This window comes from Caulobacter sp. FG121 (genome assembly GCF_057809815.1).
On record NZ_JBMDKR010000006.1, the window covers coordinates 114,084 to 168,716 of the forward strand.

General features: G+C 67.2%; 60 protein-coding genes (2 of these 60 running past the window's edge). 33 read left to right on the forward strand and 27 right to left on the reverse strand.

The features are described 5' to 3' along the window. The 10 genes from ACODSL_RS15290 to ACODSL_RS15335 all read left to right on the forward strand — a co-directional run. A protein-coding gene (locus tag ACODSL_RS15290; RefSeq protein WP_488901574.1) for a dienelactone hydrolase family protein crosses the window boundary here: on the forward strand, positions 1–140 show its 3' end. Its footprint begins 661 nt before the window's first position; the window shows 140 of its 801 coding nt (coding positions 662–801); its start codon lies beyond the left edge, outside the window; the stop codon is at positions 138–140. Between the two features lie 66 nt (positions 141–206). Then, positions 207–674: a 30S ribosome-binding factor RbfA gene (rbfA, locus tag ACODSL_RS15295; RefSeq protein ID WP_488901575.1), complete on the forward strand. Its 468-nt coding sequence runs from the start codon at positions 207–209 to the stop codon at positions 672–674. After that, a complete protein-coding gene (truB, locus tag ACODSL_RS15300) occupies positions 675–1,607 on the forward strand; it encodes a tRNA pseudouridine(55) synthase TruB (protein WP_488901576.1) in 933 nt (310 codons plus the stop codon). Between the two features lie 15 nt (positions 1,608–1,622). Beyond that, a complete protein-coding gene (gene rpsO, locus ACODSL_RS15305) occupies positions 1,623–1,892 on the forward strand; it encodes a 30S ribosomal protein S15 (RefSeq protein ID WP_488901577.1) in 270 nt (89 codons plus the stop codon). Between the two features lie 237 nt (positions 1,893–2,129). Then, complete coding sequence (gene pnp, locus ACODSL_RS15310) at positions 2,130–4,265, forward strand: polyribonucleotide nucleotidyltransferase (RefSeq protein ID WP_488901578.1); 2,136 nt, start codon at positions 2,130–2,132, stop codon at positions 4,263–4,265. Positions 4,266–4,387: 122 nt separating this feature from the next. Then, positions 4,388–5,221, forward strand: a complete 834-nt coding sequence (locus tag ACODSL_RS15315; RefSeq protein WP_488901579.1) for an exonuclease domain-containing protein — start codon at positions 4,388–4,390, stop codon at positions 5,219–5,221. A gap of 248 nt (positions 5,222–5,469) precedes the next feature. After that, on the forward strand, positions 5,470–5,853 hold the full coding sequence (locus tag ACODSL_RS15320) for an endonuclease domain-containing protein (RefSeq protein WP_488901580.1): 384 nt from the start codon (positions 5,470–5,472) through the stop codon (positions 5,851–5,853). Between the two features lie 134 nt (positions 5,854–5,987). Continuing rightward, the gene (locus ACODSL_RS15325) at positions 5,988–8,387 is read left to right on the forward strand and encodes an FtsK/SpoIIIE family DNA translocase (RefSeq protein WP_488901581.1); all 2,400 of its coding nucleotides are present in this window, start codon (positions 5,988–5,990) and stop codon (positions 8,385–8,387) included. Positions 8,388–8,432: 45 nt separating this feature from the next. After that, a complete protein-coding gene (locus ACODSL_RS15330) occupies positions 8,433–9,047 on the forward strand; it encodes a LolA family protein (RefSeq protein WP_488901582.1) in 615 nt (204 codons plus the stop codon). A gap of 234 nt (positions 9,048–9,281) precedes the next feature. Then, entirely contained in the window at positions 9,282–10,088 is an 807-nt protein-coding gene (locus ACODSL_RS15335) for an exodeoxyribonuclease III (protein WP_488901583.1), read from the forward strand. Here the strand turns inward: ACODSL_RS15335 and ACODSL_RS15340 are convergent, their stop codons facing one another. The 4 genes from ACODSL_RS15340 to ACODSL_RS15355 all read right to left on the reverse strand — a co-directional run bounded on the left by ACODSL_RS15340 (position 10,089) and on the right by ACODSL_RS15355 (position 12,360). Further along, positions 10,089–10,505, reverse strand: coding sequence for a type II toxin-antitoxin system VapC family toxin (locus ACODSL_RS15340; RefSeq protein WP_488901584.1), 417 nt, complete (start codon positions 10,503–10,505; stop codon positions 10,089–10,091). Beyond that, a complete protein-coding gene (locus ACODSL_RS15345; protein ID WP_488901585.1) occupies positions 10,502–10,879 on the reverse strand; it encodes a DUF7662 domain-containing protein in 378 nt (125 codons plus the stop codon). The genes ACODSL_RS15340 and ACODSL_RS15345 overlap by 4 nt, the downstream gene beginning before the upstream one ends. Before the next feature lie 52 nt (positions 10,880–10,931). Further along, positions 10,932–11,618, reverse strand: coding sequence for a response regulator transcription factor (locus tag ACODSL_RS15350; protein ID WP_488901586.1), 687 nt, complete (start codon positions 11,616–11,618; stop codon positions 10,932–10,934). A 91-nt stretch (positions 11,619–11,709) separates the two neighbouring features. Continuing rightward, the gene (locus ACODSL_RS15355; protein WP_488901712.1) at positions 11,710–12,360 is read right to left on the reverse strand and encodes a YggS family pyridoxal phosphate-dependent enzyme; all 651 of its coding nucleotides are present in this window, start codon (positions 12,358–12,360) and stop codon (positions 11,710–11,712) included. A gap of 5 nt (positions 12,361–12,365) precedes the next feature. On the opposite strand from ACODSL_RS15355, the gene ACODSL_RS15360 reads away from it, so the two are divergent. Then, positions 12,366–13,001, forward strand: coding sequence for a thiamine phosphate synthase (locus ACODSL_RS15360; protein WP_488901587.1), 636 nt, complete (start codon positions 12,366–12,368; stop codon positions 12,999–13,001). On the opposite strand, the gene ACODSL_RS15365 is transcribed toward ACODSL_RS15360, so the two are convergent. Continuing rightward, a complete protein-coding gene (locus ACODSL_RS15365) occupies positions 12,991–13,404 on the reverse strand; it encodes an NtrZ family periplasmic regulatory protein (RefSeq protein ID WP_488901588.1) in 414 nt (137 codons plus the stop codon). The two genes, ACODSL_RS15360 and ACODSL_RS15365, sit on opposite strands and share 11 nt — an antisense overlap. Positions 13,405–13,712: 308 nt before the next feature. Here ACODSL_RS15365 and ACODSL_RS15370 point away from each other — a divergent pair, with 308 nt between their 5' ends. The 4 genes from ACODSL_RS15370 to holA are packed head-to-tail and all read left to right on the forward strand — an operon-like array spanning position 13,713 to position 18,367. Next, positions 13,713–14,210 (forward strand): DUF3576 domain-containing protein, encoded by a 498-nt coding sequence (locus ACODSL_RS15370; protein ID WP_488901589.1) that lies wholly within the window; start codon positions 13,713–13,715, stop codon positions 14,208–14,210. A gap of 25 nt (positions 14,211–14,235) precedes the next feature. Beyond that, the gene (gene leuS, locus ACODSL_RS15375; protein WP_488901590.1) at positions 14,236–16,809 is read left to right on the forward strand and encodes a leucine--tRNA ligase; all 2,574 of its coding nucleotides are present in this window, start codon (positions 14,236–14,238) and stop codon (positions 16,807–16,809) included. A gap of 3 nt (positions 16,810–16,812) precedes the next feature. Further along, positions 16,813–17,310: an LPS assembly lipoprotein LptE gene (lptE, locus tag ACODSL_RS15380; RefSeq protein WP_488901591.1), complete on the forward strand. Its 498-nt coding sequence runs from the start codon at positions 16,813–16,815 to the stop codon at positions 17,308–17,310. Positions 17,311–17,317: 7 nt separating this feature from the next. Continuing rightward, entirely contained in the window at positions 17,318–18,367 is a 1,050-nt protein-coding gene (gene holA, locus ACODSL_RS15385) for a DNA polymerase III subunit delta (RefSeq protein WP_488901592.1), read from the forward strand. Positions 18,368–18,494: 127 nt separating this feature from the next. Here the strand turns inward: holA and ACODSL_RS15390 are convergent, their stop codons facing one another. The 6 genes from ACODSL_RS15390 to ACODSL_RS15415 form a co-directional block, all read right to left on the reverse strand. After that, complete coding sequence (locus ACODSL_RS15390; protein WP_488901593.1) at positions 18,495–19,376, reverse strand: ParB/RepB/Spo0J family partition protein; 882 nt, start codon at positions 19,374–19,376, stop codon at positions 18,495–18,497. 20 nt (positions 19,377–19,396) lie between these two features. Beyond that, a complete protein-coding gene (locus tag ACODSL_RS15395; protein WP_488901594.1) occupies positions 19,397–20,224 on the reverse strand; it encodes a ParA family protein in 828 nt (275 codons plus the stop codon). After that, positions 20,199–20,852: a 16S rRNA (guanine(527)-N(7))-methyltransferase RsmG gene (rsmG, locus tag ACODSL_RS15400; RefSeq protein ID WP_488901595.1), complete on the reverse strand. Its 654-nt coding sequence runs from the start codon at positions 20,850–20,852 to the stop codon at positions 20,199–20,201. The genes ACODSL_RS15395 and rsmG overlap by 26 nt, the downstream gene beginning before the upstream one ends. Next, positions 20,827–22,683: a tRNA uridine-5-carboxymethylaminomethyl(34) synthesis enzyme MnmG gene (gene mnmG, locus ACODSL_RS15405; protein ID WP_488901596.1), complete on the reverse strand. Its 1,857-nt coding sequence runs from the start codon at positions 22,681–22,683 to the stop codon at positions 20,827–20,829. The genes rsmG and mnmG overlap by 26 nt, the downstream gene beginning before the upstream one ends. Before the next feature lie 234 nt (positions 22,684–22,917). Further along, positions 22,918–24,249 carry a tRNA uridine-5-carboxymethylaminomethyl(34) synthesis GTPase MnmE gene (gene mnmE / locus ACODSL_RS15410; RefSeq protein WP_488901597.1) on the reverse strand — a complete coding sequence of 444 codons (1,332 nt, stop codon included), beginning with the start codon at positions 24,247–24,249 and terminating at the stop codon, positions 22,918–22,920. Next, positions 24,246–24,500, reverse strand: a complete 255-nt coding sequence (locus tag ACODSL_RS15415) for a DUF6489 family protein (RefSeq protein ID WP_488901598.1) — start codon at positions 24,498–24,500, stop codon at positions 24,246–24,248. The genes mnmE and ACODSL_RS15415 overlap by 4 nt, the downstream gene beginning before the upstream one ends. Positions 24,501–24,594: 94 nt before the next feature. On the opposite strand from ACODSL_RS15415, the gene ACODSL_RS15420 reads away from it, so the two are divergent. Continuing rightward, positions 24,595–25,293: a dienelactone hydrolase family protein gene (locus ACODSL_RS15420; protein WP_488901599.1), complete on the forward strand. Its 699-nt coding sequence runs from the start codon at positions 24,595–24,597 to the stop codon at positions 25,291–25,293. Next, positions 25,293–26,264, forward strand: coding sequence for a quinone oxidoreductase family protein (locus ACODSL_RS15425; protein ID WP_488901600.1), 972 nt, complete (start codon positions 25,293–25,295; stop codon positions 26,262–26,264). Before ACODSL_RS15420 ends, ACODSL_RS15425 begins: the two co-directional genes overlap by 1 nt. Positions 26,265–26,484: 220 nt before the next feature. Here ACODSL_RS15425 and rho read toward each other — a convergent pair whose 3' ends face one another. The 4 genes from rho to hemE form a co-directional block, all read right to left on the reverse strand. Beyond that, the gene (gene rho, locus ACODSL_RS15430) at positions 26,485–27,906 is read right to left on the reverse strand and encodes a transcription termination factor Rho (RefSeq protein ID WP_488901601.1); all 1,422 of its coding nucleotides are present in this window, start codon (positions 27,904–27,906) and stop codon (positions 26,485–26,487) included. Positions 27,907–28,149: 243 nt separating this feature from the next. Next, a complete protein-coding gene (gene hemJ, locus ACODSL_RS15435; protein ID WP_488901602.1) occupies positions 28,150–28,617 on the reverse strand; it encodes a protoporphyrinogen oxidase HemJ in 468 nt (155 codons plus the stop codon). Beyond that, entirely contained in the window at positions 28,614–29,648 is a 1,035-nt protein-coding gene (hemH, locus tag ACODSL_RS15440; protein WP_488901603.1) for a ferrochelatase, read from the reverse strand. The genes hemJ and hemH overlap by 4 nt, the downstream gene beginning before the upstream one ends. Beyond that, positions 29,645–30,673 carry a uroporphyrinogen decarboxylase gene (hemE, locus tag ACODSL_RS15445; RefSeq protein WP_488901604.1) on the reverse strand — a complete coding sequence of 343 codons (1,029 nt, stop codon included), beginning with the start codon at positions 30,671–30,673 and terminating at the stop codon, positions 29,645–29,647. The genes hemH and hemE overlap by 4 nt, the downstream gene beginning before the upstream one ends. A gap of 501 nt (positions 30,674–31,174) precedes the next feature. Between hemE and ACODSL_RS15450 the strand changes: the two genes are divergently transcribed. The 5 genes from ACODSL_RS15450 to dnaQ are packed head-to-tail and all read left to right on the forward strand — an operon-like array spanning position 31,175 to position 34,799. Then, positions 31,175–32,035 (forward strand): pyruvate, water dikinase regulatory protein, encoded by an 861-nt coding sequence (locus ACODSL_RS15450; RefSeq protein ID WP_488901605.1) that lies wholly within the window; start codon positions 31,175–31,177, stop codon positions 32,033–32,035. Beyond that, positions 32,032–32,628 carry a Maf family protein gene (locus ACODSL_RS15455; protein ID WP_488901606.1) on the forward strand — a complete coding sequence of 199 codons (597 nt, stop codon included), beginning with the start codon at positions 32,032–32,034 and terminating at the stop codon, positions 32,626–32,628. Before ACODSL_RS15450 ends, ACODSL_RS15455 begins: the two co-directional genes overlap by 4 nt. Next, positions 32,625–33,473, forward strand: coding sequence for a shikimate dehydrogenase (aroE, locus tag ACODSL_RS15460; protein ID WP_488901607.1), 849 nt, complete (start codon positions 32,625–32,627; stop codon positions 33,471–33,473). The genes ACODSL_RS15455 and aroE overlap by 4 nt, the downstream gene beginning before the upstream one ends. Further along, positions 33,470–34,090 (forward strand): dephospho-CoA kinase, encoded by a 621-nt coding sequence (gene coaE, locus ACODSL_RS15465; protein ID WP_488901608.1) that lies wholly within the window; start codon positions 33,470–33,472, stop codon positions 34,088–34,090. Before aroE ends, coaE begins: the two co-directional genes overlap by 4 nt. A gap of 7 nt (positions 34,091–34,097) precedes the next feature. Further along, entirely contained in the window at positions 34,098–34,799 is a 702-nt protein-coding gene (gene dnaQ, locus ACODSL_RS15470; protein ID WP_488901609.1) for a DNA polymerase III subunit epsilon, read from the forward strand. Positions 34,800–34,816: 17 nt separating this feature from the next. Here dnaQ and secB read toward each other — a convergent pair whose 3' ends face one another. After that, entirely contained in the window at positions 34,817–35,314 is a 498-nt protein-coding gene (secB, locus tag ACODSL_RS15475; protein WP_488901610.1) for a protein-export chaperone SecB, read from the reverse strand. Between the two features lie 173 nt (positions 35,315–35,487). On the opposite strand from secB, the gene timA reads away from it, so the two are divergent. The 4 genes from timA (at position 35,488) to ACODSL_RS15495 (ending at position 39,317) form a co-directional block, all read left to right on the forward strand. Further along, on the forward strand, positions 35,488–36,105 hold the full coding sequence (timA, locus tag ACODSL_RS15480; protein WP_488901611.1) for a TIM44-related membrane protein TimA: 618 nt from the start codon (positions 35,488–35,490) through the stop codon (positions 36,103–36,105). After that, a complete protein-coding gene (mltA, locus tag ACODSL_RS15485; protein ID WP_488901612.1) occupies positions 36,105–37,229 on the forward strand; it encodes a murein transglycosylase A in 1,125 nt (374 codons plus the stop codon). Before timA ends, mltA begins: the two co-directional genes overlap by 1 nt. Positions 37,230–37,233: 4 nt before the next feature. Further along, positions 37,234–37,740: a Smr/MutS family protein gene (locus tag ACODSL_RS15490; RefSeq protein WP_488901613.1), complete on the forward strand. Its 507-nt coding sequence runs from the start codon at positions 37,234–37,236 to the stop codon at positions 37,738–37,740. 68 nt (positions 37,741–37,808) lie between these two features. Continuing rightward, on the forward strand, positions 37,809–39,317 hold the full coding sequence (locus ACODSL_RS15495) for an FAD-dependent oxidoreductase (RefSeq protein WP_488901614.1): 1,509 nt from the start codon (positions 37,809–37,811) through the stop codon (positions 39,315–39,317). A 12-nt stretch (positions 39,318–39,329) separates the two neighbouring features. Here the strand turns inward: ACODSL_RS15495 and hisE are convergent, their stop codons facing one another. The 6 genes from hisE to ACODSL_RS15525 are packed head-to-tail and all read right to left on the reverse strand — an operon-like array spanning position 39,330 to position 43,412. Beyond that, entirely contained in the window at positions 39,330–39,653 is a 324-nt protein-coding gene (gene hisE, locus ACODSL_RS15500) for a phosphoribosyl-ATP diphosphatase (RefSeq protein WP_488901615.1), read from the reverse strand. Beyond that, complete coding sequence (gene hisF, locus ACODSL_RS15505) at positions 39,650–40,441, reverse strand: imidazole glycerol phosphate synthase subunit HisF (protein WP_488901616.1); 792 nt, start codon at positions 40,439–40,441, stop codon at positions 39,650–39,652. Before hisF ends, hisE begins: the two co-directional genes overlap by 4 nt. 15 nt (positions 40,442–40,456) lie before the next feature. Beyond that, positions 40,457–41,179, reverse strand: a complete 723-nt coding sequence (hisA, locus tag ACODSL_RS15510; protein WP_488901617.1) for a 1-(5-phosphoribosyl)-5-[(5-phosphoribosylamino)methylideneamino]imidazole-4-carboxamide isomerase — start codon at positions 41,177–41,179, stop codon at positions 40,457–40,459. Continuing rightward, positions 41,176–41,820 (reverse strand): imidazole glycerol phosphate synthase subunit HisH, encoded by a 645-nt coding sequence (gene hisH / locus ACODSL_RS15515; RefSeq protein ID WP_488901618.1) that lies wholly within the window; start codon positions 41,818–41,820, stop codon positions 41,176–41,178. The genes hisA and hisH overlap by 4 nt, the downstream gene beginning before the upstream one ends. A gap of 9 nt (positions 41,821–41,829) precedes the next feature. Next, positions 41,830–42,420 (reverse strand): imidazoleglycerol-phosphate dehydratase HisB, encoded by a 591-nt coding sequence (hisB, locus tag ACODSL_RS15520; RefSeq protein ID WP_488901619.1) that lies wholly within the window; start codon positions 42,418–42,420, stop codon positions 41,830–41,832. Next, positions 42,420–43,412 carry an adenosine kinase gene (locus ACODSL_RS15525; protein ID WP_488901620.1) on the reverse strand — a complete coding sequence of 331 codons (993 nt, stop codon included), beginning with the start codon at positions 43,410–43,412 and terminating at the stop codon, positions 42,420–42,422. Before ACODSL_RS15525 ends, hisB begins: the two co-directional genes overlap by 1 nt. A 105-nt stretch (positions 43,413–43,517) precedes the next feature. On the opposite strand from ACODSL_RS15525, the gene ACODSL_RS15530 reads away from it, so the two are divergent. Beyond that, complete coding sequence (locus ACODSL_RS15530; RefSeq protein ID WP_488901621.1) at positions 43,518–44,369, forward strand: ATP-grasp domain-containing protein; 852 nt, start codon at positions 43,518–43,520, stop codon at positions 44,367–44,369. On the opposite strand, the gene nth is transcribed toward ACODSL_RS15530, so the two are convergent. Beyond that, complete coding sequence (gene nth, locus ACODSL_RS15535; RefSeq protein WP_488901713.1) at positions 44,366–45,040, reverse strand: endonuclease III; 675 nt, start codon at positions 45,038–45,040, stop codon at positions 44,366–44,368. The genes ACODSL_RS15530 and nth overlap by 4 nt on opposite strands. Before the next feature lie 128 nt (positions 45,041–45,168). On the opposite strand from nth, the gene ACODSL_RS15540 reads away from it, so the two are divergent. Next, positions 45,169–46,065, forward strand: a complete 897-nt coding sequence (locus ACODSL_RS15540; RefSeq protein WP_488901622.1) for a methylated-DNA--[protein]-cysteine S-methyltransferase — start codon at positions 45,169–45,171, stop codon at positions 46,063–46,065. A 199-nt stretch (positions 46,066–46,264) separates the two neighbouring features. Here ACODSL_RS15540 and ACODSL_RS15545 read toward each other — a convergent pair whose 3' ends face one another. Beyond that, positions 46,265–47,146 carry a Cif family virulence factor gene (locus ACODSL_RS15545; RefSeq protein WP_488901623.1) on the reverse strand — a complete coding sequence of 294 codons (882 nt, stop codon included), beginning with the start codon at positions 47,144–47,146 and terminating at the stop codon, positions 46,265–46,267. A gap of 104 nt (positions 47,147–47,250) precedes the next feature. Here ACODSL_RS15545 and ACODSL_RS15550 point away from each other — a divergent pair, with 104 nt between their 5' ends. Together ACODSL_RS15550 and ACODSL_RS15555 are read left to right on the forward strand one after the other, a co-directional pair. Continuing rightward, the gene (locus ACODSL_RS15550; RefSeq protein ID WP_488901624.1) at positions 47,251–47,988 is read left to right on the forward strand and encodes a HesA/MoeB/ThiF family protein; all 738 of its coding nucleotides are present in this window, start codon (positions 47,251–47,253) and stop codon (positions 47,986–47,988) included. A gap of 70 nt (positions 47,989–48,058) precedes the next feature. Beyond that, positions 48,059–49,045 carry an alpha/beta fold hydrolase gene (locus tag ACODSL_RS15555; RefSeq protein ID WP_488901625.1) on the forward strand — a complete coding sequence of 329 codons (987 nt, stop codon included), beginning with the start codon at positions 48,059–48,061 and terminating at the stop codon, positions 49,043–49,045. Here ACODSL_RS15555 and ACODSL_RS15560 read toward each other — a convergent pair. From ACODSL_RS15560 to ACODSL_RS15570, 3 genes are all read right to left on the reverse strand, one after another. Further along, positions 49,042–50,661, reverse strand: coding sequence for an alpha/beta hydrolase family protein (locus ACODSL_RS15560; protein WP_488901626.1), 1,620 nt, complete (start codon positions 50,659–50,661; stop codon positions 49,042–49,044). The genes ACODSL_RS15555 and ACODSL_RS15560 overlap by 4 nt on opposite strands. A gap of 114 nt (positions 50,662–50,775) precedes the next feature. Continuing rightward, positions 50,776–51,057 (reverse strand): hypothetical protein, encoded by a 282-nt coding sequence (locus tag ACODSL_RS15565; protein ID WP_488901627.1) that lies wholly within the window; start codon positions 51,055–51,057, stop codon positions 50,776–50,778. Positions 51,058–51,214: 157 nt separating this feature from the next. Next, positions 51,215–52,201, reverse strand: a complete 987-nt coding sequence (locus ACODSL_RS15570) for a 2-hydroxyacid dehydrogenase (RefSeq protein ID WP_488901628.1) — start codon at positions 52,199–52,201, stop codon at positions 51,215–51,217. A gap of 142 nt (positions 52,202–52,343) precedes the next feature. On the opposite strand from ACODSL_RS15570, the gene ACODSL_RS15575 reads away from it, so the two are divergent. From ACODSL_RS15575 to fabB, 3 genes are all read left to right on the forward strand, one after another. Further along, on the forward strand, positions 52,344–52,823 hold the full coding sequence (locus ACODSL_RS15575; RefSeq protein ID WP_488901629.1) for an SH3 domain-containing protein: 480 nt from the start codon (positions 52,344–52,346) through the stop codon (positions 52,821–52,823). 93 nt (positions 52,824–52,916) lie between these two features. Continuing rightward, entirely contained in the window at positions 52,917–53,429 is a 513-nt protein-coding gene (gene fabA / locus ACODSL_RS15580) for a 3-hydroxyacyl-[acyl-carrier-protein] dehydratase FabA (protein WP_488901714.1), read from the forward strand. A gap of 63 nt (positions 53,430–53,492) precedes the next feature. Continuing rightward, positions 53,493–54,633: the 5' portion of a beta-ketoacyl-ACP synthase I gene (fabB, locus tag ACODSL_RS15585; RefSeq protein ID WP_488901630.1), read on the forward strand. 71 nt of this gene lie beyond the right edge of the window; the window shows 1,141 of its 1,212 coding nt (coding positions 1–1,141); its start codon is at positions 53,493–53,495; its stop codon lies beyond the right edge, outside the window.

Here is a 54,633-nt window from a genome sequence, read left to right on the forward strand (position 1 = left end):
ACGCCCGGCAAGGCACCGGACGACCGGGCCACTCCGTGTTGACCATCCATCTGGCCAACAGCGGCCCGACCCGTTACGCGGAGGCCCGCACCATCAGCTTCTTCCGCCACCGCCTCAGACTGGACAGCGCCCCCGCCTGAGCCTAGAAGCGCGCCCTTTCCGCCTATCCGGGGTTCGACCCCCCGCCAGGCGTCTGGATACAGATCATGTCACGCGCTTCCGCCCGCCACGGGAAATCCCGTCACGCTGCCCCGTCCGGTCCCTCGCAACGCCAGCTGCGCGCCGGCGAACTGATCCGCCACGCCCTGGTCGAGATCCTGCGTGAGGAACACCTCGCCGATCCGGCCCTGGCCGACGTTTCGGTGACCGTCTCCGAAGTGCGCATGAGCAGCGACCTCAAGCACGCCATCTGTTTCGTCGAGCCGCTCGGCGCCGGCGTCACCGGCGCGGAGACCCAGACGGTGGTCAAGGCCCTGAACAGCGCCAGCAAGCTGCTGCGCGGACGCCTCGGCCGGCATATCGACATGAAGTTCACGCCCGACCTGAAGTTCTTCCACGACGACAGCTTCGCTCACGCCGCGCGGATCGACCGCCTGTTCGACAACCCGCTGGTCCAGAAGGACCTGCATGCCGACGACCCGCCCGCTTCGGATGACGCCGGCGAGGAAGACTAGGTGGCCCGCCGCAAGAAGGGCGAGGCGGTCTCCGGCTGGGTCTGTCTCGACAAGCCCTACGACTTCGGCTCGACCCAGGCCGTCGGCAAGGTGCGCTGGCTCTACAACGCCCAGAAGGCCGGCCACGCCGGCACGCTGGACCCGCTGGCCACCGGCGTTCTGCCCATCGCGCTCGGAGAGGCGACCAAGACCGTCCCGTTCATGATGGACGCCGACAAGGCCTATCGGTTCACGCTGGAGTGGGGCCGCTCGACGACCACGCTGGACCGCGAAGGCGCGACCACCGCGGAATCCGACGTGCGCCCGACCCGCGATCAGGTCGAGGCGGCTCTCCCGGCCTTCATCGGCGAGATCCAACAGGTCCCGCCCAACTACTCGGCGGTCAAGGTCGACGGCGAGCGCGCTTATGACCTGGCCCGCGCCGGCGAGGACTTCGAGCTCAAGGCCCGCACCGTCACTATCCATTCGGCCCGCGTCAGCGCCGTTCCGGACGTCGACCACATCGAACTCGAGATCGAATGCGGCAAGGGCACCTATGTCCGCTCGATCGTCCGCGACCTGGCCGAGGCGCTCGGCGCCTGCGCCCATGTCAGCCAGCTGCGCCGGACCCGCGTTGGCCCGTTCGGCGAGGATCGTGCGATAACACTGGAAAATCTGGAAAATTTGAGCCATAAGGCCGCGCTTCCGGAGGTATTGCTCCCGGTCGAGACCGCGCTGGACGACATCCCGGCGTTGGCCGTGACCGCGGAGGACGCCTTTCGGCTGGCGCAGGGAAGACCCATCGTTCTCGTCCCCCGACAGGTCGAAACGCTCAAGGCCCGCCTCACCGGCGGTTCTCGACTCGTTTCAGCCATGGAAGGAGACAGGCTGGTGGCCCTCGCCGAGATGCGTGCGGGAAGGCTCAATCCCGTCCGGGTCTTTATTCAAGCCTGAGCGGAGACTTGACCGATGTCGATTACGCTGGAGCGCAAAGCCGCGCTTATCACTGAACATGGCCGCACCGCTGGTGACACCGGCAGCGCTGAAGTCCAAGTCGCGATCCTTTCGGAACGCATCGCCAACCTGACCGAGCACTTCAAGACCCACAAGAAGGACAATCACAGCCGTCGTGGCCTGCTGAAGCTGGTTTCCCAGCGTCGCGGTCTCCTCGACCACCTGAAGGCGTCCGACGAGAGCCGCTACACGGCGATCATCGAAAAGCTGGGCCTGCGCCGCTAGGCCTGCCCAAAACACCCACCTCCGTTCCGCGGGGGTGGGTGTTCTGCAACAGACCCTCCCTGTTCCTTCAGGCTCTGGAACGCCGAGGTGGAGACCCCAGGGTCTCATCTATCCGTACGTCGAGGGTTCAATCGAAATCCTCACCGGGCCTGACATCTGGAGAGGATTTCGGAAACGACGCCTGTCCGCCCCCGTTGGGAATACGCCCGCGGGATACAGAGAAAGACACACCCTCAAATGTTCGACATCAAACGCAAGACCATCGAATGGGGCGGCCGTCCGCTGACCATCGAAACCGGCCGCATGGCCCGTCAGGCTGACGGCGCGGTTCTGGTCACCTACGGCGATACCACGGTTCTGGCCGCGGTCACCTTCGCCAAGAGCCCCAAGCCCGGCCAGGACTTCTTCCCCCTGACCGTCAACTACCAGGAAAAGTTCTACGCCGCCGGCAAGATCCCCGGCAGCTTCCCGCGCCGCGAAACCGCGCCGTCGCAGAAAGAAACCCTGACCAGCCGCCTGATCGACCGTCCGATCCGCCCGCTGTTCGTCAAGGGCTTCAAGAATGAAGTGCTGGTCGTCGCCACCGTGCTGAGCCACGACCTGGAGAACGATCCGGACATCGTCGCCATGATCGGCGCCTCGGCTGCCCTGTGCATCTCCGGCGCCCCCTTCATGGGTCCGATCGCCGCCGCCCGCGTCGGCTACATCAACGGCGAATACGTGCTCAACCCGACGCTCGACGAGCTGAAGGAAAGCCAGATGGACCTCGTCGTGGCCGGCACCGCCGACGCCGTGATGATGGTTGAATCGGAAATCAAGGAACTGTCGGAAGAAGTCGTCCTCGGCGGCGTCTCCTTCGCCCACAAGGGCATGCAGCCGGTGATCGACGCGATCATCGAACTGGCCGAACACGCCGCCAAGGACGCCTTCGACTTCGAAACCGAAGACACCGACGCGCTGAAGGCCAAGATGAAGGACCTCGTCGGGGCCGACATCGCCGCCGGCTACAAGATCACCAAGAAGGGTGAGCGGGTCGACGCCATCGGCGCCGCCCGGTCCAAGGCCACCGCGGCCTTCGCCAAGTCCGACGCCAATCCGGACGGCTACGACGCCAACAAGCTGGGCGCCGTGTTCAAGGAACTGGAAGCGGACGTGGTCCGTCGCGGCATCCTCGACACCGGCATCCGCATCGACGGCCGCACGGTCGACAAGGTCCGCCAGATCATCGGCGAAGTGGGCATCCTGCCCCGCGCCCACGGTTCGGCCCTGTTCACCCGCGGCGAAACCCAGGCCCTGGTCGTGGCCACCCTGGGCACCGGCGACGACGAGCAGATGATCGACGCGCTGGAAGGCAAGTACTACGAGAAGTTCATGCTGCACTATAACTTCCCGCCCTACTCGGTCGGGGAGACGGGCCGCATGGGCGCGCCGAGCCGTCGCGACGTCGGTCACGGCAAGCTGGCCTGGCGGGCGATCCGTCCGATGCTGCCGAGCGCGGAAGAGTTCCCCTACACCATCCGCCTGGTCTCCGAGATCACCGAGTCCAACGGCTCGTCCTCGATGGCCACGGTCTGCGGCTCTTCGCTGGCCCTGATGGACGCGGGCGTGCCCCTGAAGAAGCCGGTCTCCGGCATCGCCATGGGCCTGATCCTCGAGAAGGACGGCTTCGCGGTTCTGTCGGACATCCTGGGTGACGAAGATCACCTGGGCGACATGGACTTCAAGGTCGCCGGCACCGAAGACGGCATCACCAGCCTGCAGATGGACATCAAGATCGCCGGCATCACCGAAGCGATCATGAAGCAGGCTCTCGAGCAGGCGAAGGCCGGCCGTCACCACATCCTCGGCGAAATGGCCAAGGCCATGGAAGCGCCGCGCGCGGAACTGGGCGAGTTCGCCCCGAAGATCGAGACGATCAAGATCCCGGTCGACAAGATCCGGGAAGTGATCGGCACGGGCGGCAAGGTGATCCGCGAGATCACCGCTGAAACCGGCGCCAAGATCGACATCGGCGAAGACGGCACGATCAAGATCGCCGCCTCCGACCAGGCCAAGATCGACGCCGCCAAGGAGTGGATCAAGTCGATCGCCTCGGAGCCCGAGCTGGGCGCCATCTACAACGGCAAGGTCGTCAAGGTCGTCGACTTCGGCGCCTTCGTGAACTTCTTCGGCGCCAAGGACGGCCTCGTCCACGTCAGCCAGATCAGCAACGAGCGGGTCTCCAAGCCCAGCGACGTGCTGACCGAAGGCCAGATGGTCAAGGTCAAGCTCCTCGGCTTCGACGATCGCGGCAAAACCAAGCTGTCGATGAAGGTCGTCGACCAGGAAACCGGCGAAGACCTCTCGGCCAAGGCGGAACCCGCCGAGGCGTAAGCCTTCCGGTTATCGCTGTGAGATCAGGGGCGGCTTCGGAAACGGAGCCGCCCTTTTTCATTGCATTGTTCCGAATGGACCGTTTGCGGCGAGTATGGCTTTATCACTGAATGAAGTTTGTGATGATCGACGTCGAAACCGCAAACCCGCAGATGGCAAGCATTTGCCAAATCGGGGTCGTAGGCTTTGAGAATGGCCAGGAATCCTTTGCGGACAGCGCATTCGTAGATCCAGAGGATTACTTTCACCCAATCAACGTCAGCATTCACGGAATAAACCCAGATCGCGTCGTCGGAGCTCCCAATTTTCAAGATGTGTCTCGCTGGCTAGATGGACACCTGCGCGATCAAATCGTGATTAGTCATACGGCTTTCGACCGCACCGCACTTTCCCAAGCCGCCTCGAGATATGGAATCCAGGGACAGAGCTGTCGTTGGCTTGATAGTGCCCGGATCGCTAGGCGCGCGTGGCCGCAATATTCGGAAAGCGGGTTCAGCCTAAAAAACCTCGCTAAGGAGTTTGGGATCAAGTTCCGCCATCACGATGCGCTTGAGGACGCGCGCGCCGCAGGCCTGATTGTTCTCAAGGCCATTTCCGACAGCGGACTGGGTTTGGAGGAATGGTTCTCTCGATGTGCTCAACCCCTTTCAGGGCCGGCGAGATCAGTTTCGCGAACGGGCGATGGTGATGGTCCGTTGGTAGGCGAAACCGTAGTTATCACCGGGACTTTGTCTCAGCCGCGGCAACGAATTGCAGACCTGCTTCATGAAGCTGGTGGAGCGGTCGATGCTGGGGTGACCAAGCGAACAACATTGCTGGTGGTCGGCGATCAGGACGTTGATCGGCTTGCGGGCAAAGACAAGAGCTCTAAGCAGATTAAGGCTGAGGAGCTCATCGCGGCAGGGTATCCTATACGCATTCTTCAGGAGTCCGATCTGTTCGCGCTCATGAGTTGAGCGCGGACTATTCCCCAAACCCTATGCCGGGATGATCGCCGGGCGTTCCGGGTTGCTCAAGGGCGCTTCGCGTCGCGGAGCGATGGGCCGGAGGCCCACCCTTGACCAACCCGGCACGTCCGGCACGCTGGCCTGCAAGGGTTTAAGGCTCTTCCTCTCCCGGAGGGAGAGGTGGCCCGGCGGAGCCGGGTCGGAGAGGGATATGGCATCGCCTCAGGCATTGCGCCGGCGAAAAACGCGCGCTTGAATTGAATCCATGCAAAACGCGCCCCGCTTCGCCGACGCGGGCGCGAGCCCATCGGCAGACGATGACCCCCTCGGAGATGGCCCTGTGGCGCGCTCTGAGGGCAAACAGGTTCAAGGGCCTGCGATTCCGGCGGCAGCACCCCTTCGGCCCCTACATCCTCGACTTCTACTGCGACCGCGCGAAACTGGCCGTCGAGGTCGATGGCGGCGTCCACCAGCACGACGATCAGATGGCTCGCGATGCAACGCGCGACGCATGGGTGGCGAAGCGGGGCGTCCGGACGCTTCGCCTGCCAGCCAGCCTGGTTCTGGAAGACATCGATGCGGCGCTCGGACTGATCAGCGCGGACCTCGGCTGGCGGGGCCCGAGCTCCCCTTTCGGGTAGATCGGGGTCTCCCTCTCCGACCTGGCTCCGCCAGGCCACCTCTCCCTCCGGGAGAGGATGAGATCCGCCCCCAAAGTAAACGCCCCTTAACCCTCTCCGCGCGACAACGGGCGGTCACGGGAACGGGGATTCGAATGGCGCGGGCGATGCGGCGATCGGGGCTGGAGATGGCGATGGAACTCGTCGCCTGGGCCTGGGCGCGCCCGCTGACCACGCGGCTGCGCGGGGGCGTCATCGCGGCATCCGGCGCGGCGCTGATCGCGGCCTTCGCCAGCTGGAATTCCGCCGACCCCAGCCTGAATGCCGCCTCCGCCCTTCCGGCCACCAATCTGATGGGTGGCATGGGCGCGCTGATCGCCGACATCTGCCTGCAATCACTGGGTCTGGCGGCCTGGGGCCTGGCCCTGCTGATGATCGTCTTTGGCCTGACCCGCGTGCTGGAGCCCGAGCCCGGCATGGGCCGGGCCCCCATGCGCCTGCGGGCGATGATCGGCCTGCTGGCGGTGTTCGCCCTCGCCGGAGCCCTGTCGGGGCCGACGCCACCCAAGAGCTGGGCGCTGGCCGGCGGTCTCGGCGGTTTCTGGGGCGACGCCCTGCTGGGCGCCCTCTCTGGTCTGCTCGGATTTGCCCATATCCCGGCCGCCGGCGTCTTCGCCGGGCTGATCCTGCTGGGGCTGGGCGCAATCGGTCTTGCGCTGGCGCTGGGCGCCAGTCGCGAAAGCATGGCCGAGGCCGCCGGCGGGGCGCTGGAGCACCTTCTGGACCGCGCCCGTCGCGCGCCGGCGCCCGCGCCGGTCCCCGCGAGCGCCCCTGCCGTGCGCCGTCGCGCCGAGCGGGCCGCCAAGCCCCTGGCCTTCGCAGACGACGCCAGCCCGGCGGCCGAAGTCCCGACACCGATCCAGGCCCCAATCGCGCGCAACGCCGACGGCGAGCCGGCCATCAAGCCACCCAAGGCCACGCCCCGCAGCAGCGGCCGAGAGGTGCGCGAGCAGCAGAAGACCTTCGACTTCGTCCAGCCCGGCGGCTTCATGCTGCCGGAACTGGCCATTCTCGCGAAGCCAAAGCCCCGCGCCGGCAATTTCGACGAGGAAGGGCTGCGCCAGAACGCCCGGCTGCTGGAGAGCGTGCTGGCGGAGTTCGGCGTGCGCGGGAACATCGACCAGATCCGTCCGGGCCCGGTCGTGACCCTGTACGAACTGGTCCCGGCCCCCGGCGTGAAGCACGCCCGCGTCGTCGCGCTCGCCGACGACATCTCCCGCTCGATGGGCGTGGCCGCCTGCCGGGTGTCCGTCGTTCAGGGTCGTAACGCCATCGCGCTGGAACTGCCCAACACCAAGCGCGAGACGGTCTATCTGCGCGACCTGCTGGCCAGCGCCGACTACGAGAAGCAATTCCAGACCCTGCCGATGGCGCTGGGCGAGACGATCGGCGGCGAGCCTTACATCGCCGACCTGGCCAAGATGCCCCACCTGCTGATCGCGGGGACCACCGGCTCGGGCAAGTCGGTGGGGGTCAACGCCATGATCCTGTCGATCCTCTACCGCCTGCCGCCCGAGCAGTGCCGGTTCATCATGATCGACCCGAAGATGCTCGAGCTGAGCGTCTACGACGGCATTCCGCACCTGCTGGCGCCGGTTGTGACCGACTCCAAGAAGGCCATCGTCGCCCTGAAGTGGACTGTCCGCGAGATGGAAGACCGCTATCGCCGCATGGCCAAGATCGGCGTGCGCGGCATCGCGGCCTACAACGAGCGGGCGAAGGAGGCGATCGACAAGGGCGAGCACTTCGAGCGCACCGTCCAGACCGGCTTTGACGACAACGGCCGGCCGATCTTCGAGAGCGAGAAGATCCGCCCCGAGCACATGCCCTATCTGGTGGTGGTCATCGACGAGGTGGCCGACCTGATGATGGTCGCCGGCAAGGATATCGAGGGCGCGGTGCAGCGGCTGGCCCAGATGGCCCGGGCCGCCGGCATTCACCTGATCATGGCCACCCAGCGCCCGTCGGTCGACGTCATCACCGGCACCATCAAGGCCAACTTCCCGACCCGGATCAGCTTCCAGGTCACCTCACGGATCGACAGCCGCACGATCCTTGGCGAGCAGGGCGCCGAGCAGCTGCTGGGCCAGGGCGACATGCTCTACATGGCCGGGGGATCCGGCGGCCGTCTGACGCGCCTGCACGGCCCGTTCGTGGCCGACGAGGAAGTCGCCGCGGTGGCCAAGTTCCTGCGCGAGCAGGGCAGCCCGCAATACCTCGACGAGGTCACGGCCGGGGCCGAGGACGAGGCCGACGAGGGCCAGGGCGGCCTGGCCTTCGGCGACGAGAACGGCGCCGGCGACGGTGGCCTGTACGACAAGGCGGTGGCTGTGGTCACCCGCGACGGCAAGGCTTCGACCAGCTACATCCAGCGCCGGCTGCAGATCGGCTACAACCGCGCCGCCTCGCTGATGGAACGCATGGAGCAGGAAGGGGTTGTTGGTCCCGCCAACCATGCCGGCAAACGCGAGATCCTCGTCGGGCCCCCACCCTAGGCCGGGCGCCCTAGATTCGCCGCCGGGAGCTGCTAGACGAGTTTCATGGACACGACCCGCCGCGCCCTTCTGCTTGCCGCCCCCGCCCTGATGCTGGCCGGACCGGCCCTTGCCCTGCCCGCCGCCGACCAGGCGCTGGTCGACAAGGCCGTGGCCTACCTGCAGGGGCTGCCCTCGGCCCGCGGCCGTTTTGTGCAGACCGACCCCCGCGGCTCGGTGACCCAGGGCGCCGTCTTCCTCCAGCGCCCCGGCCGCGCGCGCTTCGAATATGATGCGCCGTCCAGCCTGCTGGTCGTCTCGGACGGCAAGGTGGTCTCGGTGGCCGACAAACGGCTCAAGACGGTCAACCGCTACTTCCTCAACCAGACACCGCTGAAACTGTTCCTGGCCGACGAAATCCGGCTGGACCGGGGTGTGACGGTCACCCGTGTGAACCGGCTCGCCGACGGCTTCGAGCTCACGGCCCAGGACCGGGTCGGCAAGACTCGCGGGCAGATCGTCCTGACGTTCGGCGATGCGCCCATGCAGTTGCTCGGCTGGAAGATCACGGACGCCCGCAACGCCGAGACCCAGGTCCGTCTGACCAGCCTCGTGAGGGTCAGCGATCTCGATCCCGGCCTGTTCCGCGCGCCCTTCCCGCAGCAGCCCACGCGCCGTTAGGAATCGTGACACATTCGCAACAGGCAATCGCCCCCGCGAATCACCGTTGACGTTTCCATTGTTCCGTTGCGATAAAGCCACTCATGGATTGCGCGCCCGACCTCGCGCACCCCTGAGATACCGTGCCGGAACCTATCCCCTCCCGGCCGCGGCATGAGAGACCACTTTTTACGCCCGGACGCCTCACCCGCGTCCGGGCGTTTTCTTTGAGCCGAAGCAGCTTATCTGGGTCCCATGCGGCTGCGTCTCGCCACCTGGAATATCAACTCCGTCCGCCCGCGTGGCGAGCTCATCGGTCGGATGGTCGACGAGATCGCGCCCGATGTCCTGTGCCTGCAGGAGATCAAGTGTCAGACGCACGAGTTCCCCACGGCGATGTTCGAGGCCCTCGGCTTCAACCACTTCCGTATCGCCGGCCAGAAGGGCTGGCACGGGGTGGCCATCGCCTCTCGCCTGCCGATCGAGGATGCGCCGCTGCTGGATGTCTGCCGCGAGGGCCACGCCCGTTGCGTCGGGGCGAAGATCGCCGGCGTCGAGATCCATAATTTCTACATTCCGGCCGGCGGCGACGTGCCCGACCGGGCCCTGAACCCGAAATTCGACCATAAGCTCGACTTCTACGCCACGCTGACGGCCGAACTGGCGAAACGCGACCCCGGGACCCCGCTGGTGGTGACCGGCGACCTCAATGTGGCCCCGGGTGAGTTCGACGTCTGGAACCACCGCTACATGTCGAAGATCGTCAGCCATACGCCGGTCGAGATCGCGGCCTTCCGGGCGCTGGAGGCCTCGCTCGGCCTCACCAACCTCATGCGCGAGGCGGCGCCCGAACCCGAAAAGCTGGCCAGCTGGTGGAGTTACCGCGCCGCCGACTTCCGTCAGTCGAACCGCGGCCTGCTGCTGGACCACATCCTGGTCACGCCGGGCCTGCGGGACGCCGCCTTCGCCGGCGGCAAGGCCCAGGCCCGGATCCATGACGACGTGCGCGGCTGGGACAAGCCCAGCGACCACGCCCCCGTATCGGCCGACTTCAACCTCTGATCAGCAGGCGATCGCCTGGACGTGGCCGGCGGCGGCATACTCCAGCAACGGCCTGTCGCGGGTCATGATCCGGCACCCCAGCGCGCGCGCTGTCGCCGCGATCACGCGATCAGCGGGGTCCCGGAGCCGTGAGTGGGGCAGGAAGGACGCCTCGATGAGGATCGCCGGGGTCATGTCGGCGGATTGAACGCCCGCTTCGAGCAGACCCGAAAACCAGACGAGCGGGGGCCCCAGAAGCGCGACCCGCCCCCTGGCGACCAGCATGCCCATTTCCCACGCCGTGATGGGCGATACCAGCAGCGGAATCCCATCCCGCTCGGCCTGTTCGATGGTCTCCTGCGCGCCCGGGGACAAGCCTTGCGGTTCGGCGGCCAAGATAGCGGCGCAGGTGTCCAGCAGGATCGGCGCGCGGCTCACCGCTCGGCGTCCCAGTGGTCGCTGACCGGCGCCGCGAGGTCGACGCCGGGCGCTACGGTGACCATGCCGCCCAGCCGGGCGCGAACGCGCTCCAGAATGGTCCCTGAACGAGGCTGCGGCGCTGACGCGGCCGGGGAGACCCGCCGGAAGACGAGCTGTTCGCGGCCGATATCGACCTGCTCCGTCTGAAAGCCGGCGGCCAGCCAGGCTTTGGTCATGACATTGTTGTCGGGATTGTTGCTCCACCAGGCCGGATATCGTCGGGACGCCGGCAGCGCATGGCCCGTGACCCGCTCGATCTCGGCGAAGGTCATGGGGACCTCGTCCCCGGCCGTTTCGGCCAGAAACTCGGTCAGCGGGTCATATTTACCCATGTTAGCCCCCAATTTTACACATGAGGCTACATGTAGGTTTTATATGTGTCTACTAAGGTTGCAGCCGGTAGCCACCCGCTTCGGTCAGCAGCAGCCTGGCGTTGGCCGGGTCGGGCTCGATCTTCTGGCGCAGCCGGTAGACGTGGGTTTCCAGCGTGTGGGTCGTGACGCCGGCATTGTAGCCCCACACCTCGGTCAGCAGTTCCTCACGCGACACCGCCTTGGATCCCGAGCGGTAGAGGTACTTGAGGATATTGGTTTCCTTCTCCGTCAGCCGGACCTTCTTGGCCTTGTCGTCGACCAGGAGCTTGGACGCGGGGCGGAATTCGTAAGGGCCGATCCGGAAGACGGCGTCCTCGGACGCCTCATGACTGCGAAGCTGGCTGCGGATATGGGCCAGAAGCACGCCGAACCGGAAGGGCTTGGTCAGATACCCGTTGGCGCCGGAATCGAGACCCAGAATCGTGTCGGCGTCACTGGCCGCAGCGGTCAGCATGATGATGGGACAGGTCACCCCACCCTTGCGCATCAGCCGGCAGGCCTCGCGGCCATCCATGTCGGGCAGGTCGACGTCGAGCAGGATCAGGTCCGGACGGGCTTCCTTGCCGAGGCGGGCGCCCTCGCCGGCTGTCTCGGCCTGGACGACGGCGAACTCCTCATGAAGCTGAAGCTGTTCGGCGAGCGCGCCGCGCAGGTCGGCGTCATCGTCGACGATCAGAAGGGTCTTGCGTTGCACCATAGGGGGACCATGCACCGGTTTGGGCCCGCAGGCCAACCACCGCAGGGCATTTCCGTTCAGAGATAGGAAGGCCGACGCGCCAGCGCGAGCCTCAGCGCGCCATTCGACCGCCAAAGAGCGCTGATCCGACGCGAACGCTGGTGGCGCCCTGGCTCACTGCGATCTCATAGTCGGCGCTCATGCCCATCGAGAGCTTCCGCAGGCCGTTGCGCTCGGCGATCGCAGCCAGCCAGGCAAAGAACGGGGCCGCCGGCGCGCCATCCGGCGGGATGCACATCAGACCCTCGATCAGGAGCCCGAGCCCGCGGCACTGGTCGATGAAGGCATCCGCATCGGAAGGCGCGACGCCGGCCTTCTGCGGCTCCTCGCCGATATTGACCTGAACATAGAGGCGAGGGGTGCGGCCGGTCCTGGCCAGTTCCGCCGCAACGGCCCTGGCCAGCTTCTCGCGGTCGATCGTCTCGATGACATCAAACAGGGCGACCGCCTCGCGCACCTTGTTGGTCTGCAGGGGCCCGATCAGCCGCAGTTCAACGCCTGAGCGGCGCGAAGCCCATCGCGCCTCGGCTTCCTGGACCCTGTTTTCGCCGAAAACGCGCTGTCCGCTGGCCAGCATCGCGTCGATCCGCTCATCAGGCTGTTGCTTGGAGACCGCGACCAGAGTCACATCGTCCGGATCGCGGCCGGCCTGACGGGCGGCGACGGCGATGCGATCCAGCACCGAAAGGCGGGCGGCGGCGATTTCCGATGACAGCGGCAAACGACGACCTCCGCAACTTGATGGATGTTGCTGCGTCCTTACGACCCCGGTTCGCCAACGAAAAGGACCTGCCCCGGCTCCTGTTCGTCACGGACCCGCTTCGGACGCCCGATCCGGTCTCTATCACCAGCCGCCTTCCGGAGGGCTGTGGCGTCATCTACCGGGCCTTCGGCGCACCGGACGCGCTGGCGACCGCCCTGACCCTCCGTGCGATCGCCGCCGAACGAGGCCTCAAGCTCCTCATCGGCGCCGACGCGGACCTGGCCAGGGCTTGTGAGGCGGATGGGCTCCATCTTCCGGAACGGGCCCTGGACGAGGCTCCAGGCGTGCGGGATCGCCATCCCGACTGGATCCTGACCGCCGCAGCCCATTCCCTGGATCCCGTGCAGCGCGCGGCGGCGGGCGGCTGCGACGCGGCGATCGTCTCAAAGCTCTTTTCAAGCCGCAGCCATTCACCCGGGGACGCAATTGGTGTGTCCGGCTTCATGGCATTGGTCGATGCGGCCCGACTGCCGGTCTACGCGCTCGGAGGCGTCAACATGGCCACGGCCCCGCAGCTGTCAGGCTCGGGCATACAGGGCTTGGCGATGGTGGATGGTCTGGCGGACGCCGTCAGAACTTGAAGGCGGTCTCGAGGCGCACGCGAGGCGTTTCCTCATTGTCGCCGGGCTTGCGAACCGGGGCCAGCTGCGGACCAACGCCAACCGCGCCACCGACCCGCAGTTGCGGCGTCACACGGAAGAAGGCGCCGGCTTCGACGTCGCGCGCCTGGGCGTCAACACCCATGCGCGGGGCGATATCCAGCATCAGGCCCCAGCGGCCCTTCTTGGCGTCCCACACGAGCGTGCGACGGCCGCTCGGCGTTCCAAACTGGGAGTCTCTCAGATTGAAGTCGCCGCGAACGATGAAGGCGTCCGCAGCGCTTGGCGTCCGCGGCTTGGCGGGAGCGTTTTGCGCAATAGCCGCCGTCGCCGACCCCGTAAGGGCCAGCGCCGCAACCACCGCGATGCTCCAGAACTTCGCCATTTTCGCCTTCCGGCTCCCCCAGCCGCTTTGCCCGATCCATCTTCGCTATTGGAGATGGGTGGGCCTCGATCGCGATTAAAGGCCGTCCTGCGCCAGGGTCAACGACCGGCGGCGGAGTCTGGGCTTGAGTCAGACGATTCCCGCCTCGCCTGTGGCGCGAGGGACACGCGATTCCCGTTTGGCGACGACGAGGCCATGTTGTAGACGCACTTGATGGGCACGGGGTGAACGTCGGTCTGTCTTCAACAGGAAGACAACCGTTGGAACGAGTGGAGCGAGAGAACATGGCGTTTGCGCGCGGATCATGGATGCGGGTCGCCTCTGTCGGAGTGCTGGCCGCGGTTCTCGTGGGCGTCTCCGCCTGTGGCTCCACGGGCGGATCCCGGACTTTCCAGACCCAGGAAGAGGGTGGCGGGTTTCGGCTGTCCCTGCCGGGCATGAGCGGCGGCGCCCCGAAGGGCGGCGCCGGCGGGCCGGCCCAGCTGGGCGTCAACGGCTACCTGTGGCGCGCGACGCTGGACACCTTGTCCTTCATGCCGCTGGCCTCGGCCGACCCCTATGGCGGCGTGGTCATCACGGACTGGTACGTGAACCCGGAAAAGCCGAACGAGCGCTTCAAGGCGACCGTCTACATCCTCGATACGCGACTTAGGGCCGACGGCCTGAACGTCACGGTCTTCAAGCAGATCAGCGACGGCGCCGGCGGCTGGACCGACGCGCCGACCGCCGCCCAGACCGAGACGGATATCGAGAACGCCATCCTGACCCGGGCGCGCCAGCTGCACCTGGCCAACCTCTCCGGCTGATTCCGGACATCAAGCACCACGCCGAATGGCCCGTTACAATCCGAAGGATATAGAGCCCAAGTGGCGCGCCGCCTGGGCGGATGCGGACGTTTTCCGTACGGAGAACGACGACCCGCGCCCGAAATACTATGTGCTGGAGATGTTCCCCTACCCGTCGGGGCGCATCCACATGGGGCATGTGCGCAACTACGCCATGGGCGACGTGGTGGCCCGCTATCGGCGCGCCCGCGGCCATGCCGTCCTGCACCCCATGGGCTGGGACGCGTTCGGCATGCCGGCCGAGAACGCCGCCATTGAGCGGGGCGTCCACCCGAAGGGCTGGACCTACGACAATATCGCCGCGATGCGGGAACAGCTGAAGGCGCTGGGCCTGTCGATCGACTGGAGTCGCGAGTTCGCCACCTGCGATCCCGAGTACTACGGCCAGCAGCAGGCCTGGTTCCTGAGACTGCTCGAGCGCGGCCTGGTCTATCGCAAGGAGGCGACGGTCAACTGGGACCCGGTCGACATGACCGTCCTGGCCAACGAGCAGGTCATCGATGGCCGCGGCTGGCGCTCCGGCGCGGTGGTCGAGAAGAAGAAGCTGACACAGTGGTTCCTGCGGATCACCGACTACGCCGATGACCTGATCGAAGGTCTGGCGACCCTCGACCGCTGGCCGGACAAGGTCCGGACCATGCAGGAAAACTGGATCGGTCGCTCGACCGGCCTGCGCTTCTCGTTCGATTTCGCGGGCGCGTCGCCGGCAGGCTTCGAGAACGGCCTCGAGGTCTACACCACGCGCCCGGATACCCTGTTCGGCGCTGCCTTTGTCGGCATCGCACCGGACCACCCCCTGGCGGAGCAACTGGGCTCGGCCAATCCGGAGATCGCCGCCTTCGTGGCGGAATGTCGCCGGGGCGGAACGTCCGAAGCCGAGATCGAGGGTGCAGAAAAACTGGGCTACGATACCGGTCTGCGCGTCGCCCATCCGTTCGACGCGGACAAGACCCTGCCGGTCTGGATCGCCAATTTCATCCTGATGGACTACGGCACGGGCGCCATCTTCGGCTGCCCCGCCCATGACCAGCGGGACCTCGATTTCGCGCGCAAGTACGGCTTGCCGGTGCTGCCTGTGGTGCTGCCGGCTGACGCTCATCCGGCGACCTTCATGGTCGGTTCGGAGGCGTACACGGGCCCCGGCAAGATCTTCAACTCGGATTTCCTCGACGGCCTGGCGATTGAGCCGGCCAAGGCGGCGGCCGTTGCGAAGATCGAGGCGATGGGCAGGGGCAAGGGCGCGACCGTCTATCGCCTGCGGGACTGGGGCGTCTCACGCCAGCGCTACTGGGGTTGTCCGATTCCGGTGATTCACTGCGCAAAATGCGGGGTGGTGCCGAGCCCGGCCGACCAACTGCCGGTGGTCTTGCCCGACGACGTGAGCTTCGATCTGCCCGGCAATCCCTTGCTGCGACATCCAACCTGGCGATTCACCAGCTGTCCGCGCTGCGGCGGCGAGGCGGAGCGCGAGACCGACACCCTGGACACCTTCGTGGACTCCAGCTGGTACTTCGCGCGCTTCGCCAATCCGACGGCCGCCGAGCCGATCGACAAGGCAGCGGCCGACCGCTGGCTGCCGGTCGACCAGTATATCGGCGGGGTCGAGCACGCCGTCCTGCACCTGCTCTATGCCCGGTTCATCACGCGCGCCCTGAAGGACGAGGGCATGGTCTCGGTCGCCGAGCCGTTCGCCGGCCTGTTCACCCAGGGCATGGTGACGCACGAGACCTACAAGACCGCCACCGGCGACTGGGTCGAGCCGGCGCAGATCACCTTCCAGAACGAAGGAAACACGCGTCGCGCGACCGTCACCGCGACGGGCGAGCCGCTGGTGATCGGCGACATCGAGAAGATGTCGAAATCCAAGAAGAACGTCGTCGCGCCCGAGGAGATCTTTGAGCAGTACGGCGTCGACGCGGCGCGCCTGTTCGTCATGTCCGACAGCCCGCCTGAGCGTGACGTTCAATGGACCACGGGCGGCGTCGAGGGCGCCGGCCGGTTTGTGCAGCGCGTCTGGGCCGAGTTCGACAGCCAGGGCGACGTTGTCGACGCGCCGGAAGACGCCACCGGATCCGAAGAGCTGCGCCGCGCGACACACAAGATCATCAAAGCCGTCACGGAGTCGGTCGAACAGTTCAAGTTCAACAGCGGCATCGCGCGCCTCTATGAATTCCTGAATGTTCTCAAGACCTTCACGGCCTCCGACGGAAGCGTGGCAGCCGCGCGGGCGGAAGCCCTTTCGGTGCTGGCGCGGCTGATCTCGCCGTTCACACCCCACCTGGCCGAGGAATGCTGGGTCCGGATGGGCGGCGAGGGCATGGTCGTCGACGCGCCCTGGCCGGTCTTTGACCCCGCCATGGCGACGGACGCCGAGCTGCTGCTGCCGGTACAGGTCAACGGCAAGCGCCGCGGTGAAATCCGGGTCGCCATCGACGCCAGCGAGGCCCATGTGCGCGAGAAGGCTCTGGCGGACGAGGCCGTGTCGGTCCACCTTGCCGGTCTGACCGTGCGAAAGGTGATCGTCGTGCCGGGCCGTATCGTCAACATCGTGGTGGGCTAGATCATGCAGGCCCGTTTCGTCGCGTTTGCCCTGCTGTTGATGACCCCGGCGCTCACCGCCTGCGGATTCACCCCGCTGTACGCAACCCCGGGCCTGTCTTCGGGCCTGTCGAGCATCGAAAGCGTCGCGCCTGAAGGCAGGACGGGTTTTCTGCTGCGACAGGCGCTGGATGACGCGCTGACCCGCAATGAAGCGTCGCCTGCCGTCTATCGATTGACGCTGGACCTCAAGGAAACCCGCACGCCGCGCGGTCGCAGGGTCGACGCCACCGCCAGCCGTTACGAGCTGGTGCTGGTCGCGGACTGGAAGCTCACACGGGTGGCCACCGGCGCCGTCGCGCTTGAAGGCACGACCCAGACCGAGGCGACGTTTGATCGGGCTGACCAGCCCTATTCCGGCATCGTCGCCAACCAAGACGCCCAGAGCCGTGCCGCCTCGGAACTGGCGCGCAAGATCCAGCTGCAGCTGGCCGACTGGATGGCCCGCGGCGGCGGAGCTTAGGCCTCCCTTGGCCATTCTCTCGAAACGGCCGGACGTCGAACGCTTCCTGAAATCGCCTGACAAGGTCTTCCGGGCGGCTGTGATTTATGGCCGCGATCGCGGCGGCGTGCGCGAGCGGGCCGACCAGCTGGCGAAGGCCGTTACGGCCAATCCCGACGACCCCTTCGACGTCGCGGTGATGACCGAGGACGAAGTGGGCGAGGGCCGGCTCGCCGACGAACTCAGCGCCATATCGATGATGGGCGGCCGACGCCTGGTCCGCGTGCGGTTTTCCACCGAGAAGATCGGCCCCGACCGCCTCGTCGCCGAGGCGCTGACGGGTCACGCCGAGGGTCGGTTCAATCCCGATGCCTTTTTCCTGATCGAGGCCGGTGCGATTGACCGGTCTTCGCCACTGCGCAAGGCCGCCGAAAAGGCCGCCGCCTGCGCCACCATCCCCTGTTACGAGGACGAACCGGGTGACATCGCGCGCCTCGTCCGCGAATCCCTCGCCGCCGACAAGGTGGGACTCGACGCGGGCGCCCTTGAGGTCTTCGTCGCCCGCATGCCCCGCGAGCGTGGTGTTTCACGCCAGGAGATCGAACGGCTGGCGCTCTGGCTTGGCCCAGGGAGTGGACGGGTGGCGACGGCCGCTGACCTGGAAGCCTTCCTCGGCGTGGAACCGGAGGCCTCACTGTTTGATGCCGCGTCCGATGCGTTCGGGGGGAAACTGGGCGCCGCCCAGGCAGGCCTGCGCCGCGCGGCCGCTGAGGGGGAGGGCGGTCCGGCCGCCGTCCGTGCGATGGGCATGCACCTGGCCAAACTGCGCCGGGTTCTGACGCTCGCCCAGAACGGCGCCTCGCTGGCCGAGGCCGCCAAGTCGTCCGGCGTGTTCTGGAAGAACGAGCGCGAGTTTCTGCGTCAGGCCCGCGCCTGGACGCTCGAGCATCTGTTGGCGCTGCATCCCGAGGTGCTGGCGGCGGACCTAGCTTGCAAGACCGCCGGTTCGCCAGATCATCTGCTGGCCGAGCGTCTGGCGCTCACCATCGCCGGCCGCGCGCGTCGGCTCGGGCTGTAGCCCGGAACTGGTCCGAAACGCTGGAATTTTCCTTAATGATTTCAATGTCTTGAAAAGAGCGTTTTGAAAATCGGCTCTGTGGCGAAATTGGCTGCTTGAAGCGCACTCCGCTACGCCTCCGTGCGGCTCAGCCGCCCCGTGTGAGCCTGCGACAAAGGTCGTCGAGTTGCTCCAGCGTCGCGTACTTGATGCGAAGTTCGCCGACGCCGCCGCGGTCACGGATCTCGACGCCGAGCCCAAGCACTTCGGAGAGGTCGCTCTCGAGCGCGAGCGTGTCATGGTCCCGCGTGGTCTTGCCGGCCATACCGGGTCCGACCGACTTCTTCTCGGGCGCGCCGCGTTTCACCAGCGCCTCGGTGTCACGCACGTTCAGGCCGCGGGCGATGACCTCCTCGGCAAAGGCCAGAGGATTGAGCGAGCCGATCAGCGCGCGGGCATGTCCGGCCGTCAGTTTGCCCTCGGCCAGCAGGGTCTGAACCTCGGCCGGCAGCGACAGCAGCCGGAGGGCGTTGGCCACGTGCGGCCGGCTCTTGCCGACGACCTGGGCGACCTCCTCCTGTGTCCGACCGAACCGGTCCATCAGGGCGCGATAGCTGAGCGACTCCTCGATCGGGCCGAGGTCGGCGCGCTGGACGTTCTCGATGATGGCGATCTCGAGGACCTGCTGGTCGTCGAGCTCGCGAACCAGGGCGGGGATCGCTTTCAGGCCGGCCTGCTGCGAGGCGCGCCAGCGGCGCTCGCCTGCCACCAGCTGGTATTCGCCTGGCAGGCCCGGCGCGGGGCGAACCAGGACGGGCTGCAGGACGCCCTTCTCGCGGATCGAGTCGGCCAGTTCGGCGATTTCCGCTTCGCCGAAACGGCGCCGCGGCTGGTCGGGATTGCGGTGGATCAGCTCGATCGGGATTTCACGGGCGCCGGCGGCAGCCTCCGCGGTCGCGGGATTTTCCGCATCGGACTCGCCCAGCAGGGCGGACAGACCCCGACCCAGACCCCTGCGACCTTCGGCCATCGACACGTTCACTCCGTTGTTCATGCCGCGGCGAGACGCCGCTGGCGTTCCCGCCCGACGACTTCGCGGGCGAGTTTCAGATAGGCCTGCGATCCGGCGCACTTCAGATCGTAGATCAGGACGGGTTTGCCGAACGACGGCGCCTCGGACACCCGCACATTGCGGGGGATCACGGTCTCATAGACCTTGTCGCCGAAATGGGTGCGCACATCGCGCGCCACCTGTTCCGACAGGCTGTTGCGACGGTCGTACATGGTCAGGACCACGCCCTGGATTTCCAGCGACGGATTGAGGCTGCCGCGCACCAGATCGACCGTTCGCATGAGCTGCGTCAGGCCTTCGAGGGCGAAGAACTCGCACTGCAGCGGCACGAACACCGCGTCGGACGCGGTCATGGCGTTGACGGTCAGCAGATTCAGGGACGGCGGGCAGTCGATCAGCACATAGCTGTAGGTTCCAGCGATCCGCAGCCGCTCCATGGCGTCGCGAAGCCGGTATGACCGGCGCGGCATCTGGCCCAGTTCCAGCTCAACCCCGGACAGGTCCGCGTCGGACGCAATCAGGTCGAGGCCGGGGAGGGCGGTGTGGATGGCCGCTTCCGTGATCGGCGTGTCGCCCATCATCACGTCGTAGAGGGTGACCCGGCGCTGCTGGCGTGGCACGCCGAGACCCGTCGAGGCGTTGCCCTGCGGATCGGCGTCGATCAGCAACACCCGCTCACCGACGGCCGCCAGAGCCGTGCCAAGGTTGATAGCCGTCGTGGTCTTGCCCACGCCACCCTTCTGGTTGGCGATTGCGAGCACGCGCATGGGCTTTTGACTGTCAGGCACGGGCCAGGGACTCCACATCGACAATCTGTCCCCGGGCGTCGCTGAGGCTGGGGATCAGCCGCGCCTTGATCGTCCACGACGTCGAGGCCTCGTTCAGTTCCGTTACCACATCCTGCCCCTTCAGGAACAATCCGCGGGCCCCGCGCTTGAAGTAGGGCCGGGCATACCCGAGCAGTCTGACCATCGGGGCGCAAGCCCGGGCGGTGACGATATCCACAGGCAGGGACAGGTCTTCCGCACGCGCGTTGTGAATCTCGGTCGGAAGCGCCAGGGCGCTCGCGACCTGATCGAGGAAGCGGCAGCGCTTGGCCATGCTTTCCACCAGATGGACCTTCGCTCCGGGAACATCCTTGAGCAGGATCGCCAGAACCAGACCGGGGAAGCCGGCGCCGGCGCCGAGATCGGCCCAGGTCCTGGCCTCCGGCGCCAGACGCAGGAGCTGGGCGCTGTCCCAGGCGTGGCGGTTCCAGAAGTCCGGCAGGGTGGCGGGACCAACGAGGTTCATCACCGCATTGCCTGCCTCCAGCATCACGCGGAAGCGCTCAAGATCAGCCATTTGCGCGTCACTCGCACCGGTCAGCGTCTTGAATTGGGCGGCGTCCTGCACCGCGATGACCGCTTCAAGCGGCGCGGGGACGTCGGACATGGGCAAGCAGGGCGGTGAGGGCGCCGGGGGTGACCCCTTCGATACGCGCGGCCTGGCCAAGGGTCAGGGGCCGCACGGCGGTGAGCTTGTCGCGGATCTCGTTCGAAAGGCCGCCGACCGCGCCGTAGTCGAGATCGCCGGGCAGGCGCAGGGCCTCGTCGCGGCGAAAGGCGTCCACATCAGCCTGTTGCCGATCGAGATAACCGGCGTAAGCGGCGTCGATCTCGATCTGCTCGCGGACTTCAGGAGCCCACGCGGCCAGTTCGGGCCAGATCACAGCAAGCCGGTCCAGATCGATGTCCGGATAGGCGATCAGCTGCAGCACATCGCGGCGCTGGCCATCGGCCTTGACCGCGAGGCCGGCCTTTTCGGCGGCGGCGGGCGTCAGAGTCAGCGAGCGGGCCAAAATGCGGGCCTCTTCGAGCGCCCGTTGTTTCACGTGAAACACCTCGCCTCGCTCCGGCCCGACACAGCCCAGATCGATCCCGCGTGCGGTGAGCCGTTGGTCCGCGTTGTCCGCCCGCAGTGTCAGCCGGAACTCGGCCCGGCTGGTGAACATGCGATAGGGCTCTGTGACACCACGCGTCACCAGATCATCGATCAGCACGCCGATATAGGCTTCATCCCGTGCGAAGGTGGCCGGCTCCGCGCCGGACGCGGCCCGCGCGGCGTTCAGACCCGCCACAAGACCCTGGGCTCCGGCCTCTTCGTAGCCCGTCGTCCCGTTGATCTGGCCGGCCAGGTACAGGCCGGGCAGCCGTTTGGCCTCAAGGGTCGGGAACAGTTCGCGCGGATCGACGTAGTCGTACTCGATGGCGTAGCCAAAGCGCCGGACTTCAACGTTTTCCAGCCCGACGATGGTGCGCAGGAACAGCAGCTGGGTCTCTTCCGACACCGAGGTCGAGACGCCATTCGGATAGACCGTGTCGTCGTCCAGCCCTTCCGGCTCCAGGAAGATCTGATGGCTGGTCTTGTCGGCGAAGCGGACGACCTTGTCCTCGATTGAGGGGCAGTAGCGCGGGCCGCGCCCGGTCGCACGACCGCCATAAACCGCCGACTCCGTCAGGCGATCCGCGATGATCCGATGTGTTTCCGCATTGGTCCAGGTGATGCCGCACTGGATCTGCGGCACGGTGATCTCGCGGTTGAGAAAGGAGAAGGGGATAGGCGTCTCATCCGCCGCCTGCATTTCCAGACGGTCCCAGGCGATTGTCGAGCCGACCAGTCGGGCCGGCGTACCGGTCTTCAGGCGGCCCATGTCCAGACCGAGACCGTAAAGCCGGTCGGCAAGGCCGATGGCCGGCGCATCACCCACCCGGCCTGCGGGAATTCGTTTCTCGCCGAGGTGGATGACACCCTTGAGGAAGGTCCCCGTGGTCAGCACGACCTTCGGTGCGCTGTAGGTCTCGCCCGTTCCCCCAACCACGCCGGTCAAAACGCCGCCTTCGACGATCAGGTCCTCGACGGCATCGGCGATGATGTCGAGATTGGCCTGGCCCGCGAGTTCGGCCTGCATGGCCTCGCGATAGAGTTTTCGATCAATCTGCGCCCGCGGCCCGCGCACGGCGGGGCCTTTGGAACGGTTGAGCATACGGAACTGGATGCCGGCCTTGTCAGCCATCCGGCCCATCAGGCCATCCAGCGCGTCGATCTCCCGGACCAGATGTCCTTTTCCCAGCCCCCCGATGGCCGGGTTGCAGCTCATCTCGCCGATGGTCTCGATCTTGTGCGTCAGCAGCAGGGTGCGCGCGCCGAAGCGGGCGGACGCCGCCGCGGCCTCGCAGCCGGCATGGCCGCCGCCAATCACGATCACATCCCAGGCGCGGGTCATCTCAAGCGGTCTCAAAGGCGAACGCCCCCGGCAGGCGGGGGCGATGGAGGAGTTCTCTTAGCCGAAAAGGGGAAGCTTCGGGAGTCCCTGCGTCCTTCGAGACGCTCGCTTGAAGCTCGCTCCTCAGGATGACGGAGAGGGGTGGGCTTCCACGCTATTCGTCATGCTGAGAAGCGGCGGCTCAGGGCGCGTCTCGAAGCACGCAATCTGCTCACCGATGTTTCACGTGAAACACTACTTGCCGATACAGAAGCTCGAGAACACCCGATCGAGCACCGCCTCGGGGTCAACCCGACCGGAAACTCGCTCGAGCGCCCGCGCGGCGAGACGCACATCCTCGGCCGCAAGCTCCGGTTCTGGCTGGCCCAGAGCCCGGCGAACCCGCTCCGCCGCCTCAGCCAGGCTTTCCGCGTGACGTAGCCGGGTGGCGGCTGGAAACTCGGCGCCAGAGAGGGCGTTGATCACGCGCGCTTCCAGCCAGGCCCGCAATGCGGCCACGTCCGCCTCCGACAACACCGACAGCGACAGGGTCTCGATGTCCGCCGAGGCTGATGCCGCTCGCCCGTCCGCGCCTCGCGCCAGATCGCTCTTGTTCAGCACCAGCAGGTCGCCCGCGCCCGCCAGATCCGCGGCCTCGCGCCAGTCGCCCTCCGACGCCGACTGGTCCACGACCCACAGCCGCAGGTCGGCGTCATCCGCCCAGGCCCGGGCCCGGCGCACGCCCTCGGCCTCGATCGCCTCCGCCGTATCCCGAACGCCGGCCGTATCGGCCAGCAGCACCTTGTAGCCGGCCATCACCAGCGGGACCTCGACTACATCTCGTGTCGTGCCGGGCGTGGCCGTAACTATGGCCGCGTCACGACCGGCCAAGGCGTTGAGCAGGCTGCTCTTGCCGGCGTTGGGCGCGCCGATCAGGGCGATGCGGAACCCCTCACGCACCCGACGCCCGCGATCGACGTCCGATAGCGCCGTCTCCAGCTCGTCGAGCAGAATCCGCAGATGCGGTCGGGCGCGCGCCGCAACGTCTTCGGGCAGATCTTCGTCGGGGAAATCGACCGCCGCCTCAAGCACCGCCAACGACTCGATCAACAGATCGCGCCAGCCGTCGTAGCGTCGGCTGAGGCCGCCGCCGAGCTGGTCCAGCGCCTGTCGCGCCTGGGCCGTGGTCTCGGCATCGATCAGATCAGCGACGGCCTCCGCCTGGGCGAGGTCCAGCCGGCCGTTCTGGAAAGCGCGGCGCGTGAATTCGCCAGGCTCGGCCAGGCGCAGACCGGCGGCCGCGAGCGCGTCGATCACGGCCTCCACCACCGCCTGACCGCCGTGCAGGTGAAGTTCCGCGCTGTCCTCGCCCGTGTAGCTCGCCGGGCCGGGCATCCACAGCACCAGCGCCTCATCGATCAAAGCCCCGCCCGGGTCTCCAAGCTGGCGCAGGGACGCGCGGCGCGGGGAGGGCAACTTTCCCGCCAGAGCGGCGAGCGCGGTCCCGGCGACGGGCCCGGACAGCCGCACCACCGCGAGCGCCGCGCGCCCCGGCGCGGTGGCCAGGGCGAAGATGGTATCCGTCATTCCGGCGGCTTGGTCCCGAATGCAGCGCCCGTGGTCGCCGCCGTCATCAGCTTGCGGAACTGCTCGGTCGCGCCGGTGCCGAAGCTCATCCAGCTCTTCATCAGTTCTTCCGGCGCGAGCGCGGCCATGTTTGTGTCCATGCGCTTCTTCATCTCGTTGACCATATGGTCATTGAGCACGCTGACGTCGGGCAGGCCGAGGAAGGTGCGGGCTTCCACCGGTTCGCATTCGATATTGATCGTGACCTTCATGGGTCTTCCTTGATGACGTCGCCCACGACTTTGTTATGGGCGATCGCGGGTCCGGCGCGGTAACACCCGGCGCAACAGACGGGAGACTACGACGATGAGCGGAGAACGCCTCACCATCAAGACGCCGGACGGCGAGTTTTCAGCCTATGTGGCCCGGCCCGCCGCCGCCAAGGCGCCGGCCGTGGTCGTGATCCAGGAAATCTTCGGCGTCAACGCCGTGATGCGCGAGACCACCGACTGGCTGGCCGCGCAGGGCTATCTGGCCATCTGCCCGGACCTGTTCTGGCGGATCGAGCCGGGCATCGACATCACCGACAAGTCCAAGGCCGAGTGGGACCGCGCGTTTGAGCTGTTCGGTCTGTTTGATGCGGAAAAGGGCGTCACGGATATCGCCGCGACGATCGCCGCGATCCGCGGCGACGCGGGCTGCAATGGCAAGGTCGGCGCGGTCGGCTACTGTCTCGGTGGCAAAATGGCCTACCTGACCGCCGCCCGCACGGACGCGGACGCCTCTGTCTCCTATTACGGCGTGGGCATCGACGCCCTGACCGGCGAAGCCGCGAAGATCAAACAGCCGCTGTTGATGCACATCGCCGGCGAAGACGGCTTTGTGCCCAAGGAAGCCCAGGCGGCCATCCACGCCGCGCTCGACGGCAATCCCCTGATCACGATCCACGACTATCCGGGTCGCGACCACGCCTTCGCTCGCCACGGCGGAGAACACTACGACGCGGCCGACGCGGGCAAGGCCAACGACCGGACCCTGGCCTTCTTCAAAGCGAACCTCGGCTGATGCTCGCGATCCAGGCGACCCGCGCCGGCGGCCCCGAAGTGCTCGAGGCCGTCGACCTGCCGATCCCGACGCCGGGACCGGGTGAGATCCTGATCCGTCAGGAAGCGATCGGGCTGAACTTCATCGACACTTACCAACGCACGGGCCTTTATCCGGTGAAGTTTCCGGCCGTGCTCGGTCTGGAAGGCGCCGGCGTCGTCGAAGCTGTAGGCGAGGGTGTCACCCGGTTCGTTCCGGGCGATCACGCCGCCTATGGCAACGGGCCGCTGGGCGGTTATGCCGAGTATCAGATCGTGCCGGCGGGACGGGCGGTGAAAATCCCCGCCAGCCTCGACAGCCGCACCGCCGCGGCGGCCATGCTCAAGGGCATGACGGCCGAGTTCCTGCTGCGCCGGTGCTATGCGGTCAAAAAGGGCGACGCGATTCTCGTGCACGCCGCCGCGGGCGGGGTCGGGGCGATCCTGACCCAATGGGCCAAGGCGCTTGGCGCAACCGTTATCGGCACAGCCGGCTCGCCGGAAAAGGCCGCACTGGCGCGTGAACACGGCGCCGACGAGACCATCCTCTATCGTGACGAGGACGTCGCCGCCCGCGTTCGGACCCTGACAGGCGGCCAGGGCGTGCGGGTCGTCTACGATGGCGTCGGAGCGGCCACCTTCGAGGGCAGCCTGTCCAGCCTCGGCCGACGGGGCATGCTGGTCAGCTACGGCAACGCCTCCGGCCCGGCGCCCGCCGTCGAGCCCCTGCGCCTGTCGCGCGGCGGATCGCTGTTCCTGACCCGCCCGACCCTGTTCGACTATGTCGTCACGACCGAGGAACTGGACGAAAGCGCCGGAGCCCTGTTCGAGGTGATCAACTCGGGCGCGGTCAAGATCGGCATCGGCCAGACCTTTCCGCTCAGCCAGGCCCGCCAGGCGCACGAAGCCCTGGAAGGCCGGGAGACGGTCGGCTCGACGCTGCTGCTGCCCTAGCTCAGGCGGCAACCGCGCTGGCAAAGGCGGGCCGCCCCTGATGTCTTGATGACCAGTGTTGCCCCGGCGGGCGGCCTGCTCAAGGACCGCCTTCGGCGGCCGCGCAGCGGCGACCCCGCAGGGGTCGTCCTTGACCAGGACGTCCGCGCGGAGCGCATCATTCCATCAAGGCCTTCAGGGCGTATCAGCATCCGGTCCCGCGAACGGAACCGCAGCCGCCCTAGGTGTTCATCGACTGGAAGAAGTCGCCGTTGTTTTTCGACTGGCGCAGCTTGTCCATCAGGAACTCGATCGCATCCTGGGCGCCCATCGGGTTGAGGATCCGGCGCAGGACGTAGGTCTTCTGCAGCTGGTCCTTCGGGGTGATGAGCTCTTCCTTCCGCGTGCCCGACTTGAGGATGTCGATGGCCGGGAAGATGCGCTTGTCCGCGACCTTGCGGTCGAGAATGATTTCCGAGTTACCGGTACCCTTGAACTCTTCGAAGATGACTTCGTCCATCCGCGAGCCGGTATCGATCAGGGCCGTGGCGATGATGGTCAGCGAGCCGCCTTCCTCCACGTTGCGCGCGGCGCCGAAGAAGCGCTTGGGGCGCTGCAGCGCGTTGGCGTCGACACCGCCGGTCAGGACCTTGCCCGACGACGGGACAACGGTGTTGTAGGCGCGGCCGAGACGGGTGACCGAGTCCAGCAGGATGATCACGTCACGCTTGTGCTCGACCAGGCGCTTGGCCTTTTCGATGACCATCTCGGCCACGGCCACGTGGCGGGTCGCCGGCTCGTCGAAGGTCGAGGAGATAACCTCGCCCTTCACCGTGCGCTGCATATCCGTGACTTCTTCCGGCCGCTCGTCGATCAGCAGGACGATCAGGTAGCACTCGGGGTGGTTGGCGGCGATCGACTTGGCGATGTTCTGCAGCATCACGGTCTTGCCGACCCGAGGCGGGGCGACGATCAGGCAGCGCTGGCCTTTGCCGAGCGGGGCGACGATGTCGATGATCCGGCCGGAGCGATCCTTGAGGGTCGGATCCTCGATTTCCATCTTCAGCCGCTCTTCGGGATAGAGCGGCGTCAGGTTGTCGAAGTGGACCTTGTGGCGGACGTTCTCGGGCGTTTCGAAGTTGATCTGCTCGACGGTCGTCAGGGCGAAATAGCGTTCGCCCTCTCGTGGCGCCCGGATCGCGCCGACGACGCTGTCGCCGGTGCGGATGCCGAACTTCCGGATCTGTGAGGGGCTGACATAGATGTCGTCCGGACCGGGCAGATAGTTGGCTTCCGGGCTGCGCAGGAAGCCGAAGCCGTCAGGCAGGACCTCCATGGTGCCTGATCCCGAGATCTCGACGCCTTCTTCGGCGACGGTCTTGAGGATCGCGAACATCATGTCCTGCTTGCGCATGGAGTTGGCGTTCTCGACCTCGAGCTTCTCGGCGAGCGCCAGCAGGTCGGCCGGGGATTTCTCCTTCAGCTCCTGCAGGGACATGCGGGTGAGGCCGAGTTCGGCGACGGCGGCGGCGATCTCGGAGCCTTCGCCATCAGCGGCGGCTTCCGCGGCTTCGGCGGCGGCTTCGGCCACTTCGGCGGGCGTCGCGACCTCTACGGTAGTGTCGACTTCGGGCTCGTGGGATTCGGGGGTGTCTTCAGACATGGATAGACTCTGGGCGTGCGGGCGCGAGGGCCCGGCTTTCGAAACTGGTTCCGTTCAGACCCGTTGGGGACCCTGAGCGGCGATGGTCTACGCCGGTCAGGGCGCGGGTGTTCATTCTGGGGGGCCGGTCCAGGGGCGCTCCGAAGGGCGGGCGCGGGATCCGGCGAGAGGCGGGAACGCCGGGCAAACCGCCCGACATCTGGGTTGAGGGGAACCACAACCCCGGCCCCGGGTCAAGGATTCCTAGTGGTCGAGGAACTTCGTCGTCACCGACAGGACGATGACAATGGCCGCCAGGAAGGGCAGCTCGTTGGTCATCCGCCAGAACTTCTCCGTCCGCGTATTGCTGTTGGACGCGAATTTCCGCCGGGCCCCGGCGAGGAAACCGTGCCAGCTGACGAGGAACAGGATGCCGGCCAGCTTGGTCAGCATCCAGGGCGTCGTCAGAAAGCCCCAGCCGCGGATCGTCCCGTCGGCCATGATCAGCAGGAGGCCGAAAGTCACCGTCAGAATCATCGCCGGATTGATAATGATCCGCAGCAGCTTGAGCTCCATGACCTTGAAGGTCTCGTCGAGCTCCGATCCGGCGGTGGCCTTGCTGTGATAGACGTAGAGCCGGGGCAGATAGAGCATCCCCGCCATCCAGGCGATCACGCTGATGATGTGCAGGCCCCGGACCAGGTTGAAATGGGCGACCAGCCAGTCGGTCATGCCGCGGCTCCTTCCGTTCTCGGACATTTGGACCAGCCGGCGCAGGCGTACCCGCCCGCCGACGCAACTCCCGTGCGGTCCAGCGACCGCAGCGCCAGATCCGCCAGGCTGTCGATAAAGCCGGACTCGATCCCGAGCGCAGGAACACGCACGTAGGCCGGACAGCCGGCCTCGCGCGCCATCTCGCCATATTCGTGGTCCAGCTCGACGAGGGTCTCGACATGTTCCGAGACAAAGGCGATCGGCGTCACCACGAGCGCCAGACCCTGCTGGCTCGCCGCCCGGATCTCATCGTCCGTCGACGGACCGATCCACTTCATCGGCCCGACCCGGCTCTGATAGCAGACCTTCCAGTCCCAGCCGGCGCCGAGCTTCTCCGCCACGGCGGCGCAGGTGGCCTCGATCTGGGCCTGATAGGGATCGCCGCCGTTGACGACCTTCTCCGGCAGACCATGGGCCGAAAACAGCAGCCGGGCAGGCCCTTCGTGACCGGCCGCCGCCCAGGTCTCGGCAATGAGCCGGGCATGAGCGTCGACGAGCCCGCCCAGCGTCGGATAGCAGCAGACGGTGCGGACCTTGCCTGAACCCTTGTAGGCCTTCGACCAGGCCTGAGCGGACGACCCTGTCGTCGTCGTCGAGAACTGCGGATACAGCGGCAGCAGGACAATCTCGTCTGGCCCCCAGGCCTCGACCTCGACCGCCGTCTGGTCGGTCAGCGGTTTCCAGTAGCGCATCGCGATGAAGCACCGGATCTCGTCGCCGGGCGCACGCGCAGCCAGCGCGGCTTCGAGCGCCGCGGCCTGGGCGCGGGTCTCCGGCAGCAAGGGAGAGCCACCGCCCATGATCGCGTAGTTGGCCTTGGCGGACTCCTCGCGACGGCTCGAGATAAGCGCCGCGAGCGGTGTCCGGAGAATGCCGGGCAGGCTGATGATCGCCGGATCATTGAACAGGTTGAACAGGAACGGCCGCACCGCGTCGGGGCCGTCGGGACCACCGAGGTTGAACAGGACGACGGCGACCTTGCGGCTCATCCCTGGGTGATCCGCTTCAGCACGCGTTCCACATGGGCGATCGGGGTGTCGAGGATGATGCCGTGCCCCAGATTGAAGATGTAAGGCCCGTCTCCCCACTGCTCCAGCAGTTCATCGACGCGGTAATCGAGCGCCGCGCCGCCCGCTCGCAGCAGCAGCGGATCAAGGGCGCCCTGGATCGGCACCTTTTCCTGGATGCTTCGGCCGAGCGCCGCCGAAGCGGCCGTGTCGAGCGCCACGGCGTCAACGCCCACTGTGTCGGCGTAGTGCTGGGCCAGACTGCCGGCGCCGCGCGGAAAGCCGATCACCGGCGCCACCACATCCAGACCGGCCAGACCATCGAGGATCGCCCGGTGCGGCTTGCAGACCAGCCGCTCGAACAGATCCTCGGGCAAACCCTCGGCCCAGCTTTCAAACAGCTTCAGAACCTGGGCGCCCGCATCGACCTGCATGGCCAGATAGCGAACCGTCGCCTGGACGATAATGTCCAGCAGCCGGTCCATTTCCGCCGGATGCTCGTAGGCGAAGGTCCGGGCCTTGCTGCGGTCCGAGGAGCCCCCTTCGATCATGTAGGTCGCCACGGTCCACGGCGCGCCGGCGAAGCCGATCAGGGCCCGTTCAGGCTCCAGAGTCTCGCGTACCAGCGTCAGGGTCTCACCAACGTTGGACAGACGAGAGGTGGAGGCCTCGATTTCAGCCGAGAGGCGGTCAAGGTCCGGCAGGGCGCCGAGCTTGGGTCCCTCGCCGGCTTCGAACCAGACCTCCTGGCCCAGCGCCTGCGGCAGCAGCAGAATGTCGGCGAAGACGATGGCCGCATCGAACGGGAACCGCCGCATCGGCTGCAGCGTGGCTTCCGCCGCCTTTTCAGGGTTCAGGCAGAAACTGATGAAGTCCGGCGTGGTCGCGCGGAGGGCGCGATACTCGGGAAGATATCGTCCCGCCTGGCGCATGAACCAGACGGGCGGGCGCTCCAGCGTCTCGCCATCGAGGACGCGCAGCAGGTTCGGGATCGGAGATTGGGTCATCGTTGGCCTTGATAGGCCCCACGTCGCGAGAGGCAAGTCCACGCCCCTCTTTCATTCCTTAATAGGAGATTAAAAAGGATGGAGTAGAGGCAGTAGGGCCGGGGCGCCGCGGGGAAGAAACCGGTCCGATACGTTTAATCCAGCCGGTATGACCCGGCGGCGCCGGGATTGTCCCCATGTCGACGATGGCGGTGTGAAGTCCGGGGATAACCCACGGGGGCGCTGGAATTCGTTAATGAAAGGTTAAGCACGGCCGACGGGGAAAGCCGCGTGCGAGCGGGCTTCCATTCACGGCTGGGGACAGGACGCCGGACCCTGGTCACCCGCGAAGGGCCAACCTGGGGACGGTCATACCGAAACCGGCGCCACCTGTCCTCGCGGCGCACAGCCCGGCCCTACCGGTCTCAATCCGTCTGTATAAAGGGCAATTCGGCGCCCCGTTGGGTTAACGCTTCGTTAACGGCCTATCCACAGGCTTGGAGACGGGCCGCGCGGCGCCGTATGGAAGAGGCGATGACCGCGACCAACCGCTTGGCGACCTACTTTCACATCCATCTCGTGTCCGATTCCACGGGCGAGACGCTGAACGCCATGGCGCGCGCGGTCTGTGCGCGGTTCACCGACATCCTGCCGATCGAGCACATCTATGCGCTCGTGCGCTCGCCCCGCCAGCTCGAGCGGGCGCTGGAGGAAATCGCGGCGTCTCCCGGGGTGGCGATGCATACGATCATCGATCCGGAGCTGCGAGCCGCGCTCGAGGAAGGTTGCCGTCGCCACGACATTCCCTGCATCGCCGCGCTCGACCCGGTCGTGGCGGCAATGTCCCGCTATCTGGGCGCGCCGATCTCGAGCCGGGTGGGCGCCCAGCACACGCTCGACACCGACTACTTCAACCGTATGGAAGCGTTGAACTACGCCATGGGCCATGACGACGGCCAGGGCGGGCAGGACCTCGAACAGGCCGACGTGGTTCTGGTCGGTGTTTCACGGACGTCGAAGACCCCGACCTGCATCTATCTGGCGCACCGCGGCGTCCGGGCCGCCAATCATCCGCTGGTGCCGGGCGCGCCCATCCCGCCGGCCCTGCTTGCGCTGAAGAAGACCCTGATCGTCGGCCTGATCGCGTCGCCGGACCGGCTGATCCAGATCCGTCGCAACCGGTTGCTGTCGATGAACGAGCAGCGCGAAAGCACCTATGTCGACCAGGATGCCGTGCGCGAGGAGATCATCGCCGCCCGGCGTCTGTTCGAACGGATGGGATGGCCCGTCATCGACGTCACCCGCCGTTCGGTGGAAGAAACCGCCGCCGCCATCATCAACCTCCTGTCTGGCGGTCGGGGCCAGGTCGAGGTGCTCGGATGACCCGGATTATCCTCGCTTCGGGCAGCAAAGCGCGAGCGGCCGTGCTCGCGGCCGCCGGGGTGACGTTCGAGGTGGCCGTCGCCGGCGTCGACGAGGCCGCGATGAAGGCGGGCTTGCTGGCCCAGGGCAATGGACCCCGGGAGGTCGCTGACGCCCTGGCCGAGCTGAAGGCCGTGCGGGTCTCGCGCAACCAGCCCGGCGCGCTGGTGATCGGCGCCGACCAGACGCTCGATCTCGACGGCCAGCTGTTCGACAAGGCCGAGAGCATGGCCGAGGCGTTCGCGCGGCTTCAACACCTTCGCGGCAAGACGCACAAACTTCACTCCGCCGTGGTCGTCGCTCGCGACGGTGAGGTGATCTGGCGGGAGGTCCCGGCCGCTCGCCTGACCATGCGACCCTTCACCGACGATTTCCTGACGGCTTTCCTCGAACGCGGCGGCGAGAGCCTGCTGGGTTCGGTCGGCTGCTACCGGCTCGAAGACGACGGCGTTCAGCTGTTCTCCCGTATCGACGGCGACTACTTCACCATTCTGGGTCTGCCGCTGATGGGCCTGCTGGACCTGCTGCGCCGCTACGGGGCCTTGCCACTATGAGCGCGATCACGGGCGCGGCCATGGTCGCGGGCATCATTGGCCGGCCGGTTACCCACTCCCTCAGCCCGGTTCTGCACAACGCCTGGATCGAGGCCGCGGGCCTGAACGCGGTCTATGCGCCCTTTGGCCCGACGGCCGCCGGATTCAGCGCCCTGGTCGAGGGACTGCGCGGCGGCGTCATCCGGGGCGTCAATGTCACCATCCCCTTCAAGGAAGAGGCGCTCGCCGCGGCGGATACCGCCAGTGATCGCGCACGCCTCGCCGGCGCCGCCAATCTGCTGCTGTTCCGCGATGACGGAACGATTCACGCCGACAACACCGATGGTCTCGGCATGCTGCTGGCGCTGGAGGTCCAGGCACCCGGCTTCGACGTGACCGCCGGCCCCGCCGTGATCCTCGGCGCGGGCGGCGCGGCGCGCGGCGCGGCGGCGGCCCTGTCGCTGGCGGGGGCGCCGGTTGTGCGGATCCTCAACCGGACGACCGACCGCGCAGAAGCCCTGGCCCGCGACATTGGCGGTCAGGTTACGACCGCGGGTCATGATGACGCCCTCGACGGCGCCAACCTGATCGTCAACGCCACCTCGCTCGGCCTCGGCGGCGGTCCCGGTCCGGACGTCAACCTGGGCAAAGCGCCACCGACGGCGGTCGTGCTCGACATGGTCTACAAGCCGCTGCGCACGGAGTTCCTGAATCGTGCTGCCGGCCTCGGTCTGCGCACCGTCGACGGGCTGGAAATGCTGATCCGCCAGGCCGTCCCCAGTTTCGAGGCCTTTTTCGGCCAGGCCCCGCCCGTCGGGGTCGATGTTCGCGCCCTGGCCCTGAAAGCCGTTGGAGAGACAGCATGATCACCGTCGGCCTGACCGGCTCCATCGGCATGGGCAAATCGACCACGGCGGCGATGTTCGCGGCCGAGGGCGTGCCCGTCTATGACGCCGACGCCGAGGTCCATGCGCTCTATGCCCGGGGCGGCGCCGCTGTCGCACCCCTCGACGCCGCCTTTCCGGGCGTGGTCGTCGACGGCGCGGTCGACCGCACGCTGCTCAGCCAACGGGTGGTCGGCAAGCCCGACGAACTGAAGAAGCTCGAAGCCATCGTCCATCCCCTCGTCGGCGAGAGCCGTGTCGGATTTTTTCAGAAGGCTGTCGCCGACGGCGCCGACATCGTGATCCTCGACATTCCGCTGCTGTTCGAGACCGGCGGCGAAAAACGCATGGACGCCGTCGTCGTCGTTTCCGCGCCGGCGGATCTGCAGCGTGAACGGGTCCTGGCCCGGCCCGGCATGGACGAGGCCAAGCTCGACGCGATCCTCGCGCGACAGATGGCGGACGCCGAGAAACGGGCCCGCGCCCACTTCGTCATCGACACCAGTCGGGGCCTGGACGCCGCACGTGAGCAGGTCCGCGACGTGCTGACGCGCCTGCGCGCCGGACCGCTGGACGCGCTCTCCGAACCGGGCCAATGAAGAGGCCATGGCGCGCCACATTGTCCTCGACACCGAGACCACGGGCCTCGATCCCCGGACGGGTCACCGGCTGATCGAAATCGCCTGCGTCGAGGTCGTGGACTACATGCCGACCGGCAAGTCCTTCCACGAATACGTCCATCCTGACCGCGAGATCGACCCCGATGCCGAGCGCGTGCACGGCATCAGCCTGGCGTCCCTGCACGGCAAGCCGCGGTTTCCGGAGATCGTCGACCGGTTTCTGGAATTCGTCGGCGATGACCCGATCGTGGCGCACAACGCGCCGTTCGACCGGGGCTTCGTCAATGCCGAGCTGACGCGCTGCGGGCTCGCGCCGACGCGCGAGGACCAGTGGATCGACACCCTGGTGCTGGCCAAGAAGAAATTTCCCGGGATGTACAACTCCCTGGACGCGCTCTGTAAGCGGATGAAGATCTCGCTGGCCGCCCGCGACAAGCACGGCGCCCTGATCGACGCCGAGCTGCTGGCGGCGGTGTATCTCGAGCTGCAGGGCGGCAAGGAGCGCGGGCTGGACCTGATGGCCGCTCCGGCCGCCAACAATGTCGGCCCCTCGCTGATCGCCGTCGCCTATGGCGCGCGACCCAGGCCGCTGGCGCCCCGTTCAACGGACGCGGAGCGGGCCGCGCACGAAGCTTTTGTGCGCGGGACCCTCAAGGACAAGGCAGTCTGGCTGGCATTCGGCCTGTAGCCGGGCCGGGACCTGTGTCAGGCGTTGCCGACGAAGCCGCTCGTCTCGCCGTTGGCCCTGCGCGCGGCGTAGATGCCGGCGAAGTCGATCGGATCCAGCTGGAAGGGCGGGAAGCCGCCTTCACCCGTCACGTCCGCGATCATTCGGCGGGCATAGGGGAACAGATAGCGCGGGCACTCGATCATGAGCACCGCTTCGACTTCGCTTTCGGCGACGCCGGTGATCTGGAACAGGCCGCCGTAGAGCAGCTCGACGTGGAAAGCGACGTTCTCGCCACGCTTGGCCTGCGCCGAAAGCTTCAGATCGACCTCGAACAGGCCGTCCTGGCGACCACGGGCGTTCATTTCCACGCCGATATCGATCTGCGGCTGGAGACCCTGCGCATCAGCGCGGAGCGAATCCGGCGCCAGCGGGTTCTCGAACGAGAGGTCGCGGACGAACTGGGCGAGGATGCGGAAGCCGGGCTGGCTGATGTCGCCGCCGTTGTCGGCGGGAGTCGTGGACGTGTCGCTCATGAGGAGATCGTGTTCCTGGACGTCAATCGGACGGGCGCCCATTGTTGGCGGGCGGGACATGATGAAGGCGCGCTGCTATCACGCAGCCCCAGCCCGCGCAACGGCGCGCCCCTTACGCGGGCGTCAGCCTCGCCTATATTGCCCGTCATGACCTCAGCACCGCCGGTTCCCCAGTGAGATATCTTGAACTCGTAATCTTCGCCGTTTTCGCCGCCGTGGTGCTGTATCAGCTCTACGCGGTGCTCGGTCGTCGCATTGGCCGCCAGCCGGAAGACCTTACGGCGAATGGGTCTGTCGCCGACGCTGACCCGGATTCCGGGCCGACGACCGATGGCCCCGGTATGGTTGGCGCGGACCTGTCCGGCCTGGCCGCCGTCAAGGCGCGCGATCCATCGTTTGACGCGCCATCGTTCCTGGCCGGCGCGAAGCATGCCTACGAGATGATCGTCATCGCCTTCGCGGCCGGCGATCATGCGACGCTCCGGAACCTGCTGTCGCCCGGCGTGGCCGAAAGTTTCGAAGCCGCGATCGCCACGCGCGAGGCGGAAGGCCGGACCGAGAGGGTCGAATTCCTTCAGCCGCCGCGCGCGGACCTCGACCGGATCGATCTCGATGGCGCCACCGCCCGCGCCGTCGTCCGGTTCCTCGCGGAGTTCAGGTCCCGCACCAAGGGTCCCGAAGGCGAGGCGGTCGATGATCGCCGGACGGCTGAACTGTGGACATTCGAACGCAATCTTAATAGCCGCGACCCCAACTGGACGCTTGTTCACGTGGACGCCGCGGAGGCGTAATGCGACTTCGACTGACCGGTGTCCTTCTCGCGCTCGCCCTGACGGCTTGCGCGACACCGAACGCGACCGGGCCGCTGGTCTCGCCGCCGCCGCCGCCGGTCACCCAGCCGCCCTCGCCCCCCCCGCCGCCCTACGTCCCGCCAGCCGCATTCACGGCCCTGGCTGGATGGGACACGGAAGACCATCTCGCCGCCCTGCGCGCCTACCGGGCTACCTGCGGCGTGGCCAAGTCGCCCGCAGCGGCCGGGACCTGTCGCCGCGCCCGCGCGCTCAATCCTGTCGATGAAACGATCGCCAGGCGGTTCTTCGAAACGAACTTCCGCCCCGAGAGTCTCGGTGATCCAGGCCTGCTCACGGCCTATTTTTCGCCGGTCTATGAAGCGAGGCCGGAACCGGACGAGGTTTTTTCGGCGCCGGTCCGCGCCCGACCCGACGATCTGGTCATCGTCTCGGCGGCCAACATCAGCCAGCGGATCGAGGACGGCCTTCAACCCTATCCGGACCGAACGGCCATCGAGACCGAAGGCCTCGGCGCTGTACTGGCCTGGATGCGGCCCGAAGATCTGTTCTTCCTGCAGATCCAGGGGTCGGGCGTGCTGACCTTTCCGGACGGGTCGCGCAAGCGCGCCGCCTTTGCTGCGCACAACGGCTGGCCTTTCGCCGGGATTGCCCGCCCGATGCGCGAGCGGGGGCTGCTTAAGGACGCCGACACGTCCGGCGACTCCATTCGCGGCTGGCTGTCCGCGCACAGGGGCGATGAGGCTGACGAAATCATGCGGCTCAATCCCCGGTATGTCTTCTTCCGTCTCGAGGACGACGATGACCGGGATCCAGCCGGCGCGGCCGGCGTGTCCTTGCCCGCCGGCCGCGCGATCGCGGTCGACGCCAGCCGGCATGACATGGGCGAACTGTTCTGGATCGACGCCAGGGCGCCGGTTCTCAGCGGCGCCTTCCCCACATACCGGCGACTGGTCATGGGCCTCGACACGGGCGGGGCGATCAAGGGCGAGGTTCGCGCCGACCTCTACATTGGCCGGGGTGACGCCGCGGGCGCCGAGGCCGGCAGGGTGCGTCACGAACTGAGACTGTATCGCCTCGTACCGATCCCGTCCGAAGGCTCCTGACATCATGTCTCGCAAGCTCAGGGCGGAGGAGGCGCACCTTTGGGGTCATGTGACCGCCACCGTCCGCCCCCTGCCCGGCCGCGCGACACCCAAGACCAGGGTCCCGCCCGTCGAGTCCGCGCCGGCCATGCTGCCTCTGCCCAAGGCGCCGGTCGTGGCCAGAGCGAAGCCTGTCCGTCCGCCCGAGGCCATCGAACCCGGTCGACACAAGCGCATCATTCGCGGCCATGAACCGCTGGAAGCCCGCATTGACCTGCATGGCATGACTCACGACGGCGCCCGCGCGGCGCTCGAGTCCTATCTGCTCCGTGTCTGGGAAGACGGCTGCCGCGAGGTTCTGGTGATCACCGGCAAGGGGACCCAGGGGGATGGGGTCCTGCGCCGCTTCACCCCTGAATGGCTCGCCGCGCCGCCGCTGCGCGCCATCGTCGCCGGCGTTTCGCAGGCGCACCGTCGTCATGGCGGCGAGGGCGCGCTCTATGTCGCGCTGAAACGTCGGTCGAAGACCTGACCTCGCGTCATACTGGTTTGCCCTGTCCGGCCTTGGCATAGTCGCCGCGAGACCTTGAGGACGACCCGATGACTGAACGCGTTCTGGTGATTGGCGCCGGCATGGCCGGTCTGTTCACCGCCCTTGCCCTCGGCGGGACCGGCCGCCGGGTGGATGTGCTTGAGCGCGATCCCCCGACCCCGACCGGCGGCGCGGACGAGGCCTTCAGCGACTGGAACCGGCGCGGTGTCGGCCACCTGCGGCACAGCCACGCCTTCCTCGCCCGCCTGCGCAATCTGGTCCAGGACCACCACCCGGCCTTGCTTGACGAACTGCGCGACGCCGGCTGCCAGGAGATGAAGTTCGCCGACGGCCTCCCGGCCTCGAGCAAGGACCGCTATCGCCCCGAGCCCGGCGACGAGATCCTCACGGTCATCACCAGCCGGCGCACGACGCTGGAGCTGGTCATTCGCCGCTATGTCGAGCGGATGCCGGGCGTCGCCATTCACAGCAACGTCAATGTCACAGGCCTGCTGGGCGCGGTTGACGCCGAGGGGCGGTTCGTTTGCGAGGGCGTGACGCTCAAGGAGGGCGAGACCGAACGCGAGGAGCGCGCGGACATCGTCGTCGACGCCGCCGGCCGCACGGCCCAGGGCTTCGACTGGCTGGCCGAACAGGGCGTGACCTGGGACGAGGAAAGCGAGGATGCCGGCATCCTCTACTACACCCGCCACTGGCGGCTGTTGCCCGGCCAGACCCCGCCGGAGCGGGGCCCGGTTCCCGGCGCCGGCGACATGGGCTTCCTCAAGTACGGGGTCTTCCCGGCTGACAACGGCTGCTTCTCGATCACGCTGTCGGTGCCCGAGATCGAGGAAACGCTGCGTCTGGCGGTCATGCGCCCGGAGATCTTTGATCAGATCTGCCAGCTGCTGCCGGGCGTCGCGCCATGGATCGCGCCGGATCGGTCCGAGCCGGTCAGCAAGGTCTACGGCATGGGCGATCTGAAGAGCCGGTGGCGCACCACGGTCAAGGACGGCAAGCCTATCGCGCTCAACCTGTTCTTCGCCGGCGATGGTCTGGCCCGCACCAATCCGCTCTACGGCCGGGGCTGCTCCTTCGCGGCCATCGAGGCCTACATGATCGCCGACGCGCTGGCGTCATCGACTGATCCGACAGCCCGGGCCCTCGCCTACCAGGCGGCGGTCGACGACGGCTTGCGCCCCTTCTTCCGGGCGATGCGCGATCTGGATCGTCAGGCGATCCGAAGGGCCCGCAACACGCTCGATCCCGCCTATCGCCCGCGGCTGAAGGCGAAACTGATGAAGAGCTTCGCGGAGGACGCGATCGCGCCCGCGATCCGCTCCGACCCGGCCCTGCTGCGGGCCTTCATGCGCGGGTTCCATATGCTGGAAGCGTCCAACGCCTGGCTGAAACGCCCGGCGACGCTGGGCTCGGTTCTGGGGACCTGGATCAAGCCCCGCGCCCTGAAGCGGAAGTACTATCCGCCGAAACTGGGTCCTGATCGGAACGAGATGTTCGCCGCGCTTGATCTGCCGGCCACGGCGGACGCGGAACGACTGGGCCTCATCGCGGCCTGATCACGACCGGACCTATTTTTCGCGCGAGGCCTTCTCGGCGATGCCGGAGGTTCCCTCGCGGGCTTCCAGCTTCGCCGCGACGTCGTCCGTCGTCGCGCCGGCCGCGGCCAGCAGGGCCAGCAGGTGATAGACCACGTCGGCGGCTTCGGCGGCCAGGTGATCACGGTCGCCGGACTCCGCCGCCTCGACGGCCTCGCCGGCTTCCTCGATCAGCTTCTTCCCGGCCAGAACCGGATCGGCCAGCAGTCTGGCGGTCCAGGATTTGGCCGGATCGCCGCCCTTGCGGCTGTCGATCACGGCTTCCAGCCGGGCGATGACCTCGGACAGGCGGCTCATGCAGCGTCCTCCGGAATGCCGCGCATCGGGATGCCGGCGGCGGCCATGGCGCGTTTGGCTTCGGGAATGGACACTTCACCGAAGTGGAAGATCGAGGCGGCCAGAACCGCGTCGGCGCCGCCCAGCTTCACCGCGTCGATCAGGTGGCCGGTGTTGCCCGCGCCGCCGCTGGCGATGACCGGGACGCTGACCGCGCCGGTGATGGCCCGCAGCATCGACAGATCGTAGCCGGTCTTGGCGCCGTCGCGGTCCATCGAGGTCAGCAGGATCTCGCCCGCGCCCTTCTCGACCGCCCGGGCGGCGTATTCGACCGCGTCGATGCCCGTATCGTTGCGGCCGCCGTAGGTGAAGATGTTCCAGCCTCCCCCTTCCTGACCAAAGGGGCCACGCCCCTTGGCGTCGACCGCCACCACCACGCACTGCGAGCCGAAGGCGTCGGCCATACGTGCGACCAGATCCGGGTCCTCGACGGCGGCGGTGTTGATCGAGACCTTGTCGGCCCCCGCGCGCAGCAGTCGCCGCGCGTCCTCCACCGTGCGCACCCCGCCGCCGACGGAGACGGGCATGAAACAGACGTCCGCCGTGCGGGCGATGACGTCGAGGATCGCACCTCGACCTTCATGGCTGGCGGTGATGTCGAGGAACATCAGTTCGTCCGCGCCGGCCGCGTCATAGGCGGCCGCCTGCTCCACCGGGTCGCCGGCGTCGCGCAGGGCGACGAAGTTGACGCCCTTCACCACGCGGCCGTCCTTGACGTCGAGACAGGGAATGACCCTAACCTTGAGCATTGGGGACCTTGAGCATCAGCCGGCGATCTTCAGGGCCTGTTGCGGGTCGACCGCGCCCTCGTAGAGGGACCGGCCGAGCACCGCGCCGGCGATGGCCACGCCCTTGCGGGCCTTGAGCAGTTCGATGTCGCGTACCGAGGCGATGCCGCCCGAGGCGATCACCGGAATGGCCACGGCGTCGGCCACTTCGCCCACCTGGTCGATATTGACGCCGGTCATGGCGCCGTCGCGGCCGATGTCGGTGACGATCAGGGCGGCGACCCCCGCGTCCTCGAACCGTTTGGCAAGTTCGATGACACCGAGATCCGAACCGCCGATCCAGCCTTCGGTGGCGACCATCCCGTCACGGGCGTCGATGGCCACGGCGATCTGCTCCGGCCAGGCCTTCGCGGCGGCCTTGACCAGGGCCGGATCCTTGACCGCGACCGTGCCGAGGATCACCCGGCTGACTCCGCCTTCGATCCAGCCCTCGATCGAGGCCAGTGTCCTTACACCGCCGCCCAGCTGAACCGGGATCGACACCGCGCCAAGGATGCTGGCCACGGCCTCGCCGTTGACCGGACGGCCCTCGACCGCGCCGTTCAGGTCGACCACATGCAGCCAGGAAAAGCCCTGCTTCTGGAACAGGGCGGCCTGGTCGGCCGGCGATTTGCTGAACACGGTTTCCTTGTTCAGGTCCCCGTGCAGCAGACGCACACAGCGTCCGTCCTTCAGATCGATGGCCGGATAGAGGATCACGCGGGCGTCTCCAGGAAGTTCGCCAGCAGCCTCAGGCCCTGGGACTGGGATTTCTCGGGGTGAAACTGCACCCCCATGATGTTGTTCCGCGCGACCGCCGCGGCGAAGCGGCCGCCGTGATCCACACTGGCGATCACCTGTGACGGATCGGACGGCGTGAAGGCGAAACTGTGCGTGAAATACATATGCGCACCGTCGCCGAGGCCCTTGAACAGCGGATGATCGGCGACCGCCTCAAGGGCGTTCCAGCCCATGTGCGGGATCTTGGCGGCCGGATCGGCCGGATGCAGTCGGGCGACGTCGCCGCCGATCCAGCCCAGACCTCGCGTCTCGCCAAACTCCAGCCCCCTGTCCGCCAGGAGCTGCATGCCGACACAGATGCCAAGGAACGGCGCGGCGCGGGTCAGGGCAGCCTCGCCCATGGCCTCGACCATGCCGTCGAGCGCGGTCAGCGCGCCCATGCAGGCCGCAAAGGCGCCTACGCCCGGCAGCACCAGCCGGTCCGCCCTCGCCACGACGACGGGATCAGCGGTCACGACGATCTCGACGGCTAGGTCGTGCGTCTCCGCCGCGCGGCGAAGCGCTTTTTCCGCCGAGCGAAGATTGCCCGACCCGTAGTCGATCAGGGCGACGCTCTGCATGGAGATTTCCTAGAGCGAGCCCTTGGTGGACGGTGCACGTCCATGGGTCTTTGGATCCAGCTCGACCGCTGTTCGCAGCGCGCGGGCGAGGGCCTTGAAGCCGCTCTCGGCGATATGGTGGCTATTGTCGCCGTAGAGGGTTTCCAGATGCACGCAGGCGCCGGCGTTCATCGCGAACGCGTGGTGGAATTCCTTGAACAGCTCGGTGTCCATCGACCCCACCAGCGGCGTCTTGAACGCCACCTTCCAGATCAGATAGGCGCGATTGGAAAGATCCAGCGCGCAACGGGTCAGGGTCTCGTCCATCGGGATATAGGCCGAGCCGAAGCGGCGGATGCCCTTGAAGCCGTCCAGCGCCCTGTTGACCGCCTGGCCGAGCACGATGCCGGTGTCCTCGACCGTGTGGTGCATGTCGATGTGCAGGTCGCCGGTGGTCTGGACTTCCAGATCGAACCCGCCGTGGCGCGCGAAGCTGTCCAGCATGTGGTCAAAGAAGCCGATGCCGGTGGAAACCTTCGCTTCCCCGGTTCCGTCGAGATCGATGCGGACGCGGATCTGCGTCTCCTTCGTCTCGCGAACCACTTCGGCCGTGCGGGCCATCAGAACAGTCCTTCCGCCTTCGCCAGGGCCTCGAGCGAGACCTGGGGTCTGGGGCCGTAGTGGCCGATCACCTCGGCCGCTGCCAGAGCGCCGAGGCGGCCGCAGACGTCCATCGACCGCCCGCGGGCCACACCCAGCAAAAACCCCGCCGCGTATTGGTCGCCCGCGCCGGTCGTGTCCACGACTTTTTCCACAGGGTAGACAGGAATGACATGCGCTGCCCCGCCCGCATACACCACCGAGCCGGCCTCGCCCCGGGTGATGGCGCAGATCCCGACCCGGCCTGCGAGGGCCTGGGCGGCCGCCTCGAAATCGTCGGTCTGGAACATCGATTTAACTTCGGCCTCGTTGGCCAGGACGATGTCGCACTCGGTCTCGATGAAACCCAGAAGCAGGTCGCGGTGGCGCTCGACAACAAAGGCGTCGGACAGGGTGATGGCCATGAGCCGTCCGGCGGCCCGCGAAAAACCAGCGGCCTTGGCGAACGCGCGGCGCGCTTCGGGCGGGTCGAACAGATATCCCTCCAGGAAGATGATCTTGCTGGCTTCGATCATCGCCGGATCGACGTCGTCGGGCCCCAGTTCGGTGGAAGCGCCGAGGAAGGTGCACATGGTGCGGTGGCCCTCCGGCGTCACATTGATCAGGCTTCGCGCCGTGCGCGGTCCGCCGATCAGGGGCCGGGAGTCGAACGCGACGCCGATGGCGTGCATGTCGTGCTCGTAGACCTCGCCCAGCTGGTCATTGGCGACCTTGCCGAGAAAGGCCGCCTTGCCGCCAAAGCTGGCGATTCCGGCGACCGTGTTTCCGGCAGAGCCGCCGGAGGCTTCAATGCCCGGCGCCATGTGGCCGTAGAGTTCCTCGGCCTGACCCTCGTCGATCAGCTGCATCGAGTTCTTCACCAGGCCCTGGGCCGTCAGAAAGGCGTCGTCGCAGGGGGCGATCACATCGACGATAGCGTTGCCGATTGCGGCGACGTCGTACAGCTCAGACATGGCGGAGGTTCTTGCGTCCGTGGGATGTCCGGGCTGGTTACAGGAGAGGGACCGGATGGGCAACGCGGCCTTGTCGCTCCCGCCCGTGTCGAGTAGGCGGGGATCATGGCCCGCATCGCCCTGCTCACGCCCGCCGCCCACAACCCCTATGTGCGCGTCTGGGGCCCGGCTTTCGACCGGTTGACGACCGCCCTGTCCGGCGCGGGTCTGGAGGTCGTATCGACGGAATGGCCGAAGGCAGCGGAGGTGGAGGCCGACGCTGTCCTGCCGCTGCTGGCCTGGGGTTATCACCAGGACGCCGCCGACTGGTTGGCCATGCTGGACGATATCGAGACCAGGGGCGTGACCGCGATCAATCCCGCCGGCGTCCTGCGCTGGAACACGACCAAGACCTACCTCGCCGATCTGGAGGCCGCCGGCGTGCCGGTTGTACCGACAGTGTTTGCCGATTGCGTCGACGACGCCGTCGTTGCGGCGGCCCGCGCCGAGTTGGGCGGCGGGACCCTGGTCGTGAAACCTCAGGTTTCCGGCGGCTCGCATGAGACCGTGAGACTGGAGCCCGGCGAGGCCCTCGTCGGTGGCCCGAGCAGCGCGGCGATGATCCAGCCCTTCCTGCCGTCCGTGTCCGGTGAGGGCGAGATCTCCCTGCTGCATTTCGACGGCGTCTTCAGTCACGCTGTCGGCAAGGTGGCGAAACAGGGTGACTTCCGGGTCCAGCCGCAGTTCGGCTCGACCATCGGACCGATCACGCCCCCGCCAGGCGCCCTCGACATCGCCCAGACCGTTATTGCCGCAACGCCGGGCCGCATGACCTACTGCCGCGTCGACCTGATCCGCCATCCGGACGGGACGCTGCGGGTGATGGAGCTGGAGGCGATCGAGCCGGATCTGTTCCTGGAGCACGCGCCGGAGGCGGGTGCGGTGTTCGCGGCGGCGGTGGTCAGGGCGCTCATCTAGCCCCCGACGAACAGCTCCCGGCTCGGACAAAGGTCCGCCACCTGGCAACCCTCGCACTTCGGCTTGCGGGCGAGACAGGTGTAGCGCCCGTGGAGGATCAGCCAGTGGTGGGCGCGGGTCAGACAGGCCTCCGGCACGATGGCCATCAGGTCGGCCTCGACCTTGTCCGGCGTTTTTCCGTCCGACAGTTTCAGGCGGTGCGAGACGCGGAACACATGGGTGTCCACAGCGATGGCCGGCTCGATGCCCAGTTCATTGAGCACCACGCTGGCGGTCTTGCGGCCGACCCCGGGCAGGGCTTCCAGATCGGCGCGGTTCAGCGGCGTCTTGCCGCCGTGCTGCTCCATCACGATCCGCGACAGGGCAATGACGTTCTTCGCCTTGTTGCGGAACAGGCCGATGGAATTGACATAGGGGATCAGTCCCGCCTCGCCGAGCGCCAGCATGGCCTCCGGCGTGCTGGCGACAGGAAACAGTTTCGCCGTGGCCTTGTTGACCTGGACGTCGGTCGCCTGGGCCGACAGGGCGACGGCCACGACCAGGGTGAAGGGGTCCTGGAAGGCCAGTTCGGTACGCGGATCGTCAGACAGGGTCTGGAAGCGGTCGAACAGCGCCTGGACCCGGGCCTTCTCCTTCGGCGACAGACGTTTCTTCGGCGCGGGCTTCTTCATCGTCGCGAGGATGGCCTGCACCGCCCGGTTCGCCAAGGCGGCCGGGCGCGGTATGCTGGCGGCGAAATTGTTTTCCACGTCGCAAGAACCGGGCGGATTTCGCGTTTCGACCCGCCTAGCTTCGGTCCATGGCTTACGACATGACCCCCACCCGCTCCGCCCCGGCGCCGGCTTCCGGCGTCATCATCAACCTCGAAGAGCGCGCCCGCGACTACGATCGCATGGCCCGCGCCCTCGGCTGGCTGGCCGACAACTGGCGGGAGCACCCGTCGCTGGACGAGGCCGCCGACGCAGTCGGCCTGTCACCGTTCCACTTCCAGCGCGTGTTCACCCGCTGGGCCGGCGTCAGCCCCAAGGCTTTTGTCGCCTCGATCGCCCACGCCGAGGCCCGGGCCCTGCTGGAGGAAGGCGCCAGCGTGCTCGACGCGGCCCTCGACACAGGCCTGTCCGGCCCCTCGCGCTTGCATGACCTGTTTGTCGCCCAGGAAGCTGTTACGCCGGGCGAAGCGCGCCGGCGCGGCGAAGGCCTGACCCTGCGCTGGGGCCTCGCGCCGACGCCGTTCGGAACCGGCCTGTTCGCCGTCGCTCCGCGCGGCCTTGCCGGCTTGGGGTTTGTCGACGAGGCCGGCGAGGAGGCCGCTTTCGCCGACATGTATCGGCGATTCCCGGCCGCGGACTGGGTGCGCGACGACGAGACCGCCCGCGACATGGCCGTGAAGGCCTTCGGCGAAGGCGACGGCCCTATCCCGATCGTGCTGATCGGCTCGCCGTTTCACGTTCAGGTCTGGAAGGCCCTGTTGCGCATTCCGGCCGGGGCGACGGCCACCTATGGCGACGTCGCCCGCTGGGCCGGCAAGCCGAAGGCGTTTCAGGCCACCGGCGCGGCGATCGGCGCCAACCCGGTGAGCCTGTTGATCCCCTGCCATCGGGTCATCGCCCGTGACGGCCGACTGACGGGCTATCACTGGGGTCTCGGTCGCAAGGCCGCGATGCTCGGGATGGAGGCCGTCGCGGCGGCGGGGTGAGGACTGATCACCCCCGCGTTGATGACATCTGCCCTTTGGCCTTGATGGAATGATGGGCTCCGGACGACGGACCTGGTCAAGGACGGGTCCTTCGGACCCGCCGCTGCGCGGCCGCGGAGCGGTCCTTGAGCAGGGCCATCGCCGGAGCAACACTGGCCGTCAAGACATCAGGGCAGGGTTTGCCTGCGGTTCAAGAATCCTAGTTCGTCGCGGGCGCGCTCGCCGCCGCCGGCGGCGGCGCCCTCGGGATCAGCAGCTCGTCAAACACGATCCGCCAGCCTTCCTTGCGGTGCTGCCAGACCCGGACGTAGTGGGCCTTCACCGTCGCCCCGTCCCTGCTCCAGCCGGCGGTTCCGTAGGTCCAGGCCAGGTCCCCGGCCGTCGAAACGCCGCCGCCCAGCGGCGCAAAGGCGATCTGTTTCGCCCGCCAGTCCAGTTCCGGCCCGAACGTCGCGCAACCGGTGGCCGGCGCCATGGAGGACGACTGGATCCGCCCGTCACAGGCCAGCACCTTGAGATAGGCCGCCTTGCTGTCGACAGTCGCCGTCGCGGCCAGCGCCGCCTCCGCCGCCCTGACGCTGGCCAGCGCCCCTTCGGGATACTGGCCGCGAACGGTTGAAACGGCCAGGTATCCGGGTGTCGAATCAGGACCCGGCGAGGCGGACGGATCGCTGCCGACGCCGCCGTCGAAAACCCATTTCCACTGACCGTCGGCCTGTTTCTTCCAGACGGTGAAATAGTGGCCGCGCCGCTTGCCGCCGACGCTGTAGGGGCCGGTGGTGAAACCCAGGTCGCCGGAAGCGGATATGCCTGCCCAGGTCGGCCACCATTCCAGCTTGGGGTCGTCCGCCCCGTCGTCCGGCGAGGCCAGGAAGGTCTCCTTGGCGTTGACCGGCGCCGGCGTCATCACGATCGCGTCCGGCGCCATGTGTCCGAGGAAGCTCTTTTTGACCCCGAGCCGGTAGCCATCGGCGGCAAAGGCGCGTTCGGCCGCGACTACCGGGGCGGGCGTGATCGGCGCGATGGCGGCTTTAGCGGGCAGGGCGATCGCGGCGGCGGCGAGGGCCAGGATCAGGCGCATGTCGGTTTCCCCGGATTTCGTCGGCGAAGGCTACGCCCGTCGCTGGTCCGCGCGCCATGAAATCGCGGTAAGACTTTCCCCGACACCCGCACCGGACCCCCGCCATGAGCTTTTCGTCGGCCGAAGTCGAACGCTACGCCCGCCATCTGGTGCTGCGGGAAGTCGGCGGTCCGGGGCAGCAGAAGCTCAAGGCGGCAAGGGTTTTGATGGTTGGCGCGGGCGGTCTCGGCGCGCCGGCCTCCCTCTATCTGGCGGCTGCGGGGGTAGGGCGGATCACCATCGTCGATCCTGACACGGTGGCCCTGTCCAACCTGCAGCGGCAGGTGCTTTACGCAACTTCGGATGTCGGCCGCGACAAGACCGAGGTCACGGCCCGGCGACTGGCCGAACTGAATCCCGACATTGTCATCGAGACGCACACCACCGCCCTGACGACCGGCAACGCCGAAACCCTGATCGCCGGCCATGATCTGGTTCTCGACGGCACCGATGATTTCAGCACCCGTTTCGCCGTGTCCGACGCCTGTGTTCTTGCCGGGGTGACTCTGGTGAGCGGGGCGATCGCCCGCTGGACCGGACAGGTCGGGGTCTTCGCCGGCAAGCCCTGCTATCGCTGTCTGGTGCCCGACGTGCCGCCGGACGCGGAGACCTGTTCGGCCGTCGGCGTGGTCGGGGCCCTGGGCGGGGTGATCGGGTCGATGATGGCTCTGGAAGCGATCAAGGTCATCGCCGGCGCCGGCGATCCCCTCAGCGGCCGGCTGCTGTTCTACGACGGTCTGGCCGGCGAGACCCGCACTGTCCGCATCGGCGCCGACCCTCTCTGTCCCGTTTGCGGCGCTTGACGAAGTCATCGTGAGCAGGCGTCAATCGCACGGCCGGACGTCAGAGCCGGGTCGGGGACGGGGACGCGTCATGAAATCTCTGGGCAAGATCCTGATCGGGATCGTGGCGGTCGTCGCCGTGCTGCTGACCGCCGGCTGGCTGGCCCTGCGTCGACCCGACATTCCCTGGCCGACCCTGCAGGCGAAATACGCCAGTTCCGCCTCGCGCTACATGGATCTGCCCGGCGGGCTGAAGGTCCACTATCGCGACCAGGGCCGGCGCGACGGTCCGACCCTGGTGCTGGTGCACGGCTTCGGCGCGTCGCTGCAGACCTGGGAGCCCTGGGTCCAGCGGCTGGGGTCGCGGTACCGCATCATCACCCTGGATCTGCCGGGCTTTGGCCTGACCAGCGCCCCCAAGGGCTACACCCTGAAGCGCAGCGACTTTGTCGACGTGGTGGATCAGGTGACCACCAGGCTGGGCGCCCGGAAATTCGTGCTCGCCGGAAACTCCATGGGCGGTGGGGTGGCCTGGAACTACGCGCTGCGTCATCCCGACCGGCTGGACGGCCTGGTGCTGGTCGATGCCGCCGGCTGGCCACAGCAACGGGCGGACGGACGCGAGGGACCGTTCATTTTCAAGGTTCTGGCCAATCCGGTCGGCCGGGCCCTGATCCGGGATCTCGACGTCAGCGCCATGACCCGCGCCGGCCTGAAAGACGCCTTCGCCCCGACGCCGGAGATGGTCGATGAGGCGATGGTCTCACGCTACGTCGACATGGCCCGCGCGCCCGGCCATCGCGACATCATCCTCGGCATGATGGGCGGCTTCGATCCCGCCGACGCGGCGACGAAGGAAAAGCTGTCGAAGATCGCCGTCCCGACCCTGGTCATGCACGGCGATACCGACAAGCTCATCCCGGTCAGCCACGCCGCCCTGTTCGGCGACGCCATCCCGGGCTCGACCGTGATTGTCTACCCAAAGGTCGGCCACGTCCCGATGGAACAGATCGCCGACAGATCGGCCGCCGATCTCGACGGCTGGCTCAAGGCGAAGGTCTGGCCGCCGACGCGCTAGGCGAAGGACTTGGCGATAAAGGCGATGCTCTTGCTCATGATCGTCCGGTAGGTGTCATCATCCCAGCTGCGGTGATTGACGCCCTTGAGCTCGATGTGTTCGACGGTCTTGTCCGCCTTGCGCAAGGCGTTGGCCATCAGCTTCGACTGGCGCGGCTCGACAATCCCGTCTTCCAGACCATGAATGAGCAGGACGGGACTCCTGATCTCTGCAACCCGATTGACCGGTGACGCCGCCCGGATCGCTGCGCGCTGGGTCCTGGGGTCGCCGATCCGCGTCCGCCAGACCTTGTAGCTGGGGGAGTCGTCGCCATCCTCGCGGTAGTAGGCCAGAAAAGCCTCGAGATCGCTGATGCCGGCGATGGACACCGCGCAGCGGTACAGGTCCGGCTTGCGAACAGCCCCCATCAGGGACGCGTAGCCGCCATAGCTGCCGCCAAAGATCGCGACCCGGCCCTTGTCGACACGGCCCGAGTCCAGAACGTGCTGCACGCAGTCGTCGATGTCGTCCTGCATCCGGTCCCCCCAATGGCCCTCGCCGGCGGCCACGAACGACCGCCCGTAGCCGCCCGAGCCGCGGAAATTCGGCTGCAGCACCAGCCAGCCGTGGGCCGCCAGCGCCTGGGCGAAGAAGTCCCAGTCAAGGCTGTCCCGCAGCTCCGGCCCGCCGTGGGGCATGACCACCAGGGGCCTGGGACCAGCCGCCAGCGGCGTGGTCAGATAGGCCGGGAGATCGACGCCATCCCTGCTCCTGACGTTCAGCACGGACACGGGCGCCAGCCGATCGGACGTGAGCCAGGGCCGCTGGTCGCCGATCCTCTTCAGCGCCTTCCTGTCGAAGTCGTAGTAGTGAAACGCCCCCGGATCGGTCGGCGCCGTCGTCTTCAGGACCATCTGCTTGAGGTCGCTGCTCACGTCATAGGGATAGACATTGCGGGGCGTGCCCAGCGCCGCGCCCAAGGCGTCAAACCGATCGTCCATCGCCTTGTCCACCCAGTCGTAGGTGAACAGATCGCGGGTGAAACAGGCCGCAACGAGATTGTTGTCGTAGTCGACAATCGCCCCGTCGACGTCATGGTCGGGACTGGCCATCAACGGGGCGCCGAACGTCAGGGTCTTGATGTCCAGGTGCCGCAGGCTGGTGGTTTCCTCGCCGTCCTCGCGGTGGATCGCGAGCAGCTTGCCGGGGTCGGTCGTGGCCGAGACGACGCCCAGTTCGCCCAGCTTCTCGCCTTCTTCCTTGTGAATGTCGCGGATCTTGGTCCACTCGGTCTCGCCGACCGGCCGGCTGTAGACGCTGAGAATGCTTCGCCGGGGGCTGATGTCGTAGCGAAGCACCGGCACGCCGTCCTTCACCGCCCAGGCGAAGGTGTTGAGCATGCCGCGCTCGAACAGCGTCGCCGCGCCCGTCAGGATGTCGACATGATAGAGCGCGATGACCCGCCGCTCCGAGTCGTAGGACTGCATCAGGATACGGGTCTTGTCCCCCGGCAGCATGTCGACGATTTCGGACAGGTCGAAGAAATTGTTCAACCGGTTCTGATGGTTGTTGAACAGCAGCGCCGCGCTCCGGCCATCGAGACTGGCTGAGACCACCCGACGAACGGGGATGGGCACGAAGGTGTCCCCGTACCAAACGCCCGTCTTCTTGCCGCTGGCGTCCTTGTCGAAGCTGACATTGATCAGCAGGCGTTCATTGCTGGCCCATACGAGGCTGTCGACGTCGAAATCTCAAAGCGGCACCGTGGACGGCCTGGCCTCTAGGTCAGCCGTTTTCCGCAACTCAAAGAACGCCTTGCGCTTCCCGTCCCGGGTCTGCTGGCGAAGGACGGCCAGCAGGGAGCCGTCCGGCGACAGTGCGACATCGTTGAGTTCGGGCTTGCGCAGGAGCTCATCGAGACTGGGCGGGCCAGACGGCGCCGGCGAGGGTTCGTCGGCGCGTGCGGTCCCGATGCCCGACAGCAGCGGTGTGAGGAGGCCCGAAGCGAGCAGGGTGCGGCGGGAAAGCTTCACGGTTTTACTCCGACGATTGCGCCGGAGGACCGGACTCACTCAGGGGCGGACCAGACGATCGCGGAATATCGGAGATCGAACAGACAGGACGCGCACCCCCGAACGCCCAGCCAACCCAAGCGTCGGATGGATTCGAATTCCCGTCAAGCGCGCGGTGTCAGAGCATCGCCGGGATGACGCGGTCGGGCGGCCGGTGGCCGTCCATGAAGGTCTTGATGTTGACGATGACCTTCTCGCCCATGTCGATGCGACCCTCGACCGTGGCCGAGCCCATGTGCGGCAGCAGCACCACGTTCGGCAGCTTGAGCAGCTTGGGATTGATCGCGGGCTCGTGCTCGTAGACGTCCAGGCCGGCGCCGGCGATCTCGCCGCGGGCCAGCATGTTGGCCAGGGCCCCTTCGTCGATGACCTCGCCGCGGGCGGTGTTGACCACCACGGCGGTCGGCTGCAGCAGCTTCAGCCGGCGAGCCGACAGCAGGTGATAGGTGGCCGGGGTGTGCGGACAGTTGATGGAGACGATGTCCATCCGCGCCAGCATCTGGTCCAGGCTCTCCCAGTAGGTCGCTTCCAGCTCCTCGGCGACGCGCGGGCTGACCGGCTTGCGGTTGTGATAGTGGATCGACAGGCCGAAGGCCTTGCCGCGCCGGGCCAGGGCCTGGCCGATGCGGCCCATGCCGATGATGCCGAGGCGCTTGCCCCACAGGCGGCGGCCGAGCATCCAGGTCGGCGACCAGCCCTGGAATCCGCCCGCCTGGACAACCGCCGCGCCTTCGACGATGCGGCGGGTCGAGGCCATGATCAGGCTCATGGTCAGGTCGGCGGTGTCCTCGGTCAGGACGCCGGGCGTGTTGGTCACGATCACGCCGCGCTGGTTGGCGGTGGTCACGTCGATGTTGTCGACCCCGGCCCCGAAGTTGGCGATCAGCTTCAGCCGCTCGCCGGCCCGCGACAGCAGGCGCGAGTCAAGACGGTCGGTGATGGTCGGGACCAGCACATCGGCGCGATTCATCGCGTCGACCAGCTCGTCCGGCGTCATCGGCCGGTCGTCGACGTTGAGTTCGGTGTCGAACAGCTCCCGCATCCGGGTTTCCACGGGATCGGGCAGCTTGCGCGTGACGACGACTTTAGGCTTCTTGGCGGCCATGGACGCTTTCGATAACGGCGTTGGCCCCTCGGGGGGTCATCGCACCCTTAGCAAAGGCCCGGCGCAGGGCCAAGGCGGGCAGCGGCCCTTTAGGGCCCGGTTTGGCGCTTTGCCGACAAACTTGGCGGCCCTGGGGCTCGCCGTGGCGCTTTCAGGCTGCGGCCCGCGCGGCCAAGAGGCCTGCGACACGCCCTCGACCCTGCCGGTGCCGCGCTTCGTGTCACTCAAGTTCGGCGAGGTTTACGCCCGCAAGGGTCCGGGCGAGGATCATCGCATTCTGTGGGTCTGGCGCTCCAAGGGCATGCCGCTGGAGGTGGTCGCGGAGACCAGCGAATGGCGTCGCGTGCGGGGTCCTGACGGGGCGGTGGCCTGGGCGCACAAGCGCGGCATTGACGGGCGGCTGACGGTGATGCGGGTCAAGCCGGGCCCGGTCGCGATGCTGTCCGCGCCGAAACAGGGCGCCCGGGTCGTGGCCTGGCTGTCCCCCAACGCCGTGGCCTCGCTCGAAAAGAGCGAAGGCGGCTGGCGCAAGATCAGGGCGGGCGGCGAGACCGGCTGGACGCCCGCGTCCGAGGTCTGGGGCGCCGGCGCGCCGACACCCTGTCGTCCGCGCGAAGATTGAGGCGCCTGCCCCCGCGTGGTAACCCCGCGCCAGTCAGGCCGCGTGAACGCGGCGAAGCTTCGGTGACGCATGACCTCGACGACCCCGGCCCCCATGGCCCAGTCCAGCTACAGCTACGATGATCTGATCGCCTGCGGTCGCGACGAAACCTTCGGTCCCGGCAACGCCCAGCTGCCGATGCCGCCTATGCTGATGTTCGATCGCATCACACAGATCAATGCCGACGGCGGCGCGCACGGCAAGGGCTACGTCGAGGCCGAGCTCGATATCAATCCGGACCTGTGGTTCTTCGCCTGCCACTTCAACAATGACCCGGTCATGCCCGGTTGCCTCGGCCTCGACGCCATGTGGCAGCTGGTCGGCTTCTATCTCGGCTGGATCGGTGGCCCCGGCCGCGGCCGGGCCCTGGGCGTCGGCGAAGTGAAGTTCACGGGCCAGGTGACGCCCTCGGTGAAAAAGGTCGTCTACCGCATCGAACTCAAGCGGGTGATCAACCGGAAACTCGTTATGGGCATAGGCGACGGGGTGCTCGAAGCCGACGGCAAGCTTATCTATGAGGCGAAAGACCTCAGGGTTGGCCTGTTTGACCCGAGCACGATGGCCTGACCGGCCATTGATCGGGTGACGGTTCGCGCCAGGAGGCGCGGACGGGGGAAGGAAGGAACAGCTATGCGTCGCGTCGTCGTTACAGGCATCGGGATCGTGTCCTCGATCGGGGCCAACACCAACGAGGTCGTCGCCTCCCTCAGGGAAGCGAAATCGGGCGTGAAATTCGCCCAGTCCTATGCCGACCTGGGATTCCGGTCGCAGGTCGAGGCCGCGCCTGACTGTGACTGGGAGTCGCTGGTCGATCGTCGCGCCGCCCGCTTCCTCGCCGAGGGCACAGGCTGGGCGCACGTGGCCATGGAGCAGGCGATCGCCGACTCCGGGCTCGAGGAGAGCGAGGTCTCCAATGACCATACCGGCCTGATCGTCGGCTCCGGCGGCCCGTCCACCCGGGCCATCATCGCCGCCGCCGAAACCACCCGCGAAAAGGGTCCCAAGCGTATCGGCCCGTTCGCGGTGCCCAAGGCGATGAGCTCGGGCGCCTCGGCGACCCTGGCCACCTGGTTCAAGATTCGCGGCCTCAACTTCTCGATCAGCTCCGCTTGCGCCACCTCGACCCACTGCATCGGCTCGGCCTACGAGCAGATCCTGATGGGCAAACAGGACGTGGTCTTCGCCGGCGGCACGGAAGAGCTCGACTGGTCGCTGTCCAACATGTTCGACGCCATGGGCGCGATGAGCAGCAACTTCAACGACCGGCCGGCCGTGGCCAGCCGGGCCTACGACCTGAACCGCGACGGCTTCGTCATCGCCGGCGGCGCGGGCATCGTGGTGCTGGAAGAGTATGAGCGGGCGAAAGCCCGAGGCGCGAAGATCTACGGCGAAATCGTCGGCTACGCGGCCAATTCGGACGGCTTCGACATGGTCGCTCCGTCCGGCGAGGGCGCGATCCGCTGCATGAACCTGGCCATGGCCGGCGCAGGCGGCCGGACGATCGACTATCTCAACCCGCACGGCACCTCGACCCCGGTCGGCGACCTCAAGGAGATGGAGGCGGTCCGCCAGGTGTTCGGCAAGAACGCCCCGGCCATCTCCTCGACCAAGTCGCTGACGGGTCACTCGCTGGGCGCCGCCGGCGCGCAGGAAGCGATCTACAGCCTGCTGATGCTGAACAACGGCTTCCTCGCCGAGAGCGCCAACATCGAGACCCTCGATCCGGCCTTCGAGGACATGCCGATCCTGCTGAAGCGTGCGGACCGTCAGG

Coding starts and splice junctions, on each gene's coding strand:
- rbfA (WP_488901575.1), top strand. CDS start 207: ATGTCACGCGCTTCCGCCCGCCACGGGAAATCCCGTCACGCTGCCCCG.
- rpsO (WP_488901577.1), top strand. CDS start 1,623: ATGTCGATTACGCTGGAGCGCAAAGCCGCGCTTATCACTGAACATGGC.
- pnp (WP_488901578.1), top strand. CDS start 2,130: ATGTTCGACATCAAACGCAAGACCATCGAATGGGGCGGCCGTCCGCTG.
- ACODSL_RS15315 (WP_488901579.1), top strand. CDS start 4,388: ATGATCGACGTCGAAACCGCAAACCCGCAGATGGCAAGCATTTGCCAA.
- ACODSL_RS15325 (WP_488901581.1), top strand. CDS start 5,988: ATGGCGCGGGCGATGCGGCGATCGGGGCTGGAGATGGCGATGGAACTC.
- ACODSL_RS15330 (WP_488901582.1), top strand. CDS start 8,433: ATGGACACGACCCGCCGCGCCCTTCTGCTTGCCGCCCCCGCCCTGATG.
- ACODSL_RS15335 (WP_488901583.1), top strand. CDS start 9,282: ATGCGGCTGCGTCTCGCCACCTGGAATATCAACTCCGTCCGCCCGCGT.
- ACODSL_RS15345 (WP_488901585.1), bottom strand. CDS start 10,879: ATGGGTAAATATGACCCGCTGACCGAGTTTCTGGCCGAAACGGCCGGG.
- ACODSL_RS15350 (WP_488901586.1), bottom strand. CDS start 11,618: ATGGTGCAACGCAAGACCCTTCTGATCGTCGACGATGACGCCGACCTG.
- ACODSL_RS15360 (WP_488901587.1), top strand. CDS start 12,366: ATGACAGCGGCAAACGACGACCTCCGCAACTTGATGGATGTTGCTGCG.
- ACODSL_RS15365 (WP_488901588.1), bottom strand. CDS start 13,404: ATGGCGAAGTTCTGGAGCATCGCGGTGGTTGCGGCGCTGGCCCTTACG.
- ACODSL_RS15370 (WP_488901589.1), top strand. CDS start 13,713: ATGCGGGTCGCCTCTGTCGGAGTGCTGGCCGCGGTTCTCGTGGGCGTC.
- leuS (WP_488901590.1), top strand. CDS start 14,236: ATGGCCCGTTACAATCCGAAGGATATAGAGCCCAAGTGGCGCGCCGCC.
- lptE (WP_488901591.1), top strand. CDS start 16,813: ATGCAGGCCCGTTTCGTCGCGTTTGCCCTGCTGTTGATGACCCCGGCG.
- ACODSL_RS15390 (WP_488901593.1), bottom strand. CDS start 19,376: ATGGCCGAAGGTCGCAGGGGTCTGGGTCGGGGTCTGTCCGCCCTGCTG.
- ACODSL_RS15395 (WP_488901594.1), bottom strand. CDS start 20,224: ATGTGGAGTCCCTGGCCCGTGCCTGACAGTCAAAAGCCCATGCGCGTG.
- rsmG (WP_488901595.1), bottom strand. CDS start 20,852: ATGTCCGACGTCCCCGCGCCGCTTGAAGCGGTCATCGCGGTGCAGGAC.
- mnmG (WP_488901596.1), bottom strand. CDS start 22,683: ATGACCCGCGCCTGGGATGTGATCGTGATTGGCGGCGGCCATGCCGGC.
- mnmE (WP_488901597.1), bottom strand. CDS start 24,249: ATGACGGATACCATCTTCGCCCTGGCCACCGCGCCGGGGCGCGCGGCG.
- ACODSL_RS15415 (WP_488901598.1), bottom strand. CDS start 24,500: ATGAAGGTCACGATCAATATCGAATGCGAACCGGTGGAAGCCCGCACC.
- ACODSL_RS15420 (WP_488901599.1), top strand. CDS start 24,595: ATGAGCGGAGAACGCCTCACCATCAAGACGCCGGACGGCGAGTTTTCA.
- ACODSL_RS15425 (WP_488901600.1), top strand. CDS start 25,293: ATGCTCGCGATCCAGGCGACCCGCGCCGGCGGCCCCGAAGTGCTCGAG.
- rho (WP_488901601.1), bottom strand. CDS start 27,906: ATGTCTGAAGACACCCCCGAATCCCACGAGCCCGAAGTCGACACTACC.
- hemJ (WP_488901602.1), bottom strand. CDS start 28,617: ATGACCGACTGGCTGGTCGCCCATTTCAACCTGGTCCGGGGCCTGCAC.
- hemH (WP_488901603.1), bottom strand. CDS start 29,648: ATGAGCCGCAAGGTCGCCGTCGTCCTGTTCAACCTCGGTGGTCCCGAC.
- hemE (WP_488901604.1), bottom strand. CDS start 30,673: ATGACCCAATCTCCGATCCCGAACCTGCTGCGCGTCCTCGATGGCGAG.
- ACODSL_RS15450 (WP_488901605.1), top strand. CDS start 31,175: ATGGAAGAGGCGATGACCGCGACCAACCGCTTGGCGACCTACTTTCAC.
- ACODSL_RS15455 (WP_488901606.1), top strand. CDS start 32,032: ATGACCCGGATTATCCTCGCTTCGGGCAGCAAAGCGCGAGCGGCCGTG.
- aroE (WP_488901607.1), top strand. CDS start 32,625: ATGAGCGCGATCACGGGCGCGGCCATGGTCGCGGGCATCATTGGCCGG.
- coaE (WP_488901608.1), top strand. CDS start 33,470: ATGATCACCGTCGGCCTGACCGGCTCCATCGGCATGGGCAAATCGACC.
- dnaQ (WP_488901609.1), top strand. CDS start 34,098: ATGGCGCGCCACATTGTCCTCGACACCGAGACCACGGGCCTCGATCCC.
- secB (WP_488901610.1), bottom strand. CDS start 35,314: ATGAGCGACACGTCCACGACTCCCGCCGACAACGGCGGCGACATCAGC.
- mltA (WP_488901612.1), top strand. CDS start 36,105: ATGCGACTTCGACTGACCGGTGTCCTTCTCGCGCTCGCCCTGACGGCT.
- ACODSL_RS15490 (WP_488901613.1), top strand. CDS start 37,234: ATGTCTCGCAAGCTCAGGGCGGAGGAGGCGCACCTTTGGGGTCATGTG.
- ACODSL_RS15495 (WP_488901614.1), top strand. CDS start 37,809: ATGACTGAACGCGTTCTGGTGATTGGCGCCGGCATGGCCGGTCTGTTC.
- hisE (WP_488901615.1), bottom strand. CDS start 39,653: ATGAGCCGCCTGTCCGAGGTCATCGCCCGGCTGGAAGCCGTGATCGAC.
- hisF (WP_488901616.1), bottom strand. CDS start 40,441: ATGCTCAAGGTTAGGGTCATTCCCTGTCTCGACGTCAAGGACGGCCGC.
- hisH (WP_488901618.1), bottom strand. CDS start 41,820: ATGCAGAGCGTCGCCCTGATCGACTACGGGTCGGGCAATCTTCGCTCG.
- hisB (WP_488901619.1), bottom strand. CDS start 42,420: ATGGCCCGCACGGCCGAAGTGGTTCGCGAGACGAAGGAGACGCAGATC.
- ACODSL_RS15525 (WP_488901620.1), bottom strand. CDS start 43,412: ATGTCTGAGCTGTACGACGTCGCCGCAATCGGCAACGCTATCGTCGAT.
- ACODSL_RS15530 (WP_488901621.1), top strand. CDS start 43,518: ATGGCCCGCATCGCCCTGCTCACGCCCGCCGCCCACAACCCCTATGTG.
- nth (WP_488901713.1), bottom strand. CDS start 45,040: ATGAAGAAGCCCGCGCCGAAGAAACGTCTGTCGCCGAAGGAGAAGGCC.
- ACODSL_RS15540 (WP_488901622.1), top strand. CDS start 45,169: ATGGCTTACGACATGACCCCCACCCGCTCCGCCCCGGCGCCGGCTTCC.
- ACODSL_RS15545 (WP_488901623.1), bottom strand. CDS start 47,146: ATGCGCCTGATCCTGGCCCTCGCCGCCGCCGCGATCGCCCTGCCCGCT.
- ACODSL_RS15550 (WP_488901624.1), top strand. CDS start 47,251: ATGAGCTTTTCGTCGGCCGAAGTCGAACGCTACGCCCGCCATCTGGTG.
- ACODSL_RS15555 (WP_488901625.1), top strand. CDS start 48,059: ATGAAATCTCTGGGCAAGATCCTGATCGGGATCGTGGCGGTCGTCGCC.
- ACODSL_RS15570 (WP_488901628.1), bottom strand. CDS start 52,201: ATGGCCGCCAAGAAGCCTAAAGTCGTCGTCACGCGCAAGCTGCCCGAT.
- fabA (WP_488901714.1), top strand. CDS start 52,917: ATGGCCCAGTCCAGCTACAGCTACGATGATCTGATCGCCTGCGGTCGC.